The following is a 57671-nucleotide window of genomic DNA, read 5'->3' as shown; positions in this document are numbered from 1 at the left end:
AAGTTGATGAAAGATTTTTTGTTGAAAGCTATGAAGTGAGAGAGCTTTATGGCTTAATATGGTTATGGTATGGAGATAAAGATAAAATTAATGATAAAATAATGTTTCCAGATGATTTAAAAGATAAAAAGTTTTCTTATTCTACAATAAGAGATGAGTGGCATAATCATTATACAAGATGCATAGAAAATCAGCTCGATGTAGTTCATGTAGCCTTTGTTCATTATAATACAATAGGCAAAGGAAATAAAACAGTAGTTAATGGTCCATTAGTTGAACTAAATGAAGATACTAATACATTAAAGTTTTATGTAAATAATGTTATTGATAACGGACAAAAAGCATTAAGTGCTTCTGAAATGAAAAAAGAAGATTTTAAATATTTTTTATATTTTTATTTTCCTAATATTTGGCAAAATTACATATTTGAAAAGATGAGAGTATTTGCAGCATTTGCTCCTGTTGATGATGAAAACACTGTTGTTTATATTAGATTTTATCAAAAAGTTGTAAATATACCAATAATAAAAAATATAGTAAACTTTATAGGCAAAAAATTCTCAGCTTATGTATTAAAGCAAGATAAAGATGTAGTAAAAACTCAAAGCTCTAAGGAATCATATTTAGGAATGAAAGAAGAAAAACTAATAACAGGAGATATGCCTATAATAATTTATAGAAGCCATAGAGATAAACTAAAAAAATAAATATAACGCTATTTACATTCTATATAAAAAAAGGAGGGAATATATCCCCCCTCTTTTTTACTTTATATATAATATTTATTTATATTTAGGAAGCCAATTTCCATGCTCTTTTATAAGGTCATCACATAATGCCACTATATCATCTATAGACAATTCAGAAGCAGTATGAGGGTCAAGCATAGCAGCATGATATATATGCTCTAATTTTTTAGTTACATGAGCTTCTATTGTAATAAGCTGAACATTTACATTAGTCATATTCATAGCAGCTAATTGAACAGGCAATTTACCAACATAAGTAGGCTGTATACCGTTAGAGTCCACTAAACAAGGCACCTCTACACAAGCATCTCTGTCTAAATTTTCTATAACGCCATTATTGATTATGTTGCCTCCAATTTTATAAGGCTCATTAGTTAATATTGCATTCATTATAAAAGAACCATATTCTTTTGAACGTTTATGATTTAAAAATTCTCCGTCTAAAAGATTCTGACTGTCTCTTTTCCAGTCTTCTATTTGTTTAATACATCTTCTTGGATATTCGTCCAAAGGTATATTAAATTTATCAATCAATTCAGGATATTTGCTTTTTATAAAAAAAGGATTATATTCTGCATTATGCTCACTTGATTCTGTACAGTAGTATCCGAGTTTCTTGATATACTCAAATCTTACCATATCTTTATGCTTTTCAGTTTTTTCAGCTACCCTTTTTTTAATTTCAGGATATAAATCTTTTCCGTTTTTATCTCTTATATCAAGAAGCCAAGCCATATGGTTTATTCCAGCAATAAAATCTTTTCTGCCTTCTACTTTATCTTCCATACCCAAACTTTCTAATAAATCTTTTGAACATACCTGAACACTATGACATAAACCTACAGTCTTTACACCAGTATATCTTAGCATAAAACCAGTAATCATAGCCATAGGATTGACATAGTTCAAAAGCCAAGCATTAGGAGCATATTCTTCTATATCTCTTGCTATGTCTTCAAAAACAGGTAATGTTCTTAAAGTTCTAAATATCCCCCCTATTCCAAGCGTATCAGCAATAGTTTGTCTAAGACCATACTTTTTAGGTATTTCAAAATCGGTAATAGTGCAAGGGTCATATCCTCCAACTTGTATTGCAGTAACTATAAAATCAGCGTTCTTTATAGCATCTTTTCTTTTTTCAACCCCGCAATATGAAGTGATTTTAGCTCTTCCATTATTTATTTTTTTGTTCATAGCCTCAAGCATATCGCCAGATTCTTTTAATCTAACAGCATCTATGTCATATAAAGCTATCTCACTATCCCATAAACTTTCTGTAAGCATACAATCGCCCAAAACATTTTTTGCAAATATAGTACTTCCAGCTCCAATAAATGTTATCTTTGCCATTCTAATTTTTCCTTTAATAAAATATTAATCATATATTAAAAAAATATCCAACAATTTCTTAACCATTAATAATAATATTATTGCTGGATATTTTATATTTTTACTTTATATTAATTTTCTTGTTGTACAACAGCTTGAGATTCATAATCTTTTAACTGTTTATCTAAAGTATTAGCTGCTTCCTGAGGTGTAGCTCTTTCATATATAACACTTTGTATAGCATCTATTATATAATTTTGAGGTATATCCCAGTTTATAAACTCTAACACTTTTCCTGTATCTAAGTTGTCAGAGAAAGCCTGACCGAATTCAGTTTCACTTTTAATATCGCTTCTTATAGAAGGAGCAGAAGAATATTTAACTTCTAATTCTATAAAAGGCTTATCTACCAACATTTTTACAGCATTATAAACATTCTCTCTTTTTTCCTGAGCACTATATGGATTTATAACATACCCCTTAACTTCCATATAAGTACCGCTTGGCTGACCAGCAACTGGTACTGGTATAGGAGCTACACCTAAATTAGATATAATAGTTCCTCTTGCAGGATCTTCAGTCATGTGCTCCCAAATCCAAGGACCATCTGTAACCATAGCAACCTGTCCTCCAGTTATACCATAATCTACAGCTTTCCAATCCTGACCTTTAGAATTAGGGTCTATAGCAACTGTAAACAAATCTTTATATAATTGAAGAACTTTTTCAAAATTGGCTTTATCTGCAACATAGGTAGCTTTTCCATCTTTTACTTCATAAATATTATTAGCTAAAGTATAATAAAAACTCATAAACTCTTGGAAAGCTCTTACTTCTTTAGTTTGTGTAGTAAACATAAATCCGTTTATTCACTCTTTCTCTTTTATAGTTTTAGCAACATTAATTAAATCAGCCCAAGTAGCAGGAACATTAAGATTATATTTTTGAAGCAAATCTTTTCTGTAGATTAATAAACGAACATTAGCAACATTAGGGAAAGCATACATGTGTCCGTCAATAGTAAATGCATCTACAAGAGATTTAGCAAAAATATCTTTATCAGGATCATTATTAAACAAGTCTTCAATAGGTGCTGCCATTCCAGCTGCTATATAACTATAAACTTGTTCTAAAGTTCCTTCCAAAAGGTCAGGATAACCAGATTTTCCTTGAAGTAAATATCTTTGAGCTCTTTCTCTATACAAAGCAGGACCTGTATCTTGAGCGAAAGGCATAGGCATAGGATTGTTTTTAAGGTATTCATCATACACTGGTTTTTTTACTTTGTACAATGGTATAGTAGGGTCTAAAAACTGAGACCACTGAACTATTTCATTACTTGAAGCAGCCTCTTTTTTAGAGCAGGCAAATAATGCTAATACTGCTGTAAGTAAAACTAATAATTTGAATATTTTTTTCATTTTTTACTCCTTATTTTTTGCTATATTAGTAAATAAATATTTCTTATTCATAAATTAATATAATTATAAACATTATTTTCTGATTAATAAAACCATTATCCCTTAACGGCTCCGCTTGTAAGACCTGATACAACTTGTCTTTGAAGCATAGCAAATATTACAACAGTAGGTAGTATGCTCACTATAGTAGCAGCATTAATTAATCCCCACTTAATTTGCTGTGAAGAGAAGTATCTTGCCAAACCTAAAGGCAAAGTAGTAGAATGCAAACTTGTAGAAAGAACTAAAGAATACATATAGTCTCCCCAAGAAGCCATAAAAGCATAAAAGGCAGCAACCGCTATACCAGGAGCAGCCAAAGGCAATATTATTCTAAATAATATACCAGAAGCACTAAGACCATCTATTCTTCCAGATTCATCAAGCTCTACAGGAATAGCATCTATGTAACTTTTCATCATCATCAAAGCAAAAGGTATTCCACCTATAGCATGACCTAAGGCTATAGCAAATATAGAATCTGTTAAATTTAATTTATAAAAGAATGAAAATAATGATAATAATACCAATACCCCCGGAAACATCTGTGATGACATTAAAGTAAGCATTAAAGCATTTTTATATTTCATTCTATATCTTGAAAGTACATAAGCACCTGTAAGCCCTACAAAAACAACTACTAATACAGCTATAAATGCTATTTTAAAAGAGTTAAAGGTGTATATAGGGAAATTGGAGCCTGCATCTGCTCCCGGAAATAATACATCTTTATAATGCTTTAAAGTTAGACCGCCGTCATTTTGAAATATTTTACCTGAAAATAATGCAGTATCTAATCTAAAAGATGAATAGAATACCCATAGCACAGGTATAAAAAATATTAAATAATAAAGTATTAAGGCAGCATATTCTGATAATAAAATTACTTTTTTCTTGTTCATAAATAAGCACTCCGTTTTTAATTATTCTTTATTTGAAGAACGTAAAGATATTAAAGTTACAGGTATAAGTATTATAAACATAATTACAGCTGAAGCAGTACCTACACCAAATCTGTATTGATTCCAAATTAAATTATAAGTATTAACAGCCATTACATTTGTTATACCAACCGGTCCGCCGCCTGTAGCTAATAATATGATATCTGTGTTATTAAATGTGAATAATATATGTAAAAGTATAACAACTATAGATTGTTTCTTTATTAAAGGAAGAATTATTCTCTGAAAAAACTGCCATTTTGAAGCACCATCTAAATCTGCTGCTTCATACAAATCTTTAGGTATTCCTTTCAACCCCGCATACAAAACAAGTCCGTAAAAAGGTACGTTTCTCCATACGTGTATTATAATTACAGCAGGAAAAGCTAAATTAATATCTCCAAACCAATATTTAACTAATTCAGGCTTTCCTATAGCTCTCAAAAATATATTTAAAAGACCATAATCTGCTTGGAATATCCAGTTAAATGATAAAACTGCCGCTGTCATAGGCAATACCCAAGGAAGCATCGCAAAATTTCTAAGCCAAACTGTACCAGGAAGCTCTAATGAAAGTAAAAGAGCAAATGCTAATCCTAACACATACTGTATAGCTACCGTTATAGCTACAAACACAATAGTTCTTATCAAAATCACAAAAAAATCTGGACTTGATAATAACTCTTTAAAATTATCTAAGAATACAAAACGAGGATTGTTATTGTATATACTAAAATCTGTAAATGCATTAATCATACCATTAATAACTGGATAGAAAATAAACACTATATATATGATTAATACAGGACTTAAAAGTATATAAGCTAACATTTTCTCTTTATTCTTATAAGACATTTGATTTAAAGAAAGTTTAGTTTTTGCTGACATTTTAACATCCAATTAAAAGATATATATTAAAAGTATAGTAAATTTTTCATAATCCCTCAATATACTATTAAAATATTAAATTATATTGTTTTATTATTTCTGTTATAATTCAATTTTTTATAAAAATTATTATACATTTAAAACATTTTAACGTATTTTTATGAATTTTTTTATTGTTATCGATACCATTTTTTTATTTGTATTTTATTTTGGCATAGTTATTTTGTTAACTATTTATAAATTTATTATGCTAATTTTTCAATTTAATCCAACATTAAAAATTTAAAAATGCCGTATTTATTTAATTCAAAACTTAGAAATTTCATATATAAACTATCTTTTACCATATAACTTTTTATTTTATTAATTTTTCACATAAACTCACTCTCATAAAGATACTTCTTTCTATCGCAGCATAAACTTAGCCAAAACTTTTTAGCCTTTAGTGTATGCTTTTTCTTAAAAGTATAAGTGATTTTATATGCTTTTGATAAAAGTGATATTTTTCTTAAAACGCATACGAGAATATAGATTATTTTATACAGATAAAATAAATAGGGTCTTGTTTAAGCATGCATCTTAGCAGGCAGAAACAAAACCCTATATATAAAAATATAGTTATTTAGCTATATACTATTATTTTTCTAAATAAGAATAATGAAATCTATATTTGCCTAAAGGGTCTAATTTATAATCTTTAAGCTGTTTAGATACCATTAAAACATTAGACCTATAATGTATTGGTATTATAGGCATATCATACATAAGTATAGCTTCGGCATCATGAAGAGTTTTCATTCTCTCTTTAGGATCAACTATTAATTTAGAGCTTTCAATAAGTTTATCATATTGAGGATTATTGTAGCCAGGATTACTTGGAGCATAACTTAGGTACAATTCAAGCATAGTCATAGGATCATTATAATCTCCAGTCCAGCCGCTTAAAACCATCTGATAGCTTAAATCTCTAAAACTCTGAAGTATAACAGACCATTCCCTAGGTACTATAACAGTATCTACTCCTATATTTTTCCACATCTGCTGTATAGCTTCAACCATAACAACATTTCCATCATTAGCTACTAAAACTTCTATCACAGGATAATTTTCTCCATTAGGATAACCTGCTTCAGCCATTAGTCTTTTAGCTTCTTCTATATTTTTTTGATAATCATCACTTTTTACACTTATATAATCCCCGCCGTTTGCTCTAAACTCTCCCTCATAATCACTTATTAAAGGAGGAACAAAAGCTCCTGCAGGTAATTGCCCTGATTTGTTAATAGAATCAACTATATAATTTCTATCAATAGCCAATGCTAACGCTCTTCTTACTCTTGAATCAGTAAAAGCTTCATTTGTTAAATTAATTTCAAAGAATGTAGTTCCATAAGCCTGATTCATCACTATTAAATCTTCACTTTTTAGATTATCTATTTCCTGAGCAGGCACTAAAGTAGAGAAATGCACCTGACCGTTTTTTAAAGCAGCTAATGCAGTATTTTTATCAGCCATCATTGAAACAGTAATTTGTTTAGCAACTAATTTATCTTTATCATAATAGTTAGTATTAATTTCCATAACTATTTTATCATCTCTAATTCTTTCAGTCATTTTATAAGGACCATTTCCTATGTAACTTTCAGGACTTCCTACCCAAGTGTCTCCATATTGCTCTATAATATCTTTTCTCACAGGTAAAAACATATCAGCAAGTTCTAAAAAATATGCTGTAGGGTTTTCTAATGTTATTTCTATAGTGTAATCGTCTATTTTTTTAATTCCTAATTCATCTGCCGCTATTTCTCCTCTAAATATTTTCAATGCATTTTTTATTGGTGCCATAAGAGAGGCATAAGGTGCAGCCGTTTTAGGATCAACAAATCTTCTATAACTATAAACGAAGTCTTCTGCTGTAACAGGCTTCCCATCTGACCATTTTGCATTAGTTCTTAAATAAAATGTATAGGTAAGGCCGTCTTCGCTCATTTTATAGTTTTCAGCAATACCTCCTACTAAATTTCCGTCTTTATCTTTTTTCATAAGACCTTCAAAAAAATGCCTTATATATACAGTTCCAGCGCTCGCTGTATTAAGATGCGGATCTATTGTTGCAACTTCTCCTCCAAGCGATATAACTATACTGTCGCTTTCTCCAGATGATTTAGATGAACATGAGAATATAAATAATGACAGTATAATTATTAGAAATATGATTTTTTTCATCATAATTCATCTCCTTAATTTTTTATATGTTTTTATATTGTAGTATACATCAACAAAAACCACAAATTTATATTGAAGTTATAAAAATAATTATGATTTTTTATATATAGGCAAAAAAATAAACTATTTCAAACCTTTTAACAAAAATTAAAAATATCATATTCATAAAAAATAAACAAATATTATAATATCTAATTAATTGTATTATTCATAATTAATAAAAAATCTAAAATATTATCAAATAAACAAAATTAATTTTAATATTATATTGACAAATGATGAAGCTATAATATATAATTATTCAGATTAAAAATACGTATAGCTTCTTGGATATACAAAAATGAATGATAATTATTTGAATAAAAACAAATTATTTGGAAATTTTGATTTCTACAAATTATGCATTTCTATTGCTGTGCCTGTAATGCTTCAGCAGCTTATAATGGGAATGGTGTCATTAATAGATAATTTCATGGTGGCAGAATTAGGTGATATAAAAATGGCTGCCGTAAATGTATCAAATCAACTTAATTTTATATATTTAGTAATGCTAAATACTTGTTATGGTGCCGGCGGAATATATATGGCGCAAAATGCCGGTGCTGACAACAAAGAAGGTATGCAGCAGGCTTTTAGATTTAAAGTAATACTTCCTTTCACTATATCTGCTATATATATGGTATTAATGCTTATAAACCCTGAAATATTCATGCGTTTAATGACAAATGGAAATAACTCTCAAGAGGCAATATTAGCTTCAAGCACAAAATATATGAGCATAATAGCATTCACTTTTATACCAATATCTATTTCAGGGGCAATAGGTACTTCTTATAGAGAAATAGGTAAACCGCATATACCGCTTATAATATCAGTAATAGCTACATTCTGCAATACTATTGGAAACTATATTCTAATATACGGTAACTTTGGAGCTCCAAGACTTGAAGAAACTGGAGCTGCTATTGCTACTCTTATCGCAAGAATAATAGAAATGATTTTATTTATAGTATACATAAAATTGCATAAAGAAAAATTTTATGTAAGAACTAGAGAAATTTTAAAAGTCAAACTAATTGTATTTTACTCTATGCTTAGAAAATCAAGTTTAATTTTTTTAAGCGAAATAAGCTGGGGGCTAAGTGAAATGTTTATGACAGCACTTTATAACAGCAGAGGAGGAGCTGAAACCGTTGCTGGTATGGCTTCTGGTTTTACTATAGCTAATATATTTTATTTGGTATTTCAAGGAATATTTGTATCTACTATGGTCGTTGTTGGAGGAACACTTGGAAGAGGTGAACTTGAAGATGCAAAAAATAAAGCAAGGTGGATATTAAATGGTTCTGTTATAGCGGGAATTGTAGTTGGACTCGTACAAATGTCTTCAACATTATTAATACCTTTCATATTCTCAAAGCTTACTGCTGATGCACAAAGCATAACGAGAAGTTTGGTAATATTAATAGCATCATATATGCCTGTTTGGACTTACTTAAATGCTCAATTTGCTATTTCAAGAGCTGGAGGAGATACAGTATTTGGTTTTGCAGTAGATGTACCTGTATCTTTGCTTATGTTTGCACCTTTGGCTTTGATACTTGCAAAATTTACTTCTGTAGGACCTGTTGCCATGTTTGGAATAGCTAAGTTAACTGATTTTGTAAAAATAGTAATAGGTATTATAATGCTAAAAAAAGAAAGATGGGTAAGAAAATTAACAGAATAAAAAAATCTATACAAAATTATTCATATAATTATTAGTATTAAATATGTTATATATAAACATTAGAACCCTTGAGTTATATACAATATAATTATATTCCGTCATATTGAGTACAAAATATGATATAATAGAAATTATAAGAGATACTATAAAAAGCAGTACTATACCTCCAAGAAGCCTATCTACCCAAGATAAAAATATTATTTTCAAAACTTTTTTTATACTGTCTGCCGCTTTTGAAAGTATTATTCTTATAACAGAATAACTTATAAGAAATGATACTATTTTTAATATAATAGAATGGTCAAAATATTTAGAAGCATGATTATATATAATTGGTGCTATAATAAAAGTAGATATTATTGCTATTACTGGTATTGTAATTGATATAATACCTCTGTAAAAACCATAAATAAATATAAATGCTAAAAATATTATTATAACTATATCAATATTATTAAACATATACTATTTTTTTAACAAATTTATTATAGGTTTAAAAGCCATACTGCTCTTTCCCCTATGAGTACTTATTATATTTGAAAGATTTTCTATATAAGTATGCGAAAGAGATGAATAATTACCTATTTTCTTTATGACGTCATTAAGCTCATCTTTCACTTCTATAATTCTGCTAAAATTACCCAAAATTTTAATTATATCAGCCCCTTGTGAATCTATCTTCAAGTTCAAACTATTTTGAATATCAAGCATAGCTACAATATTTTCTCTTACAGAAGATACTATATCGCCTTGCTCTTCTACAATCTTATGCATAGCATCATTATACTTTTCTAATAATTTGAAATTTTCAAATTCTGTAGAAATTTTGCTCATACTCTCTTCTATATTTTTGCTATAAACATCAATCTTTTCAATAATTTTTTTAGTTTCATTTTCTATATTTTTACAATGTTCATCTATATAGAAAGAAGAGTTCTCTATTAAAACAACCCCGCTAAATATATCGGTTAACATACTCTCTATAGATGCAGTACCCTTTGAAATTTCAAAAGATAACACCCCTATCTCCTTAGATACAACAGAAAAACTCTTACCTAAAATACCCGCCTTAGACGCCTGTATACCAGCATTAATAGAAAGTAAATTAGTCTTATTAGTCATATTTTTTATATATTCTATAGTATCATATATATCTTCTGTTATTTTATTTACATCTTTAAAACTTTCAAAATGCTTTTTTATATTAACTATTGTATTATTAGTATTTTCTTCAATATTATTTCTAATCTCTTTTAAATCATTATTGAGAGAATAAATCTGCTCATAAGATAAATTAGAGACATTCATATTAGACATAGTCTGAGATAAAGCTCTAAAATGCTCTTGCATTTGATTTTTATATTTATCAAAAAAAGTAAATATAGTGTTAGTAAATTTTATACCATCTCTAATAAGATGCTTCTTGCTCTCTTTTGTATCTCCTAATGCATTTTTTGAATCTATAACCGTATTTATTTTAGTTTCTATTATATTTAAAGCATCTTTATTTTCTTTATCCACCTCTAAAACAAACATGGAAGAATCCATAAAATCTCTATCAACTGTATTTAATTTCTCTGATATATCATTTATATTGGTAATAATATTTAAATTCGATTTTAATCTATTATTTAATATGCTGTCTCTTCTTATAGATTCCAAAGCATTCCTCGTAAAAGAAGAAAATACAGCAACAGAACTAATTAAATAAGACAATATAACAGCCAAATCTAATTTATCAAAATAAATATCCTTTCTTATATTAAAAATCTCTATATTAGTAATTACAAGAACAAAAGACAAAAGATTAGAAATTATAATAATGCTATTTCCAACTATACTGTTTCCCAAAAATATATCAATTACCATAGGCACAAAAGCCATAGCATATATGATTAAACTTAAGTAAGTGAGGTAAACAAAAAAATTACCATTACCTAAAACAGTAAAAGCTTTATCTGGGTAAGTTCTTAATGTTGTGCTAAAGAATGTATTTTTATTTACTACACTAAAAATTATAAAAGAAACTACAATCAAAATAGTAACAAAGATAATTAAATTACTAATATTTCTAACAAACCGTTCATTCTTTAAGAAAAATCTATTATTAATTGGAAGTAAAACAATAATAAACAAAAATATAATATGATTAATTACATACAAGTTTGAAGCCAGTACAACATCATTACCAGACATGCCTAAAAATATTATAATAAAAGATATTATATTATATAAAAGCAGAAGCAAAAGTGCTGAAGCTACTATAATATAAGTGGTCTGTTTAGTTTTTATAACTAAAATAGTATAAAGCATAATAAATATAAAAACCATAGAAGTACCAATAATAGGTACTAATAATTCTATAATAGAAACACTATATCCTGGTATAAAATTAGTTAATATATTCATATATTCTATGCCCTTATATTACTTTAGAATATTCATTAATAACATTTTTAAGATTATCTGAATATTCTAATAATTTTTTAGTTTCATCATCAAGTTTATTTGTTATATCTTCAAAATCTTCGCTTGTAGCAAGCAATTTATTCATATCTCTCATAATATTTTTTATATCAATATTTTGCTCATTAGCCTTATGTGATATATCTGATATATAATCATTAAACTCTTCTATTTTCGTTTTTATATTCATAAAATCATTTTCTTCATTAACAATAATAGTACTCATATCAGATATAGAATTATACATTTTATCTGTACTTTTTATAATATTAATATTGTAATCATTTTGCCTTTCCATAGTATTATTAAATTTTACCAATTTATTATAATTAGAAGAAATTTCACGAAGCAATTCCATAGTACCAGCTTTTATGCTGTTACTTGCATAATTATACCTCTTAAAAATCTCTTCTATCTGAAATAAAAGCTCTTGCATATTTTTAGTAATATTTCCTGTTTCTACAACTAACTCAGAAACTTCTTTAGAAACAACATTAAAGTTATGATACCATTCACCAGATTTAGAAGCTTGTATGCTGGAATTAATAGAAAGAGTTTTTACCTTATCTTGCATATTTGTCATAAATGATAATATCTTATTTATTTGAAAAGATAATTGGTTAAATACCAAAGTCTTATCTAATATTTTTATTATATTATTTCTTTCTTTTTCTATATTAGATTGAAACTCTTCAAAGCTTATTAATATATTAACACTCTCTGATTGCAATACATAAACTTCTTTTACAGATTCTTGTAATACATTAATATACTCTTCAAGCATATTTTTTTGCATTTCTGAGCTAACTTGTAAATTAGGATAAGTTTCTATAAGCTGCTCTATTTTTTCTATATTTGTATTACCATCATTTACTTGGAAATTTTCTATAGTAATAAACTCATTAGTATTATCTATTATTTTACCTATTTCTGTTTTTAGATTATTAACAGATATATTTGTATTCTTTACTTTCTCTACCAATGTACCTATAAGGCTATAAAAATTTTCTTTTAATTCAAGCAATTTTGATGAAGTATTAATAGCAGTGTTAATAATAACAGTATCTTGTGCCTTAATTGATTCCAAATCATATTGTTTTGTATCCGATTTTTTATAAACCGTATTAATAAAGTTAACAATATAACCATAAACAGAAAAAATATTAAAAATCATATAAATTAAAGAAAATCGAGAAAAAGAAAATTCTGGAAACAACAAATAATTACTATAATAATTTGAGTAGCTGGAAATACCATTAAAATCATCAAAAAAAGCAAGTGTTATCAAAGAAAATAATACTAATGTTCCTATATTAACTTTATAGACTTTATTAACAAATATTTCATAAAGCAGCATACATATTATTGTTATGCTGTAAATTGAGAAAAGAAAATCCCTAAAAATATATATAGGTCCTGTAGCCCCTCTAATTTTAACACTATTAACTGCAGAATTATTTAATGTAGAAAGAACCTCTGTTGTAGATACAAATAATTGAGAATATATTAAAGCAATAACCAATATTAACATAAATATAAATATTGCTACACTTTCTGCTTTATCCAAGAAATAATGCAATCTATCATTCAATTTTAATGTTGTTTTTGCATATCTAATCCATGGCAAAATAGTTAATGATACAGCTATTTGTTCTATTTTATACATTGTAAGAGATAATTGCGTATTTTGCGTTGAAAGCGAAACTATAATATTTACTGTTTCAGAAGCTGTAAAAATAAAACAAAGTATAGAGAGAAACAATGCTGTAAGCTGAGTTTCCTGGTATAATTTGAAAAATATATAAAAATGCACTATTATAGCAACAAACGCTATAACAGCTGCTGTTGTAGATACACCTAATTCTATAATTACGCTATGAAAAATATAATTCATAATTTATTAAACCTTATTACTTTATTATATACTATAAACAAATATATTAAAACTATACAAAATTATATGATAAAGTATCCTTTACATTTTCGGCATTATAGCATAAAGTATTTATTAAAGTAAATTATTTTTTAATGATAATCAACTTAGATAAAGCATTACAATTTAAATAGTTGTGCTGTATAAAAACTCATAATTTAATATCTCATTTATATTAGATATATCTTATTCTTTCTTTTTAACCCACATAATAGTATATCTGTCAAATGATTTACTTTTATCGGCAAGCCATAATGTTTCTTTTTTTACTTTAGCTTCTATGGTTATCGTCTGACCATCATATTTAGCATATTCATTAAAAAATTTCTTATCAAAATAATAATCTCTCTGCTCTGTAGATATAACTATTTCTGGGAATATAGCAGTTCCTACAATTCTAATATTTCCTGTAATTTCCTCTTTCTTAGCAAAAAGCAAAAAGAAAAAAGCAAAAATAAAAACACAAGAATATTTCCTCATCTTTTGATAAACACTTTTCATCAAACTTCCTTATAAATTTCATTTAAAGATAGTTAATATTTTTTTATCTCACCATCTTTATTAAACAATACATGCCTATATTTAGGAATATAAGGTTCATCATCATTAACCATTTTGTAAGTTTTTGATGCTTGTATAGACGACGAAGCAGGAATTTTTATATTTATAGAAGTAGGATTATTACCAACGTATGTATCTTTATTCAAAGCTAAGTTTATTCCTCCGCTCAAATTTTTTGTTACTAAATTAGCATGAGTTGAAGTTAAAGTTCCGCTATAAGCAACTAAAGCACCAGGAAATAGTGATATTGAAGATCCTGCATTTTGTATTTTTAATTCTGCCCCTGCAACTTCCTTATTTTTTACGCCCTCAAGCCATTTAAATAATAAGTCATCCCAACTAGAGGCACCTGTAAAAGCTACATTATTAAAAACTCTTTGATAATCATTATCCGACAAATCTGCTGCTATACTTTGAAACACACTAGAGTTGTTATTATTTTTCTTATAAAGCCAATTCATGAATACTGATGCAGAAGGATAGTTTGCAAATACATTTAAAGGAAGGTCCCAAGTATAAAAACAATAGTATCCGCTTGTTGCAACATTAAACTCATTTATTCTGGAATTAACCGTATATGGGCTAAATAATACAGAAGTAGACTCTGATAATGCTTCATTAAGCCAAGTTGACATTTCTCTTTTATTTTCTATATAATTAACATTAAAGTTAATTAAATGCTGAAACTCATGCTGTATAGTTCCTGCCATATATTCAGGGTTCTCATTTACTATTTTTATATCCATATATAGTATTTCAGCATCATTATGATAGCCCAATATTAAATCAGCACCATAAAAATATCCTGTAGTTACAGCTCCTTCATAACTAGAATTAATTTCAAATAATAATATAATAATTTTTCCATTTTTATCTACATCAGTATGATGTCCGTAAATTCTTACCTCTTCATCATAATTATCATTAAAAACTTTAGCTATATAATCTATACTTTCTTTTTTATATCCTGAACCTTCTTTAACATATATAATTAATTTATCATATTCTTGAACTTTATTAAATTTATACTTTCCTGATAATTGAGTTCCATAACTGCTGAATGATATTGTTTTAAAAGTTTTACTTTCTGAACCTGAATCTGCATAAGTTAATCCATCATCATAATTTATGCCTAAAACATCTTCTAATTTATTACAAGACAATAAAGACATCAATAATATAATATTAATAAAAAAGATTCTTTTCATAATTCTAATTATACTCCTTTTATCCATATAATTAGCATATATAACACTTAATTATTAATCTAATACAATATATGCAAAAAGTCAATATAATTATATGAATCTTTAACAATTATGATAATTTGTTAACAGTTAAGCTGCTATAATTATCTTCTTTACTTATTAACCATTTTATATTAACTATTCGATTTAAAAAATTTTTATTATGACTTACTATAATCAAAGCACAATTAAAAGAAATTAAAGCCTCTTCCAAACGTTCTATAGAATCTATATCAAGATGATTAGTAGGCTCATCTAATATTATAATATACGGATTTTTAAGTACTGCCATACCAAGAATTATTTTACGCATCTCACCGGGACTATGATTAACAGAATTAATTACAGTCTTCGCATTGCTCCCAAGCCTATTAACAAAACTCATCAAGAAACCTAATGCCTCATTATTTAAAGACTTTATATTATTAAAAGTTTTATTCCAATATTCCCTCTCTATATCTTGAGGAATATACACAATCTTTTCTTTATTAATAGAATTATTATACATTGTAGCTATTATATAGTTTAATAAAGTAGTTTTACCTGCCCCATTCACCCCCTCAATTCCTATTTTGCTGTTAGAGTTTATTATAAGCTCGGAATGCTTAAGAACTATATTATTAATCTTAGTTTCTCCAGATTCCAAAAAAAATAAAAATTTCCCTTTATATCTTTCTCCCACAAACTCCATATCCATAACTTCTCTTTTTCTTATATATAGAGATTCAGTTTCTAATACACTTTTATTGTATAAACTTTTCGCCTGTTTAGCTTTTGTAGCAAGTCTTCTATCTTTTCCTGTAAGTCTTGCTGCATCAACTTTTCCTTTGGCATCATGATCTTTTTTATCTATATTTCTTTTGCTTCCATATTTGCTTTTTTTAGCATCCGATTCATTTTGAAGTTGCTTATATCTATTTTCTAATATTTTAGCTTTCTTTTTACTCTCTTCATATAAACTAAAATTATAATCTTCTTCATTTTTTTCGTATTCTCTGCATTGAGTATAATTGCCTGTTCTTATTTTGCATTTAGAGTTTCTTACAAATATGCATTTGTTTACTAACTCATCAAGAAAATCAACATCATGACTAATTATTATAACAATACATTCAAGTCTTTTTATAAGATTAATAAGTATGTCTTTGCATTCATTATCAATATGATTTGTAGGTTCATCTAATACCAATATATCAGGGTTAGTATAAAGTGATGATGCTATTTGAAGTCTTTTCCTCTCTCCAAAACTAAGAGTGTTAAATCTATACAAATAACTGTAATCTATTTTTAAAATTGATGTTAAATATCCAGAATATGAACTTTCATCATAAAATAAACTTTCAGCATTATCAGGCAAATCAGCACATTCTTGATTACAGTAAGCAGTTATAATATTTTTATTTGAATACTCTATACTTCCAGAATTAGGTTTTAATATACCCGTTATAAGCTTAGCAAGCGTAGTTTTTCCGCATCCATTTTCACCCACTATAGCTGTGCAGGTATTATCTATATGAAAAGAAACATCATTTAATATATTATCAGAGCTGTCATAAGAAAAAGAAACTTTATTGAACTTTACAAACATATATTAACCCCTTATAAAAAATAATTAATTTAAGCAAAAAAGCTTTTTTATTTTTGCTTAATATATTTTTATTACATGTAAATATTGTATAACTTATTATAAAAAATTCAATAAAAAAAGAGAGACTTAAAAGAAAGCCTCTCTTTAATAATTTAATAAATCATTACTCTTTTACAGCACCGCCTGTTAAACCAGATATAAAATATTTTTGTAATGCTAAGAATACTGCCATTATAGGAACAACAGCAAACATAGCACCAACCATTATTTGTCCATAATCTATTCTTGTATCAGCTTTCAACTGAGCTAATGCTACAGGCAAAGTAAACTTATCAGGAGAGTTTAATATTATCAAAGGCCAAGTAAAATTAGTCCATTGAGCAACAAACATATATATACCCAATGCTGTTAAAGCAGGAATCATTAAAGGCATAACTATTTTCAAAAATATAGTCCATTCATTAGCCCCGTCTATTCTTGCTGCCTCTATAAGAGTATCAGGAACAGAATGGAAATTTTGTCTCATCAAAAATATACCAAAAGCTCCAGCTATATCCGGAAGTATTATAGCTAAATGAGTATTTTGTATATTTAATGTTGTCATCATTCTATATAATGGAACTAATTTAGCATGCGCAGGAAGCATCATAGTAAGCATTATTATAACAAATACTATATTTCTTCCCTTGTAATTAAATTTAGAAATAGAATAAGCTGCCATAGAACAAACTAATAAATTTATAACTGTATAAAGAATAGCAATTTTAAATGAATTAAATAAAGCACTCCATATAGGTATTCTCTCTTGAAGATTTTTCAAATTTTCAAAGAAATTATCACCAAAAGTTATAGGAGGCGGAAACAAGAAAATATCTCCAGATACTCTTGTAGATGCTATTAACATAAAGAATAAAGGATAAACACAAGCTATCATACCTATTGTAAGAACTATATAAAGAATTATTCTAGTAATTTTTTGCTGTTTTGAGTTTCTCATTTCTTATCCCCTCCTACTTTTAATTGCAACCTAGAAAGAAGTCCAACTATTACAAGTATTGCTACAGAAATAGTTGCCGCATAAGTTAGGTTTATAGATTGGAAAGCCTGTCTATATATATATAATCCCAAACTTATAGTAGAATTATTAGGGCCTCCATTTGTTAAAAGATAAGGCTCTGTGAATAGGTTTAGAGTACCTATTGTAGAAAGTATTGTTGAAAATAATATAACAGGTTTAAGCATAGGTATTGTTATATGTATAAACTGCTGAAAAGCATTAGCCCCGTCAATTGTTGCAGCTTCATAATAATCTTCAGATATACCTTGAAGCCCTGCCAATATTATTATCATATTATAACCAGTCCATCTCCAAGTCATTATAAGCATTATTACTATCCTTGCAGGCCAAGTTTGTGTAAGCCACATAACAGGTCCCAAATTAAATAGAGATAGCAAGAAATTTACAACGCCTCTCTCTTGAAACAATAATACAAACATTAAACTATATGCAACAGATTCTACTATAAACGGTATAAAAAATACTGTTCTATATAAACCTTTTAATTTAGTAATTCCTCTATGCAATGCCAAAGATAATAATATAGCTAACATTGTCATTATTGGTACTTGTATAACCAAGTATATCAATGAATTTTTTAAAGATACATAGAAATACTGATCTGATAAAAGCCTCTTAAAATTATTAATTCCGTTAAAAACCAACTGCCCTCTATTTTGGGTCATAAAGCTTAAAATTATTGTTTCTATAAGCGGATATATACTAAAACAAACTATGAATATTAAAGCGGGAGCAATAAAGAGCCAAGGCGTGATATTTTTTTTTGTTCTCATAATGCTTATTTCCTTATTGTTTATCTTGGGTATTTTTATAATTTACATTTCTGTATATGATAAAACAAATATCATATACAGAAAGTATATCATTATTATTATTATTTTACAATTTGTCTTCCAGTTATACTATTTGCCTGTTCAGCAGCAGCATCTAAAGTTGCTTGTATATCGGAATTATTGTTTATTATTTCTTCATAAGCACTAACAGCTACATTTCTTAAATCGGAATAATCATCTGAATTATAAATAGCAGGAGGTATATTTTTAGTAACATTACCTAATAATTCATTATAATTTTGATTGCCGAAATAAGGATCAGGCTGTTTAAATCTTTCATCTTCATAAGCAGGAAGATAAGAAGGGAACAAACCGAATTTTTCATACATCAAAAGCTGACTGTCTACATTAAGTAAAGAATGCTCTACAAAAGCCCAAGCAGCAGCCTGTTTAATAGGATCAGTAGCTGTTACGGTTAAAGTAGAACCACCTAAAGAAGAAGACCTTACTCCGCCTTCTGTATAAGCAGGCATTTCCATAGCTCTCCATTTTCCTTTCATCTCTGGCATTTGGTCTTTCATAGTACCGCCCCACCAGCCGCCATTAAAGCTTATAGCTATTTCTCCATTTTTATGTGCTCTTATTCCTGTATCCCAATTTACTGTATTTAACACTAAACCTTCATCTATGAGTCTTTTTACCAACTGCATACTTTCTACAGCTTTAGGTGATGATAAAGTGATATTTCCATTTGTATCAAGATAATATATGTTGTTTTGAACCATTAAAGTTCTCCATATACCATCATCTTGAGTAAAACTAAATCCTGTTAACTTAACATTAGGCAATTTAGCTTGTAAATCTTTACCAGCCTGTATTAAATCATCATAAGTTTTAATAGCAGCAGGGTCTATTCCAGCCTGTCTAAAAAGGTCTTCTCTATAATAAACTATAACTGGACCAGAATCCCAAGGTATTGAAGTTAATCTACCCTCTGAATCATAACTTGTAGGTACTTTTGAAGGGTCAACTTTAGAATCCAAATCAGCTGGAGCTAAAGTTTTCATATCTAAAAATCTTTGAGGATAAGTTTCTACATAAGTTTGAATAAAATCGCTTTCAATTTGCATTACATCTGGTATTCCCTGTCCGGAAGATAACACAACACCAGCTTTTTCATATAATTGAGGCGGACCGCCAAATTCTTGTACATTAATTTTTATTTTAGGGTATTTTTCATTAAATGTTTTTGCTGTCTCCATTAAAGCTTTAGCAGCAACATTCCAACCCCAAACAGTTATTTCTGTTTCAGTGTTTGCATCTATTGTTGGAAGTTCAACTACAGTTTGCTCAGCAGGTTTGTTTCCTGAACAAGCCATCATCATAATTGTAACCGATACCAAACAGATGCCTACAAAAAGCTTCCTAATCATAATGATTCTCCTATTACTTAATATAAATATATTATAATAACATTTTACATAAAAATCAATTTTAAAAATGTAAAAAAAACTCCATATATTTTTTATTGTTTACTATTGCAAATTTATATAATTAAATTTCACAACAAACATATTAATTTTATATAGAAAACTATAAAAATAATAAATAAAATCATTTTTTATTATAGAAATTCACTTAATATCATATATACTATCTAAATGAAAATTATGTAAACTCATATTCAGGAGGAACTTATGAAAAAATATAAACCAAAAACAAAAGAAGAATTAGAAAAATTAGTATATACTGACGGAATAAAACTCTATGATGTAGATACTAGTCTTATAACAGATATGAGCGAGCTTTTTTATAAAAGCAGCAGAAAAGATTTTGAAGGCATAGAAGATTGGGACGTTTCTAATGTTGAAGATATGTCTTATATGTTTGCATATATGAGTTATGATAGTTTTGAAAGCCGTTCCAAAGCTAAGTTTAATCATAATCTTAACAAATGGAATGTATCTAAAGTTAAGCATATGAGTTTTATGTTTTATTATTGTAATGATTTTAATCAGCCTTTAGATAAATGGGACGTTTCAAATGTTGAGGATATGTTTAGAATGTTTGATAATTGTAAAAAATTCAATCAGCCTTTAAATAGTTGGAATGTATCCAATGTAACAAATATGAGCGGTATGTTTCAAGTTGCTGAAAGTTTTAATCAGCCTTTAGACAAATGGGACGTTTCTAATGTTACAACTATGAGGGCTATGTTTAATTATGCTAAAGCTTTTAATCAAGATATAAGTAATTGGAATATTAGTAAAGTTGAAGATATGGGTTATATGTTTAGTATATGCGTTAATTTTAATCAGCCTCTTAATGATTGGGACGTATCTAAAGTAAAAACTATGGAAGGTATGTTTAGAAGTGCTTTTGTATTCAATCAGCCTATCGATAAATGGGATACTTCAAAGGTTGAAAATATGAATGAGATGTTTAATGAGGCTTTAAAGTTTAATCAGCCTTTAAATAGCTGGAATGTTTCCAATGTAAAAACTATGGAATGTATGTTTCGCGGTACTGAATCTTTTAATCAGCCTTTGGATAAATGGGATACAAAAAAATTAAAAACTATGTTTGGAATGTTTGACTTTGCCAAAGGTTATAATAGTTTTGACTCATTATCAAATTGGGATTTAAGTAAAGTATCAGAAATGAGTAATTTATGCTTTGGCAGATATGAAGAGTTGCCTTTAAGAATCAAAGCATATCTTCAAGCATTTTATGGTTCTTATAAAGATTATTTAACTATCACAAAAGAGAATGTAAGAGAAGTATATAATGCTATATCAAAAGATACAAATAAAAAAGTTTTGTCATTAAAAAAAAGATTAGAAAGCGAGTTTAGTGAAGAGCTTTCATCGGTTACTAATAATTATAATTTTAAAACAATAGAAGAAGCAGAAAAGTATGTTGAAGATAATTATAATAAAAAAGATGATAAAAAGGTAAGCTTTATAAATGATTATAAGGTGTTGATAAAAGATAGATCAAGAGAAGTTGATAATAAAGTTTTAAAATATATATATTTGGAATATTTGCTTCTTAAAAGAGATGTTAAAAAATTAGTGCAAGTTGATAATATAGTTAATTTACTTGATAAAGAATCATTTATAAATTTTACTAAAAATATTTATGATGAAACTAATAAAGAAACATCTGCTTTTATTTATGGAATATACGGAGGCGATGAAGCTTTATATAATATATATAAAAAAGAACAAGATACAAAACTTTCTCTTTTAATAATTAAATTAAATATTGAAAGCAAATATGCACTTAGGTTATTATATAAAATATATACAAGCACAAAAAAATCTGAAGTTCGTTATGAAGCTGATAAATTGATTGACGAAGTGATGAAAAAAATGGATATTGACTATGATGAGTTTCAATTAAGATTTTCTTCAAATTTATTATTTAATTCTGAAGGAGAGATGCTTTTAAATAAGGATTATAAATTAATTTTAAACAGTGATTATTCTCTCACTTTATTTGATATAAAAAATAATAAAGAATTAAAAAAGATTCCTCAAAACTTTGATGAGAATTTAAAAGAAGAGATAAAAAATCTAAGAAAAGAAGTTGCTGACTTTATAAAAAATACTTCTCATCTTTTAAGTGTTTTATTAATAGAAGGCAGAACATACAGTTATGATTTTTATAAAGATGTTTTTGTTGATAATGCAATGATGAATAAGTTTGCTTCAACATTAATATGGAATCTGTATGATAAAGATTATAAGTTTTTAACAACCTTTAGATATTCAGGAGACGGCAGCTATTCAAACTGTAATGATGAAGAAGTAAAAATTGATGATAATAGTTTTGTAGGTTTAGCAAGTCCTGTTGAAATGGATGATGAAACTATATCTAAATGGAGAAAGCAACTTGGGGATTATGAATTATCACAGCCATTAGAACAATTATCACTTATAAAATTAGATAAAAATAATTTGCAAAAGGAAATAGAAAAGATTCAAAATGTGGAAATAAGTTATGTTACTTTTAAGAATTTTGGAAGCAGATATGATATGGATGCAGATTTTGTAGGATATAAAGTTATTAAATCATATTCCTTTGAGTCAGATGATGGGGATAGTTTTTTAATAACTGCAGATGTTAATGCTAATACAAGCTATAGCGATAAAGTAAAAATTAATATTTATTTTGAAAATGGAGAAGAGACAAGTAAAAGATTTATTTATAGTTTGTTAATATTAATGATTCATGATTTTAGATTGACAGATTTATTTTAATAATTATTTTAAAATTGTTTATAAAACATAATTTTTTTTATTGTTCTTTTTCTTGCAGCTATACTCTGCGGAGTTGGTAAAAGAACTAAAAAGTGCAAATGCTTTAGCTTTATATCTTTGGTATATATAAAATAATATATATATTTTATATATACATAAAAAGCTATACTTTATTAAATGCAGTCTTTTTGGTTCTTTGTGCCAACAAAAGAAGTGGGGGTGTGGGGGCAAAGCCACCACAAATAATAAAAACTTATTAATTTTATTGTTCTTTTTCCCGACTTACACAGTGCGGACTTTGTAAAAGAACCAAAAAGTTAAATAAGAAAACAATAAATATTGATTTTTGATAAAACGCAACTTTTTTAATATATGATAAAATTATATAAACAACATTAAGGAGAATTTATGAAAAAATATAAACCAACAACAAAAGAAGAATTAAAAAGATTAGTATTCACCAACAACGGTATAAAACTTAGTGATATTGATACAAGTCTTATTACAGATATGAGCGACCTTTTTAATAAAAGTGAAAGAAAAGATTTTGAAGGCATAGAAGAGTGGGATACTTCTAATGTTGAGAATATGGCTTATATGTTTGCATATATGGACTACAATGTTTTGGGACAATATTCAATGACAGAGTTTAATTCTAATTTAAATAATTGGAATGTATCAAAAGTGAAAAACATGATTTATATGTTTGCTTGTTGTACATATTTTAATCAGCCTTTAAATAAATGGGACGTTTCAAATGTGGAAAATATGTCTGGCATGTTTTTGGGTGCTAAAAAGTTTAATCAGCCTTTAAATAATTGGAATGTATCTAAAGTGAAAGATATGAGCGATATGTTTCATAACTGTGAAGCATTTAATAAACCTTTGGACAAATGGGATGTTTCTAATGTTAAAGATATGTCTAATATGTTTAATGTGGCTTTGAAATTTAATCAGAATATAAATAATTGGAATGTATCTAATGTTGAAGATTTATCAAAGACGTTTCGTTATTGTAAAGCTTTTGATCAGCCTCTTAATGATTGGGACGTATCTAATGTGAAAAATATGCAACATATATTTTCGGACTGTGAAAATTTTAATCAGCCTTTAGATAAATGGGATACTTCTAATGTTGAAAGTATGGAATTTGCATTTAGAGCATGCGGTAAATTTAATCAGCCTTTAAATAGCTGGAATATGTCTAAAGTAACAAATATAGAGCATATGTTTGCTTTTACAGAAGAATTTAATCAGCCTCTTGATAAATGGGATACAAGAAATGTCATTAGTGTAATGTTGTTGTTTGCCTATGCACGCAAGTTTGATCATTATGAATCTTTAGCAAATTGGAATTTAGACAGTTTACAAGCTATAAGTATAATTTGTGATGATAAGGATATAGATAAATTACCTACAAGAATTCAAGTATATAGGCAGGCATTTTTTCCTAAGGCCGACATTATAAGTATAACAAAATTTAATGTTAAAGAAATATATGAGCTTATTGCAGATGATAAAAATAAAAAAGTTGTAAGATTGAAAAAAAGACTTGAAACTGATTTCTCATCAGAGCTTTCGTATGTTACAAATGATTATAATTTCAAAACTATAGAAAAAGCAGAAAAATATGCTGAAAGAAATTACAATACTAAAAAATATGATAAGAAATTTGAGTTTATAAAGAATTGTCATGTATTAATAAAAGATAAATCAAGAGAAGTAAATATCAATCTCATAAAATATATATATTCAGAATATTTGTCTTTAAAGAAAACTATTAAAAGATTAGAAAAAATTGATAATATGGTTAATTTGCTTGATTTAAAATCATTTGTGAATTTTACTAAAGAGATTTATTTAAAAAATCAAGATGAAGATATTACTGCTTTTGTTTATGCTATGTATGGAGGAGATAAAGCTTTAGAGAAAATATCAGAATTAATTTATACTATTGAATCAAAAAATCTCCTTACAATGATAAGCTTCAATATAGAAAGCAGATACGCACAGAGTTTATTATATAGAATATATATAAATACAAATAAAAGTGCAATTCGTAAAGAAGCAGCAAAAATGATTAATGAATTACTTGAAAAAATGAATATTGGCTATACTGAATTTAGATTAAGATGTACTCCTAATTTTGGATTTAATTCTAAAGGTGAAAAAATATTAAATAAAAATTATAAATTAATTGTTAACAATGATTATTCTTTAAGTTTATTTGATATAAAAAATAATAAAGAATTAAAAAAAGTACCTCAAAATATTGATGAGAAATTAAAAGAAGAAATAAAAGAATTAGGAAAAGAAGCAGAGACGTTTATTAATTATAGTTCGCATATTTTAAATATTATGTTAATAGATGGTGATATATTAAGCTACGATTTATTTAAAGAAGTTTTTACTGACAATTATTTAATGAATAAATTTAGTTCTGGTTTAATATGGAACTTATATGACAAAGATAAGAACTTTATAACAACTTTTATATATACAAATGATGGAAACTATTCAAACTGTGAAAATAAAAAAGTAAAAATTAATACTGATAATTTTATAAGTTTGGCAACCCCTATAGAAATGGACGAGGATACTATAACTAAATGGAAAAAACTGCTCGAAGATAATGGATTATCACAGCCTATAAATCAATTTACATCTATAAAATTAAATAAAGATAATCTAAAAAAAGAAATAAAGAAAATAAAAAATATAGATACAAGCTACGGAGCTTTTAAGGCATTTGCTAAAAAATATGATATGCATACCAATGATGCAGATAATGATACTATAACATATACATTTACAGCAAATAATGGGGATATTTTTACTATGTCTGCAAAAATTGATGAAGACATTGAATATGATGATTTGGTAAATATTACTATTGATTTTAAAAAAGCTAAAAAGGAAATAAGCAATAGATTTGTTTATACTTTTTTAGTATTTATAATTTTGGATTTTAGATTAACAGATTTATTTTAATAATTATTTTAAAATTTTTTATGAAACACAAAAATTTTTATATATGATAAAATTATATAACTATCTTTAGGAGAAGTTATGAAAAAATATAAACCAACAACAAAAACAGAATTAAAAAAATTAGTATTTACTGATGGTATAAAACTTTATGATGTTGATACAAGTCTTATCACAGATATGAGTAAACTTTTTTATGAAAGTAAAAGAAAAGATTTTGAAGGCATAGAAGATTGGGATGTTTCTAATGTTACAAATATGGATATGATGTTTGCATATATGGGCTATAATATGCTTGTAAGATACTCACCTATAGATTTTGATCAGGATTTAAGTAATTGGAATGTATCTAAAGTAAGAAGTATGAATAATATGTTTGCTTATTGTTCTAATTTTGATCAGCCTTTGGATAATTGGGACGTTTCTAATGTTGAAGATATGGCTTTTATGTTTTGCGGTGCCAAAGAGTTTAATCAGCCTTTAAATAGCTGGAACACATCAAAAGTTAAAAATATGAGAGGAATGTTTCAGGAATGTGAATTTTTTAATCAGCCTTTGAATAAATGGGATACTTCTAATGTTGAAGATATGTCTAATATGTTTATTAGGGCAAAAAGATTTAATCAGCCTTTAAATACTTGGAATATAAATAAAGTTAAAGATTTATCAAGTATGTTTGCATATTGTGATGCTTTTAATCAGAATATTAATGATTGGGACGTTTCTAATGTTACAAATATGGATTCTTTGTTTAGGCAATGCGAAAAATTAAATCAGCCTTTTGATAAATGGGACACTTCTAATGTTGTAAACATGGAAAAGACATTTTTCTCATGCATGAAATTTAATCAGCCTTTAAATAGTTGGAATGTATCTAATGTAGAAAATATGGATATGATGTTTTATATGGCACAAAGTTTTAATCAGCCTCTTGATAAATGGAATACGCAAAAATTAATAACTGCAGCGGGACTATTTAGATTTGCTTATAAGTATGATTGTTATGAATCTTTAGAAAATTGGAATTTAGATAATTTGCAGGAAGTTGGTACTTTTTGCGATGATGAGGAAAAATTACATACAAGACTTAAAGTATATATGCAAGTTTTTTATCCTAAAGAAAATTATATAACTATAACAAATAATAATGCAAAAGAAATATATAATTTAATACTTAAAGATAAAAATAAAAAAATTGTAAAATTAAGAAAAAAAATTGAAAGTGATTTTAGAGAAGAGCTTTCAATTTCTGAAGATAATTTTGCAACTATAGAAGATGCAGAAAATTATATAAAAAATAATTATAAAGAAGATAAGAGACTTAAGTTTATAAATAAAAGTAATGTTTTAATAAAAGATAAATCAAGAGAAGTAAATATTAAAGTTATAAAGTATATATATTCAGAGTATTTATCTTTGAGTAATATTATAAGGCTGAAAAGAATTGATGATATAGTAAACTTGCTTGATATAGAAACATTCGTAAAACAAATTAAAGAGTTTTATTTAGAAAATAAAGGAGATGCTGCTTGTTTAATTTATGGGATATATGGTGGAGATGAAGCTTTAAAAGATATATATGAATTAAAATTCGATTCTAATTTTTTTCTTTCACTAATAAAACTTAATATCAAACATAAATATGCTCTAAAATTGTTATATGAAATATATACTACTACAAAGAAAAAAGATATAAAAAAAGAAGCTTCTAAAATTATTGATGAAGTGCTTGAAAAAATGAATATTAGCTATAGTGAGTTTAAATTAAAGTGTATGCCAAATTTGGGATTTAATTCTAAAGGTGAAAGAGAGTTTAATAAAGATTATAAATTAATTTTAAATAGTGATTATTCTTTAAGTTTTTTTGATATAAAAAATAATAAAATATTAAAAAGCACACCTAAAAAAATTAATGAAGATTTAAAAGAAGAAATAAAAAATTTAGAAAAAGAAATACATAAGTTTATGAGGGCAAATTCTTATCTTTTAAGCATCATATTAATAGACGGGGAAATATATAGTTATGATTTATTTAGAGAATATTTTATTGATAATTTTTCAATGAACAAATTTGCATCGACTTTAATATGGAACTTATATGATAAAGACAAAAAAATTATAACAACATTTAGATATTTAGGCGAAGATAAATATGTAGATTCTGAAAATAAAGAAATAAAAATTGATGCTGATAATTTTGTTGGTTTAGCAAGCCCTGTAGAAATGGACGATAAAACTGTAAATGAATGGATAAAGCATCTTAAAGATTATCAGTTATCGCAGCCTTTAGAGCAATTAGCATTAGTTAAATTAGATAAGAAGAACTTGCAAAAAGAAATAAAGAAATTATCAATCATAGAGGGGACTTACGGAACTTTTAAGGATTTTGCAAAAAGATATGAGATGTATATTCATGATAAGTTTGGAGATACTATAACATATACATTTCAATCAAATGATGATGATATATTTTCAATGTCAGCAGATATTGATGAAGATATTGAACATGATGATATGATAGAAATTAAACTTAGTTTTGAAAACCAAAATTACAATAAAATTAGCAGCAGATTTATTTATACATTTTTAGTATTTATAATTTTCAGTTTTAAGCTTACAGATTTATTTTAAAAATATTTTATATAATAAAGCCTTAAAAATATAATAGTGTATATTTTTAAGGCCATTTTTTATTAACAATATTTAATAATAAAAATTATTTAGCTATAGTTCTTCCTGTAGCAGAACTTATTTGATTTGCTGCATCTTGTAATGAAGAAGCTATATCTTTATTATTATTTATAACATCTTCATAAACACTTACAACAGTATTTCTAACTTCAGCAAAGTCATCAGAATTATATATAACATTAGGTATTTGCTTAGTTACATCAGCCAATGTTTTATTGAAATTATCTCCGAAATAATCATCAGCTTTTAAGAATCTTTCATCATCATAAGCAGGAAGATAAGAAGGGAATAAGCTAAATTTTTCATACATCATAATTTGATTATCCACATTCATTAAACTCTCTTTTATAAACTCTAAAGCAGCAGCCTGTTTAATAGGATCGGTAGCAGTTATAGAAAGTCCAGCACCTCCAGATGAAGAAGCTCTAACAGCATCTTGGCTAACTGTTGGTATAGGCATAATTCCCCATTTGCCTTTCATTTCAGGCATTTGGTCTTTTATAGTACCGCCCCACCATCCACCAATTATGTATGAAGCAACTTCACCGTTTTTATTAGCTACTATAGAACCGTCCCAGTTAACAACATTTTTAGCAACACCCTCATCTATAAGTCTTTTTATCATTTGAAGAGTTTCTATTGCTTTTTGAGATGCTACAGTTATTTCACCTTTATCATTTAAATAATATGATTTATTAGCTATTAATAATGCTCTGTATAAATTTTCATCCTGAGTGAAAGGAAGACCTGTCATATATACATTAGGAAATTTTGCCTGAAGTTTTTTTCCAGCAGCAATATAATCATCGAAAGTTACTATAGTATTAGGATCAATTCCTGCTTCTTTAAATAAATCAACTCTGTAGAACATAACAACAGGACCAGAATCCCAAGGTATAGATACTAATTTACCTGTGCTGTCATAACTTGAAGCAATTTTAGATGGGTCCACTACCCCGTCAATAGTTATATAGTCTTTCATATCAAAAAAATATTGCGGATAAGTTTCAGCAAAAGTTTGTATATAATCACTTTCTATCTGAATTACGTCAGGAACCCCATTTCCTGAAGACAATATTACGCCATACCTTTCGTACACATTTTGAGCCAATCCAAATTCTTGTACATTTACTTTTATTTTTGGATACTTCTCATTGAACACCTTTGCTGTTTCCATTAAAGCTTTAGCAGCAACATTCCATCCCCACACTGTTATCTCTGTTTCTGTATTAGCATCTATTGTTGGAAGTTTAGACGCCGTTTGCCCAGCCTCTTTATTGCCAGAACAAGCCCACATAAAAACTACAACCAATACTAACAAAAAACTATAAAATTTTTTTTTAGCCATAACAACACTCCTTCTGTTTATTTAGCTACTTTTATTATAATCACCTTTTATATAAAAAGCAATTATTAAATTTAATAATTATTTTTTACTCATACTATTTTTATGCAATATAAATTACAAAATACATAAACTGAAAAATACTATCATAAAAAATTATCATTATTTTGCTATTTTTCTTCCTGTAGAACTGCTTATTTGATTTGCAGCATTTTCTAAGGCTTGTTTTATATCAGCATTATTATTCAACACCTCTTCATAAGTACTCATAGAAACACTTCTAATTTCAGCATAATCTTTTGTAGTATATATTACCTGAGGTATTTCTTTTGTAACATTTGCTAAAATATTATTATATTCATCTCCGAAATAATCATCAGACTTCAAAAATCTTGGGTCATCATAAGCAGGCAAATATGACGGGAATAGCCCATATTTCTCATACATTATAATCTGATTATCAACATTCATCAATGTTTGTTTAAGGAATTCTATTGCCGCAGCTTGTTTAATAGGGTCAGTAGCTGTAATAGTTAAATCAGAACCACCCAAAGAAGAAGCTCTAACTCCTCCTTCAGTATATGCTGGCATAGGCATAATTTTCCATTTACCTTTCATCTCAGGCATTTGGTCTTTTATAGTGCCGCCCCACCAGCCGCCCATTATATATGAAGCTATATCTCCGTTTTTATTTGCCATTATAGAACTATCCCAATTTACTGTATTCATAGCTATGCCTTCATCTATAAATCTTTTTAACATAGATATGCTTTCTACAGCTTTATCAGATGAAATAGTAATTTCTCCTTGAGCGTTTAAAAAATATACTTCATTTTGTACTAATAAACATCTCCACAAATTATCATCTCTGCTGTATGGGAAACCTGTCATTTTTACATTAGGAAATTTTTCCTGAAGCTGTTTTCCTGCTTTAATAAAATCATCATAAGTTACTATAGAGTTAGGGTCAATTCCAGCATCTTTAAACATATCTTCTCTATAAAACATTACCACCGGACCAGAATCCCAAGGTATAGAAACCAATCTTCCTTCACTGTCATAACTAGTAGAAAGTTTTGAAGGGTCTACTTTGCCTTCTATATCTATATAATTTTTTAAATCCATAAATCTTTGAGGATATGTTTCAGTATAAGTCTGAACATAATCACTCTCTATTTGCATTATATCTGGTATTTCTTTTCCTGATGCTAATACAACTCCATATTTTTCATAAGCCTGTACGCCTCCAAATTCTTGAACGGTTACTTTTATCTTTGGATATTTTTGCATAAATATATCCGCCATTTCTGTTAATGCACGAGCAGCAACATTCCAGCCCCACACTTCTAATTCTGTTTCAGTATTTTCATCTATTACAGGAAGCTCTGCTGATGAAGCTGTATCAGTTTTATTATTACATGATATTGCCATAATGGCTGTAATAACAGAAAGTATAAATATTTTTTTAAGCATAATGCTATCCTCTTTTTTATAATTATTTATTATATATTAGTATAGTAAGTTTTTTATGATAATTCAAATAATTATAAAATATCATTTAATTTTATATGCTATAAATATATTTTTTATTATTTCAATAAAATGCAATAACACATAAATAAAAATTAATAATTGAAAAATATTGCATATAGTATAAAATATCATATCAATTTTGAATATTATTATATTGATTCATTGGAGGAAAAAAGAATATGAAACATACTTTAGAAGGGGCATACACTCCTAAGAACATTGAAGACAAATTATATAATTTCTGGAAAAGTAGCGGATTTTTTCATGCAGTTATGGATAAAAATAAAGAACCATATTCTATAGTCATACCTCCTCCAAATGTTACAGGCGTACTTCACATGGGACATGGACTCAATAATACGCTTCAGGATATACTTATAAGATTCCATAGAATGCTTGGAAAATGCACTTTATGGATGCCGGGTACTGACCATGCAGGAATTGCTACTCAGAATGTCGTTGAAAGAAGATTAAAAGCTGAAGGCAAAAATAAATATGATTTAGGAAGAGAGGCGTTTGTTAAAAAAACTTGGGAAGTAGCTAATGAGCATCACTCTATAATAGTAAAGCAATTAGAGAAAATAGGCTGTTCTTGCGATTGGGATAGAGAGAGATTTACTCTTGATGAAGGTTTAAGCAATGCTGTTAGAGAAGTATTTGTTGAGCTTTATAATCAAGGTTTAATATATAGAGGAAAATATCTTATTAACTACTGTCCAAGCTGCGGTACTGCTTTAGCTAATGATGAAGTAGAGCACGAAGAAGTTGCTGGTGCTTTATATCATATTAAATATCAAATAGAAGGAAAAGATGAATATATTGAAATAGCGACTACAAGACCTGAAACTATTTTGGCAGACGTTGCTATTGCTGTTCACCCAGATGATGAAAGATATGCACATCTTACAGAACAAGACATTTTAATACTTCCTATTGTTGGCAGAAAATTAAGACTTGTAAAAGACACTTATGTTGATAAAGAGTTTGGTACAGGAGCTTTAAAAATCACACCAGCTCATGACCCTAATGACTTTGCTATAGCCCAAAGACATAATTTAGAAATAATAAATATACTTAATGCAGACGGCACATTTAATGAAAACACTCCATCTAATTATCAAGGTAAAACTGTTAAAGAGGCAAGAGATTTAATTATAAAAGAACTTGATGCTATTGGAGCATTTGTTGGAAAGGATAATATTAAACACCAAGTAGGACACTGTTACAGATGTCATAATGTTGTAGAGCCATATTACAGTGATCAGTGGTTTGTAAAAATGAAGCCTTTAGCAGAAAAAGCATACAAGGCTGTTAATGACGGAAATACAAAAATATATCCAGAAAGATGGATTAATACTTATAATCACTGGATGACAGATATTAGAGATTGGTGTATAAGCAGACAATTATGGTGGGGACATAGGATACCTGTTTGGTACTGCGATGACTGCGGCGAGATGATGGTATCAAAAACTGATATTACAGAATGTACTAAGTGTAAATCTAAAAATATTCATCAAGATGAAGATGTACTTGATACTTGGTTTTCTTCTTGGTTATGGCCTTTTTCTACTTTCGGATGGCCAGAGAAAAATGAGGAATTAGAATATTTCTACCCTACTACTGCACTTGTTACAGGTTATGATATATTATTCTTCTGGGTTGCAAGAATGATTATGGCAGGAACTCATTTTATGAATGATGTGCCTTTCAAAGATGTTTATCTTAATGGGCTTATAAGAGATAAAATCGGAAGGAAGATGTCTAAGAGTTTAGGAAACGGTATTGACCCTATAGAAATTATTGATGAGCATGGAGCCGATGCATTTAGATTTACTTTATCATTCATAACTTCATTAGGCGGTCAGGATATTTGGCTTGACAGAGAACTTTTCAAAATGGGCGGAAAGTTTGCTAATAAAATTTACAATAGTGCTAAATATATTTTTGGTAACATTGAAGATAATGCTGATATAAAAGATTTAGACAGCTACACTCTTGAAAATAAAGATAAATGGATATTATCAAGACTTCAAAAGGCTATTGAATCAACTACTCAAAAATTAAAAGAGTATAGATTTGATGAAGCTTCTCAGACAATTTATAAATTCTATTGGAATGAGTTTTGCGATTGGTATATAGAGATAAGTAAATTTGATTTGAAAGACGAAAGCAAAAAAGAAAAAACTATTGCTGTTCTTTTATATGTACTTGAAGAATCAATGGCTATGATTCACCCATTTATGCCATTTATAACAGAAGAAATTTATTCTAATTTACCAAAACATAATATTGATTCAAAGGCATTGATGATTAGAGAGTATCCAAAATCTAATGCTAAATATATATTTGAAGACATAGAAAAAGATTTCAATTTAATTCAAGACATTGTTTCAGGAATAAGAAATTCTCGCTCATCATTTAATTTGCCTCCGAACAAAAAACTTGATGTAATAATTCGCTATACTTCAGATTATTTCAAAAATACTGCTGAAAGCTATAAGGATATTATATCAGCACTTTCACTTACAGAATCATTGAATATAGTCTCTTCAAAAGATAGTGAGAGAAATAAGGGTTCATTTGTTAAAGTGTTTGAAGGCGGTGAAATCAATGTTAATCTTGTTGGCATAATAGATTTAGAAGCAGAGAAGAAAAGATTAGAAAAAGAAGCAGCAGGCTACAAAAAAGATTTGGAAGCTGTAAACAAAAAACTTTCTAATGAAAACTTTATGAGTAAAGCTAAACAAGAAGCAATAGACACAGAAAACAGAAAGAAAAAAGAGTTTGAAGATAAATTAAAAGGTATAGAGGAAGTTTTGGCTTCTCTATAATTTTTAATAATATTTCATAATTAAAAACTTGGCTTATGTTTATTGATGTAAGTCAAGTTTTTTTATTTTATTACTAAGATAAAAAACTATATTTTGTAAATTTTTATATTGTTCTTTTTCCCGCCGCAAAAAGAACCAAAAAGTGCAAATGTTTTTACTTTATATCTATAAGATTGTATAAATTTAAAATAATAACTATATTTTTTGAATAGGAATGCAGTCCTTTTGCTTTTTGGGTCATACCTAAATATACTTCATTCGGTAGCAAAAAGAAATATGGATGTGTGTGCAAAACCACCACAAATAGTAATTAAAAACTTGGCTTATGTTTGTTAATGTAGGTCAGTTTTTTTATTTATATATTACAATTTTAATTTATCATATTTAATATTATCATTATTTTTTTAGTATCATCAAGTAAAAAATATATAGTATGCCTACAAATTTATCACAAAAATACAGTTGATTATATTTTTATAATTTTAAGCTATTAATATAAAAATATAGTAAAAAATAATAACATGTATTCACAAAAAAATTATTTTCTGCTTTCAGAGTATTTCTCTAAACAAAAAATATGATATTTTTTTAGATTTTTTCTGCTTTTTAATTGACAATGAGTAATACATGTATATAATACATGTATATAATACATGTATTATTTTTTATTTAATTAAACATTTTGCTATCTTATCAAATGGAGAAACAAACATGAAAAAAATACTTAATAGTAAGGAAAATATTTTACTTGAAATGTTGGAAGGATATCAGAAATCTAATAGCGACAGGGTAATTTTATTGGATGGTAATATATTGTACCGTAAAAATAAAAAAGACAGTAATAAAGTAGCTGTTATTATTGGTAATGGCTCTGGTCATGAACCTGCTATGATAGATTTAGTTGGTGAGGGACTATTCGATGCTAATGTATGCGGAAAAATATTTACGGCTCCTTCTCCTTTAGAGATGATAAAAGCTATAAAGAGACTGCATAGCGACGGACATGAAAATATTTTGATACTTGTATCTTCTCATGCTGGTGATATTTTAAATAGTAAAATGGCTATTATGTTAGCAGAAGCTGAAGGAATAAAAGTAAAAATGGTTGTTTTATGGGACGATATTTCAAGTGCCCCTAAAGGTATGGAGAGTGAAAGAAGAGGTACAGCAGGTTTATTTTTTCCTTTCAAATTAACTTGTGCTGCTGCTGAAGATGGAATGGAAATATCAAAACTTATAGAGTTTGCACAAAGAGTAAGAGACAACACAAGAACTTTAAGTGTTGCTATTAACAGCGGTACGCATCCTGAGACAGGCTTAAAAACATTTGAATTAGAAGATGATGAAATAGAAGTTGGTATGGGGGTTCATGGTGAGGCAGGAACAGGAAAAATGAAATTGCCTACGGCTTGTGAATTGGTAAAGTATATGTTAGATAGAATTATTGATGATAAGCCTTTTAATAAAAATGATGAAGTTTTAGTTCTTCTTAATAATGCTGGTTCTATGACTTATATGGAACTATTTATTATATATAATGAAATAGAAAAATATTTACATAACATAAACATAAAAATCGTTAGGAATTGGGTTGGAACTTATGTAACAACTCAAGAGATGTCTGGTTTTTCAATAGCAATTTGTAAAGCAGATGAAGAAATTTTAAAATATTATGATTATAAGGCTGACAGCCCATTATTTAGGAGATAATATATGAAGTTAGGAATGTTGACAACAAATAGTGATAATTATTATGGTATTTATCATGAGATTGATAAAAAAGCTATGAAAGAAATAGTTAAATTTAGTCAAGATAATAATATTGATTTAATAACTTATGGGCCAATAAAAACAGGAGAAGAAGCTTATCAGGCTAGAAAATATTTTGAACAGCAGAAAATAGATTATCTTTTAATAATGCTTGCAGATTTTTCTTCTGGAGATATCATGATGGCTTTTGAAAATACCAATTATTCTATAGGAGTTTGGTTTAAAGAAGAGCCATTTGAAGATGGAGATATTCAATTAAATGCTGCTGTTTCTGCTAATATTTTTGCTAGTATTGCTATGAGAAAGTTTAAAAATAAGGTAAAAGTAGATTGGTATTATGGTAATTTATTTGATAATTCGTTAAATATTAAACTTTTAGATAATATCATTGTATCTAAAGCTATAAATAAATTTTCTAATTCTACAATTGGTATAATAGGAGATGTTGCCCCTACTTTTTATAATTTAGAAAACAATCATCTTAAAGAATATTTTCCAAATATGAGATTTAACAAAATAGATATTAATTATATCATGAAAAAAATAGAGTTATTAAAAGAAGATGATATAGAACGAGCAAAAAACTTAATTTTAAACTCTTGTAATAAATTTGAGGCATTAGAAAAATCTCTAATAAATAGTGCAAAAGCTTATATAGTTATTGAACAATATGTAAAAGAAAATGCCATAGATTGTATAGCAGGTACTTGCTGGCCTGATTTTCAAGATACATTACAAATAGTTCCTTGTGTATTATATAGTTTAATTGGTAATGAATTAGGTGTTCCTGTAGCTTGTGAGGGTGATATAGGAGGTGCTGTTTCTCTTTTAATTGCTAAGGAATTATCTAATTCTAATCCTACATTGATGGATTTAACAAGTTTAAATAGCAAGACAAATCAATTATTATTATGGCATTGCGGTATAGGAAGCAAGGATTTTCAGCCTAATGAAGATGTAAGAATAATATCACATCCTATGCTTGACAGAAAAAATCCAAATAGAGAATTAATGGGTCTTTCTTATGATTATTCTTTTAAACCTCAGGAAGCCTCTATAATAAGATATAGCAATGACGGGAGAATTCTTGCTGTAGATGCAAATATAGTAAAATCTAATAAAGGATATAGCGGTACTAGAGGATTTTTTACAGATTTTTCTCAGGAAGGAGAAAAGTACAGTGTAAATCAAGTAGTAGATACTATTTTTGAAAACGGAATAGAACATCATTTGATTATATGCCCTAAACATATAGAGAAAAGAATAAGAACTTTTGCTAAAAGAATGAACATAAAAACAATAAAGTTAGAGAAAGGAGTTTAAATGGAAAAAAATTATAAGCTAAAAAAACTTTTAAAAAACGGCATATTTCATATTTTTGCTATAGACCACCATGATGTATTTACATGCAAAATGAAGGGAGCGGATATTAGTAATAAAGATATTGTTCTTAAAGAAAAACTTAGGCTGATAAATGAAATAAAAGATTTAACTTCTGCCGTTTTGATAGATACTTATTATTTTTTTAATGGAACAAAAATAATAGATGAGATTAATATAGGAGAAGTGTTGGTAGGGATAGAAAATAATAATTATAATATTGAAACCATCAATGATGATTATCTTACTAAAAAAGTATCAATAGAAAAATTATCAGAAGATGGATGCAATATGATTAAATTATTTGTTTACTATCACCCTGATATGAAATTTTCTGATGATATAGATAGAATTGTAGAATATGTTAGTAATGAATGCGAAAAACATAATATTCCTTTTATGCTTGAACCTATTTTATACAAGGAAAGCCCTGATAATTATGATTTAACTATTAGAATGTTGAAAAGGCTTTCAAAATATAAGGTAGATGTTTATAAGCTTGTTTTTCCTGGCAATATAAATAATCTTTCTTATGAAGAGAATTTTGATAGATGTAAAAGTATTAATGATTTAATTAATACTGTATGGATTATATTAAGTTCAGGAATAACAAATAGCGAATTCAAAAAGCAGCTTGAAATTTCTGGTAAAGCAGGAGCTTCAGGTTATGCGGTTGGAAGAAGTGTATGGAATGACTATGTATGTTCTGATAATCTTAGAGATATGAGAACATTATATAGTGATATAGTAGATATAGCAAATAAATATTGTAAAAAGGTGGACTAAGATTATTAAAGATTCAGATTCATTTAAATATAAAGTTATTGCTGAGGATATTAAAAAGAAAATAGAAAACGGAACTTTGAAAAGAGGTTCTTTAATGAACAGCGAATTAAAAACTCAGCAGGAATATAGCGTTAGCAGAGTAACAGTTAGAAAAGCTTTTAAACTTTTACATGAAGAAGGTATTATAAGAACTGTTCATGGCGTAGGTACATTTATTAATGATTTGTATACTCAAGATTGGACTTGGATGCGAAGTTTCAGCAAAGAGGTTCAAAAAGCGGGACATAAGCCTACTACAAAAATTAATAAATTTAAGATTGTTAAAAGTGATAGTAAGGTTGCTAAACATTTATCTATAAAAGAAAAAGATGAATGTTATTTTTTTGAGAGGATTAGGTATATAGATAATCAGCCTATTTGGATAACAAGATCTTATATTCCTTGTATTTATGCTGCAGATTTAACACCTGAGTATTTTTCTGTAGCGGGGGTTACACAATCTATATTTAGGGTTCTTGAATTAAATTTTGGGTTAAAGTTTTCTAAAGGAATTGATATTGAAGAATCAATTAATATAAACGAATCAGAAGCCAACATATTGAATATAGACAGTGATAAGCCTGTAATAATGAAAGCTTTTATAGGATATGATGATATGAATAGACCTATTGTATATGAAAACACAATAATGGCTCAATCCATATCTAAAGTTTTAGATTCCAAAAAATAATTTATAAAAATTAAATATTAGGAGGACTTTAAATGAAAATAGCAGTACATATGTCTATGTTTTGCAAAGAATGGACAGATGACATTATACCAGCTTTAGGTAAGGTGAAAGATATAGGATTTAATGGAGTTGAAATTTCTCTTTATGGAGCTAGCGAAGAAAAATTATTCAATTCTTTTGATGCTGCAAGAAATTTAGGTCTAGAAATAATTTGCGGAACAGGAGTATCTCCAGAAACAGATCCAAGCAGCGTTAATAAAGATATAAGACTCAATGCATTAAATTATCTTAAGAATGCTGTAGATAAGGCACATAGGGCTAAGGCTTTATTTATTAATGGAGTATTATATGCACCATGGCAGGGTTTTTCTAAAGAAAGCAGAAAAATAAGATGGAAAAATTCTAGTGAAGTTTTAAAAGAAGTTGGTGAATATGCTAAAAGTAAAGGCGTAGGATTGAATGTTGAAGTTATAAACAGGTTTGAAACAGATTTTTTTAATAAAGTTGAAGAAGCCGCTGAGTTTGTAGACATGATAGGACTTGATAATGTTAAGCTTTTAGTTGATACATTTCACATGAATATAGAAGAAAATAATATATATGAAAGCGTAGATAAATATATTAATTACATAGGCTGTGTTCATGTAACAGAAAATCATAGAGGCGTTCCAGGTACAGGACATATTGATTGGCATAAATTAATAGAGGTTTTGAATAAAAATAAATATAACGGATACTTAGATATGGAAACTTTTGTAGAGAGTGGTACTCAGGTTGGAGATGCTTTATTTATTTGGAATGCTGATAAAGATCCATTTGCTGAGGCAAAAAAAGGATACAACTATTTAAAAAAATTATTAGGAGAATAATATAATGAACAAGTTCATAGAATTATCTAAAAATTTAGATACAGTATTCAGTGAAAATGCTGAATATTTATGTAAATTAGACTGCGAAGCTGGAGACGGAGACCATGGTTTAACAATTTCAAGAGGTTTCAGAACCGCCTACGAAGAAATAAAAAAATTAGATTCTAATGTAGCAGACAAAGAAGTTGTAAAAAGTATTGGTTATGCCATGTTAGGAAGTATGGGAGGTGCAAGCGGTCCTATATTTAGCACATTATTTATACAAATGGCTATAACATTAAACAATGAACAATTAAATGTCAAAACTTTTAAAGATAGCGTACTAAATACAATTCATGCTATTAATGAAATGGCAAATACTAATAGAGGTGAAAAAACTATGGTAGATGCTTTATATGGAGCAGTTGATGAATTGGAAAAATATAATGGCAATGACCTTGTAGAAGCAATGAATATTGCACAGCAAGGAGCATTAAATGGAGCTAATGCTACTATAAATATGAAAGCCACTAAGGGAAGAGCAAAATTTTTACAAGAACGCAGTATAGGTTTTATGGATGCTGGAAGTTATTCTATATATTTAATTTTTAAAACTATTTATGAAACTTGGAAAAATAATTAAAAAATAATTATATATATATATTTTTTGGAGGTCAAAATGACAAAAGTAATTTTAGATTGTGATAATACAATGGGAGTAAAAAGAAGTGATATTGATGATGGTTTAACATTTGCTTATTTGTATGCTCACAAAGACATTGATTTATTGGGAATAACTTGTACATTCGCCAATAATGCTGAACATGTTGTGTATTATAACACAAAACAAATGTTCGAAGATTTGGATATAACTGATGTGCCTTTTTATAAGGGCGGAAGAACTCCTGAAGATTATAATAGTGAAGCTGTAGATTTTTTAGTAAATACAGTTAATAAGAATAAGGGTGAAATTGTTGTATTGGCTATAGGTTCATTATGTAATATAGCTGGGGCATATACTAAAGACCCTGATTTCTTTAAAAAAATTAAACGCTTGATAATAATGGGAGGAATTTTAGAGCCTTTATATTTGAATGGTGTTCTATTAAATGAATTAAATTTCTCTATAGATTATAAATCAGCAGCTAAAGTAATTTATAATTGCCCTAACCTTTCAATATTAACTTCTCAATGTACTCAAGATGCTATTTATAAATTAGAAGACCTTGAAGGTATGTTGGATATGGATACTAAATTTATGAAATGGAGCAAACCTATATTAGCTGCTTGGATTGATGATATAAATGCTCAGTATGGAAACAGAAAAGTATTCATTAACTGGGATTTATGTACGGCTATATATTTAACAAATCCTGAATTATTTACAACTGAAAATAAACGTATAGTAAAAATAGAAGATAACATGAAAACAGGCTGGCTACAAGTTGATGATGGAAGCAGATCAGATGATGAAGTTAATATTGTAGATATACCAACAAAAATAATTAATTTAGAAAAATTTAATGAATTATTTTATGAAATGATATCCAAGATGAATTAATGGAGAGTTATTTATGTTAGTAAATTTTGAATATTTATTACCTACTAAAATTATTTTTGGTGAAAATAAATATAAAGAAATCAATAAGTATATTAAAGAATTATCACAAAATAATGTTTTATTGGTAACAGATAAGTTTTTACTTAATCAAGCATATACAAATGATATAATAAAATCTAATTCCATAAAGTATATATATTCTGAAGTTACTCCTAACCCAACCAATTTACAAGTTATGGATTTAGCGAAATATATAGAATCTAATAATATAGATACTATTTTAGTTATTGGCGGAGGAAGTTCTATAGATATAGCTAAAGCTGCCTCTGTTGTTGCTAATACTAATACAAATATTACAGAGTATCTTGATTCTAATCCTAATAAATTGGAAATAAAAAAAACAATACCAATAATAGCATTACCTACAACATCAGGAACAGGTTCAGAAGTTTCAAAATATGCTGTTATATCAGATTCAAAAACTCATTTAAAAGATTCTATAACATCTGATTTAATTTGTCCAAAAATAGCTATAGTTGATCCTGTTTTAACTATTGGTATGCCAAGTGCCGTAACTATTTCTACAGGTTTAGATGCTCTTAGTCATGCTTTAGAATCATTAGTTTCTACTATAGAAAATCCGTTTACAAACATTTTAGCTATTAATGCAATAGAATTAATATTTAATAATTTAAATAAGGTTAGATTAAACGGCAATGATTTAGAGGCAAGAAGTAATATGTCTTTTGCTTCTACATTAGCAGGTATTGCCATGAGTCATTGCTGCGGAACTATGGGGCATGCTATGGGCTGTCAATTAACTAGTCAATATAATGTGCCTCATGGATTAGCTTGCGGAGTATTGCAGAAATATGCTTTAGATTATGCGGGAGATAAAAAACATAATTTAAAAATGTTAGTTGATTATTTGGATAAATCAAATTGCAATATTGAAGAGGCAGTTTCTATTTTGCAAAATAAATTAGATGAGTTATTTAATCAATTAGGTATAGAAATGAATCTAAAAGAATATTCTATGACAGATGATGGAATCGAAATTATGACAAAAGATTCTATGAATCATGGATGTATGGGATTAAATCCTGTAAAAATGGATAATAAAGATATAAATAAGGTTTTTCAAAAATTAATGTAATAATTTCATTATTATCATTATGAAAAACAGGGAGAATTTTATGGATAAATTGACTATTAGAGAAAAATTTTTCTTTGGAGTAGGTTCTTTAGGAAAAGATTTATATATGGGCTTTATTTCATATTACTTGATGATATATTTTACTGATGTATTTGGAATAAGTGCTCTTGCTGTTGGAACATTATTTTTTGTTGCTAGATTATGGGATGCTATTAATGACCCTATGATGGGAGTTATAGCAGATAAAACAAATACGCGCTGGGGTAAATATAGACCATATTTATTATTTGTCCCTATATTTGCAGCTATCACATTTACTATGATGCTTATACCTGTAAATATATCTAATGCAGGAAAAATTGTATGGGCTTATATAACATATATAGGTATAGGTATGGCTTATACAGCTTTGGATATACCTATGATGTCAATGGTGCCTACTTTTACAACTGATGATAAAGATAAAACTTCTATATTGGCTTTTCAGAGATGGTTTGCCTTTTTAGCTTTTGTTTTAGCAGCTTCATTAACTATACCTATGGTAGAATCATTAGGAGGAGGAAATGTTGGTAAAGGTTATATGTATTATGGTATAATAGTATCTGTTATATCGTTAATAAGTTCTTGGTTATGTTTTGCTAATGTTAAAGAAAAAAGAGATCTTGGCAAATTACCTGTGAATAAACTTAAAGATTATATTAATATACTTAAAGTTAATAAACCTTTTATGAAAGTTGTTTGGATTAGAATAGCTTATGATTTTGGTATGCAAATGACTTCAGGTGTAACTACATATTGGATTATATATTTCCTAAAAAAACCAGAACTAATACCTTATTTAATGCCTATTACTATGGGATCAGGATTACTTGGTTTTATGTTCCTTCCAAAAATAATTGAAAAATTAGGTAAAAAGACTGTCAGCAATTTAGGTTTTATTGGATTAATTATTAGCTGTTTTATGAAATATTTCTTAGGAAAAAACATTATATTATTGGTTGCTGCTTTAATATTAGCAGGTATAGCTATTTCAGCTCTTAATTTGGCTAATATTTCTATGTTGGCAGATACTGCTGAATATAGTCACTGGAAATTGGGTAAAAGATCAGATTCTCTATTATTTGCTTTGAATACTTTTGCTTATAAAATTGCATTGGCTGTTTCTGGAGGCGTAATAGGATTTGTTTTGGCTATATCTAATTATGTACCTAATGTAGAGCAAACTCCATATACTTTAAAGATGCTCAATTTGATGTTTGGTATTGGACCTGTTATATTCTTAATATTTGGAATGATTTTGGTAAAAAAATATGAAATAACAGAAGAAAAATATGCTCAAATAATTAAAGATATTGAAGCAGGAAAAATAGGCGAATCTAACAATTAAATAAGTTAGTAAAATTATACAATTAGCGGGCAATATATTTTTATATGCCTGCTAATTATATATTATTTATACAGGTCTTTATGCTTAGAAATTCCCTACTCTTTTTTACCGACTAATGAGATTTTGATATTAATATAAAAGAACATTATATACTTCAGATACGCTTTACGAAGAACTACGTTTTTAATAAAACAAATATATTACACTATTTTTAAGTATATTTTTTTACACAATTTCATTTATATAAAATTAAAAACTTGGCTTATGTTTATTAATACTTCGGTCTGGCATTATCATAGCTATCACCAAATTCTATTATAGGTAAATGTATACCAATTTGAACACCTATATCAACCGAAGCTAATTGAGTAGAATATCTATATCCTTCACCTAATGAAGATACATTATCTTTTATCTGATAATATGGTATATCAAAATTAACATAAAATAATAAACTTACTAAAAATAAATTTATACCAGTATAAAGTTTTATATAAGGTATAACTACATTATTAAATCTTGATGATAAAGCCTTATAATCTAATAATATACAATTGTCTCCTGTCCAATATTTACCGGATAAAGGAAATTTAACTCCGCCGCCTATACCTATTTGAAATATTGAAGGTTTCCATTCGAGACTAAGTCCTGTAATAATGCTATCAAATTCATGTGTAAAGTCTTGAGAATTGTTATAAAATTTAAATGTATCTCTATACCAGCCAAAATCTATTCCTAATACTATATAATGTAATTTCTCAATCTTAAAATAAATTGATGGCTGAAATATGACTCCTACTTCAAATGCAGATTCCGCCTGCTCTGTTAAATAGTCTGATAAAAGACCATTTTGATAAAAACTTGGACGGCTTCCTGCCAATGGAATATACAAACTCATTACAAAATTATGTGAATATGCTAATACTGATGTCATTAGAAATATAGTGATTAGTATAATACTTTTTTTCATATTTTCCCTTAAAACTAATAAAATTGTTATGCTATAACAAGATATAATATTTCTTTTTGGTAAAATAAATAGTGAATGAATAAATATTATATATTTTTTAAAATTTAAATATTGCATAAATTAATTGCTTACAATTTTAATAAAGATATTATTAATACTTTTATATTAAAGTCAATATAAAAAACAAGTATTTTTATGTTAGACTATAGTATTTAAATGTACTAATTACATACTATTTATCTATAGTGTTTCTGAAGTTTTATGTCAAGTATAAAATAAAATTATTTTAAATAAGTAACTTTTACAAAAATCAACAGAATATAAAATTGTTAATAAAATTGATTTAATATTTTTTTATGTTAAAATATATTGCTATGAATAGAAACTTTAATATAGAAATTTTTGATAATATAAATATTTTAAAAGAACTTGCTAAAACTTGGAATGTATTTTTACATTTTAGAATATGCTGTGTATCTTTAAAAAACTCTGAATATTTACTTAGTATACTATCTTCTATAGTAGATAAAAATTATAGCTATAAAAATGTGGAAGCCTTATCAAATAACATGATAAAAGAATACAACTCCAAACATGCAGACTTTTATCTTATAAACAAATATATAAATAGAGATTATGATAATAAAGTTCTATCAGAAATAGTAAGCTCTATTGAAGGAAAAGAAGTATATATAACAGAAGATTATAACAAAGACATTGAATATTTATATAATTTAGATTTAGACCCTATATTAAAACTTCTTGTATTTCAAAGAATATCGTATGAGTATTTAAAAGATTATGAAAATTGTATAAACATATTTAAAATAATATTTAATTTATACTCTAAAAGAATAAAATTATTAGATAATCCAATATTATATCCAGATGCTTTTTTTCAAATCAATATGGTAGAACATTTCAATCATGAATCGGTGATAATATATTTAAAATTTTTGAGAGATATTTGTTTGTATGGTATGGAAACTATTAACTTTGTATATGATAATTTAAACATATTAAAAAGCAAATTAGACAAAGATAAAAAATTTAAAAGTATTTTAAAGACAAAATCATTTTTTATAATTTTCATGACGCCGTATATGAAAATAATAGATTTAATGGCACTATTTAAATGGAAAAGAGATAAAGCGGCAAGATTATTATCGAAACTCAAACATGAAGGATTATTTTTTGAATTAAAAGTAAAAAAAGAAAAACTCTATATAAATAAATACCTTATAGACTTATTTGCCAAAGGAAAACATAATAAGCCAGATGATTTCTTATCTAAAAAAATAGCAATTACAAAAATTAAGGAGAGCTAAAAAATGAAATATTTTCAGTTTGACAGCAATTTTTTGCATAGCATTTTGGAGGAGGCTTTAAAAAATGGAGGCGAGTATGCTGATTTATTTTTTGAAGATACTAAGATTAATAATATAAGTTATTTAGATAAAAAAGTTGATGATATGAGTCTTGGCAATAATTATGGTGTTGGGCTTAGGGTAATAGTTGATAAAAAGACAATATATTTATATTCTAATGACACCACTAATGACAGTTTAATAAATTTAGCAAGAAGTGTTTCTTCTATTGTAAAGAATAAAAAACATATAGTAAAAGATTTTATAAAGTCGGAAGAAAAAGATAATCACCCTGTTCATATTAATCCTTTTGATGTTAATTTTGATGAGAAAATAGAAACTCTTTCATATTTGGATAAAACAGCAAGAAATGTATCAGACAAGATAAAGCAGGTAAGTGCAAGATATATGGAAAAAGAGAGAAATATTTTAGTATGTACAAGCAATGGGATATTAAAAGAAGACTCTCAAACATATATAAGACTTGTAATGATGTCTATGGCTTCAGACGGCACTAACACTCAAACTTCAAGTAGAACAAAAGGAGCATTAGATGGTTTTCAGGTAATAAGAGATATTAATTTAGAGAATATGGCTATAGAAACTGCTAACTCTGCAATAAAAATGCTTGATTCAGAATATCCAAAATCTGGAAAGTATCCTGTTGTAATAGACAATGCTTTTGGTGGAGTAATATTTCATGAAGCTTGCGGGCATGCTTTAGAGGCCACTTCTGTTGCTGATAATGCAAGCGTTTTCTGTAATAAATTAGGTGAAAAAATAGCTTCCGATGTTGTTACTGCTATAGATGACGGCACTATAAAAAATGCTTGGGGAAGTTATAATATTGATGATGAAGGCAATGATGCACAGAGAACTGTTTTAATAGAAAATGGAATACTTAAAAGCTATTTGGTTGATGAGCTTGGTTCTATAAAGATGAATCAAAAAGTTACAGGAAGTGCAAGAAGAGAAAGCTACAAATATGCCCCTACTTCAAGAATGAGAAACACTTTTATTGATAAAGGAAACTCTAGTTTTGAAGAGCTTATATCTGGTATAGAGTACGGACTTTATGCTAAAAAGATGGGAGGAGGCTCTGTGGACCCTGCTACTACAGATTATAACTTTGCGGTATCTGAAGGCTATTTAATAGAAAACGGTAAAATCACTAAACCTGTAAGAGGTGCTACACTTATAGGACGCGGTGATGAAACTCTTATGAATATAGAAGCCGTATCATCAAATTTAGAGTTAGCCGACGGAATATGCGGAAGTATTTCTGGAAGTGTGCCTACTACAGTTGGGCAGCCTGCTATTAGAGTAAAAGAGCTTACAGTTGGAGGAAGATAAAAATGGAGAGAAGTGATAAAATAAAAGAGATATTTAATATAATCAAAAATAAATTAGATAATGATTATAAAATAGAAATTTATATGTCTAATAGCGGAGAAGAAGAGTTTACCGTTAGAGAAAGAGATTTAGATAAATATACATTTGCTGAGTCAGGAGGCATTGGTTTAAGGTTAATGAAAAATGGACAAGTGGGAGTAAGCTTTACTGAAAAAATTGACTTTAATGATGAGAACATAAATAATTTAATTAGCAATGCCAAAAACTCTCTTAAATATGCCGCATCAGAACCAGAGTTTAATACTCTTATAGAAGAAAGCGAAGAAAAGTCATATAATTTAATTAATAAAGACATAACTAATTTAACAAACGATGAATTAAAAAAAATATCTCTTTCAATAGAAGATAAAATATATTCATTAGATAAAAGAATTGTAAATGTGCCTTCATGCGGATTGGCGAGATATGATTTTTCTAAACACATTATAAACAGCAATGGAATATGCAAGGAAGAGAAAAAAAATAGTATATCATATTATGCTGAAGTGATAGCAAAAGATTCTAATGCTGTAAAAACTTTTTTTGATGTTTATTCTTCAAAAGATACTAAGTTTGATGTTGATAGTTTTTGCAAAAATATAGTTGATAATGTTGTAAGCAAATTGGAAGCTAAAGAAATTAAAAGTGGAAAATATAAAACTGTTTTTACAAGCAAAGCTATGAGAACAATGATTGGAGCTTATTTATCATTATTTTCTTCTGAGGCAGTGCAAAAACAATTATCTCTGCTTAAAGGCAAATTAAACCAAAAAATAGCAAGCGAAATTATAAACATAAAAGATATTCCAATGTTTGATAAAGGTTTAGCAAATACTAATTTTGACGGAGAAGGCTCTGCTACAAAAGATTTAAACATCATCACAAATGGCATATTAAATAGCTATCTATACAATAATTATACAGCAAGAAAAGAAAACAGAAAAACAACCTCTCATGCATCAAGAGGATTTAAAACTTCTATAGGAATATCATGCCATAACTTAATTTTAGAAAATGGAGAGAATACTCAAGAAGAACTAATATCACAAATAAAAGACGGCATATTAGTAAACTCACTCACAGGTACTCATGCAGGCGTAAACTCTATAAGCGGAGATTTCTCTCTTCAAGCAGAAGGGATAAAAATAGAAAACGGCAAATTATCACACACAGCAAATCCGTTTATAGTATCAGGAAACATATTAGATTTTCTAAACAATATAGAAATGCTTGCAAATGATACCGACTATCATCATTCATCTATATACACACCAAGTGCATTGATAAAAGAGCTATCATTTTCGAGCTAATACTGGAAATTTTTAAATTTTTTATTTTATTCAACTTTTTCTTGTAGCAAAAAGTGCAAATACTACAACTTTATATTTTACAATATATCTTCGATGTAATATAATATCTAAAATTTAACGTACACCTAAAGGTAGATTTTATAAAATGCAGTTCTTTTGGTTCTTTTATACCAATAAAAGAACTGGGGGTGTGGGGGCAAAGCCACCACAAATCACAAACTTAAAAAAATTGTCATATAAGTTTTTTATTTTATTCAACTTTTTCCCGTAGCAAAAAGTTGCAAAAAGTACAAATTATTTCTCTTATTCGTATACATTTCGCGAAAGTGCAAGCTAAAAAAGTAATACTAACTATATTTTACATACTAAATATTAAACTAAAAAACAATACAAATATTTATTTCTTATCAGCTTTTCCTTTAAGAAGCGGCATATAATCAAAAAATGAATATATTGTAATAATTGTTACAACGAGTAAACTATAGTATATTATTTTGTCATAAGGCAAAGCTATAGAAGTATATTTTAGTATCTTTATTAAGAATATTATCACAACAGCAATAGCCCTTGAAGCAGTTTTTAATTTTCCGCTAAACTTGGCAGCAACAGCAAATCCCCTAAGCCCTCCAAGTATCCTTACAAACATAGAAAACATATCCCTATAAAGCGAAATAATATACATCCACATAGGCATAGAGCCCTCATACAAAAATATTGTAAACATAGTAATATGAAAAACAGTATCAGCAAAAGGGTCTAATACTTTGCCCAAATCACTTACTATATTTAATTTTCTCGCTAACATACCGTCTAAAGCATCAGTTATCTCTAATATAATCAAAAATATTAAAGCAAGTATTGCCGTAATGATAGAATTATAAAAATATAAAAATATCACTAACGGAGACAAAATAATTCTGCTAAAGCTAAGTAAATTAGGAATATGTTTTTTCATAATTTTATCCTTAAATTATTTTTATAAAATTATTTTTCTAAACCTTCATATAATTTAAGACTCTCTTCAGAGTTTAATGCTTCTTCATTGTCCTCTACACTATCACTTTTTTCATAATAGTCTTTACTTCTCATAGCCGCATCATATATAGAATAATCAACCTCATAAACTATACCGCTTTTAGGCATTACATATATTCTATCATCTACAGTATAAATTAATTCATAAACTTCTTTAGTGTTATCTTGCATATATATTGTAATAACAGCATCTGGAATTTTAAATAATTGCTTCATCAAATCTTGATCATATACAAAAGCAGATGCCTTCACCAAAGATAAAGCAGTAAAATCTCTATATGCCTTATCTAAATCTGTTTGTTCACCCAAATCATCTACAACCCAATTAGTTCTATTTAGTTTTTTTATTGTATTAGTATAATCTTTAGTAGCGATTTCTACAGTTGTTACAGAATCCAAAACTATAGGGCTTTCAAATATCTCTTTATCTCTTAGCATATCTATTGTTTTTTTAAGAGCCTCTATATAAACATACTCCACGCTAAAATACTCATCATTATACTTCACATAATATCTCTCACCGTCAGGAGTTTTATTTCCAACATATATTTTATGTTCTTTTTTTCCATCCCAAACTGTAAACTCATTAGTTGGGTTATCTAATCCAAAAGAATCAACCTCACTTAAATTTGTTATTATCAAATCTATATTAAGAGTGTTAAAATTCTTAACATTGGCAAAAGCTTCCATTTGATCAACTTTATAATTGTTTTCAGGAGAAGTGATAGTCCAAATATTATTTTTCTTTTCAACTGTGATATCCTGATCATCATATACAAGATGATATTTATTTACATTGGTTTCATTAAGCTCAAAAATCTGAGTTCTTGGTTTGTTTGCTATTAATTGCTGTTTTTTATATTTAGTAGTAAAAAAAGCAGCAAAGCTAATAACAATTAATACCACTAAAAGAATAATTATTTTTTTTAAGTTTTTATTCATAGAGTTTATCCTAATTTTATTTTTTGTTACTTTCTATTTTGAAGAATTATATTTGCTAAATACAAAAATATAGTTGTTACAGAAAGAAAATAAATAATATCTCTTAAATCTATTACCCCTCTTGCAATATTAGCAAAGTGATAATCGCCGCTAATAAATAATATAAAATTAGAAGTATTTGGAAAAAGAAGTCCTAAGAATTTTAATAATATATTAAGAGATATCATTATAGCCAAAGCAACAATCAAAGCTATTATTTGATTTTTTGTAACAGATGAAGCAAATATACCTATAGCACATAAAGCTGATATTAAAAATACACTTCCAACATATCCGCCTATCACAGGACCAATATCTAATCTACCCAAAAAAAGCAAAGTGATAGGGTAAAGTATTGTAGGCACTAAAGCAAAAAGCATAAATACTACAGCAGATAAAAATTTGCCCATTATAATGTCTAATGTAGTTACAGATTGAGTGCTTATTAATTCATAAGAACCGCTTGAAAACTCGCTCGATAATAAGCCCATTGTAATAGGCGGTATTATTAAAGAAAGTATAAAAGGCAAAATTGAAAAATAATCCTGCATATCATTTTGAGATAAAATAAAAAATCTTGAGAAAAAATATATTCCTGAAGCTATTAAAAATATTGCAGAAAATATATATGCTATTGGCGATAAAAAAATATGTCTTAATTCTTTTTTTAATATTATCTTTGTTTTATTAAAAGAAAAAATATTAGTCATCAATTTTCTCCTTTAGTTAAAGTATGGAATACTGTCTCTAAGTTCTCTTTTTCTTTAACAAACTCATATATTATCCAATCTGTACTTTTAATAAATTTATACACTTTTTCAATAGGCTCTTTGTCGGTTGTTTTTATAATAATTGTTTTTATATTATTATCCATTTCTTCAATTAAAGTTATATCTTCAATATTGTCTAAACTATTTAATTTTATTTTTATAGTTTCAAAGCTGTCATTAGTTTTTAGAGAAAGTTTAATAGATGATATTTTATTATCAACACTTAAATGTTTAGGGTCATTATCAGCAATAATACTGCCTTTGTTTATAATAATAGCCCTCGAACAAGTAGCCTCAACCTCGCTTAATATATGAGTAGATATTAAAACAGTTTTTTCTTTTCCAAGTTCTTTAATAAGCTCTCTAATCTCAACAATCTGATTAGGGTCAAGTCCGTTTGTAGGTTCATCTAATATAAGTATTTTAGGGTCATGTATAATAGCACCAGCAAGCCCTACCCTCTGTTTATAACCCTTAGAAAGCTCTCCTATAGGTTTGGATATTACATCTTTAAGAGAACAAGCTTCCACCACATAATTAAGTCTCTCTGATAGTTTATCTCTTTTTAGCTCCTGTATATCTGCCATATAAACTAAATAATCAAAAACACACATATCATTATATAAAGGGGCTGATTCTGGAAGGTATCCTATTATTTTTTTTATCTCTATATCTTTATCTAAAATACTCCTTCCATCTATGATAGCATCTCCGCTTGTAGGAGAAAGGTAAGATGTTAATATTCTTAAAGTTGTGGATTTACCTGCACCATTAGGTCCTAATATACCGACAATCTCTCCAGTTTTTATTTCAAAGCTAATTCCTTTTAAAGCCTGAAAATCATCATAATACTTGGTTAAATTCTTAACAGAAATCATTTATTTATATCCTTAAAAACTTTTATTGAAACAAAAAATTATATCTAAATCATTAAAACCGTATAATCTACAACTAATGAAAAAATATTATAATATAATTAATAGAAAATCTCAACTATAACAAAAAATCTTAAAAAATTAATAAACAGTATCTATTATTATTTATAAGTTTTTTCAATGATTAATAATATCACCTAATCATTACTTTTAAAAACAAATAATATATGAATTGGCTAATAAGAAAAAATATTGATATATGTTTAGTATAATATCAATAAATTATAATTCATTTACAAAAACTAAAAATAGGTATTTTTTTTTATTTTACAACTTATATATTGTTTTTTTAATATTAAAAATTCATATAATATAAAATATTCTATTATAAAAAGGACTTTATATATGGAAAATGAAATCTTATTATATAATTTAGGCTACAATATAAGATTACTTAGAAAAAGCAAAAAGATGACCATAGATACCTTAGCCGAACAAGCAGGTGTTTCTAGTAAATATTTACAAGGAATAGAAGTTGGTAATAGAAACATATCAATAAAAAGATTGAATAAAATAGCAAAAGCTTTGGAAACAACACCAGAAAGTTTATTAACTATAAAAAGCAATAATTTAGAAAATAGAGATGATAAATTATTAAATACATTTGAAAAACTTAAGCATGTAGAATCGAGTAAATTAGATATTATTTCTAATCTAATTGATGATATAAATAAATTAGTAATTTTAGACAATGATAAAAAAAGACCTTAAACAAAAAACTAATTTTGTTATAGGTCTTTTTATTTATCAAAAATTCATTTAACAATTAATATCAATTAATAGCTAATAAAGTTTCTTGTAATGCCGCCATATAATCTTTAGCTCTTGAAACATTCGGATTGTCTGGATAAGTATTAACAAATGTATCTAAAGCTTTATAAGAATCTGAGTATCTTCCAACTTTGAAATACGATAAACCAATATAAAGCAAAGCCTCAGCATCAAGCGTATAAACATTATTCAATCTCACTTTATTAAAATATTCTACAGCCTTATTATAATTCTTTTCATTATAGTAAGACTCTCCAATTTTAAATAAAGCCTCTTCCTGATGTTTAGTTCTAGGGAAAAGAGCAGCTATTTTATTATAATACATTCTTGCCTTAGTATAATTCTTTTCAACATACATTCTATGAGCTATAGCCGGAACCTGAATAAGATAAGTCCTTACAACCTCATTATAATATATACTTGTATGATAATACTTTAAGAAATCTTCATATATTTCAAAAGCTCTATCATATTCATTCATAGCAAAATAAACTCTCGCCCTTCCCAAAACAGCCAACTCACCATCAGATCTTAAAAAATAACTCAAAGCTTCGCCATACTTTTTTTCAAAGAACAACTGATAACCATATTCCATATTAATAGTAGATGCCAAAGATTTATCAGAAGGTTTTAAGTTATTTTGTAATTTAGTAATAATATATTGGTCAGCACTATTTTCTAATCTCGCTATATCAGCATAAGCTATTATAGCATCAAGCTGATAGGCTTCAAAACCTGCACCGTCTATTATTTCAGACAAACGATCTTTAGCTAAATTATAATTCTTCATTTTTTTTAATGAATCAGCTACAAGAAAATAAGATTCAGCCACATTGCTTACAGGTTTTGATCTGCTGTCTATAGATAAGTATTCATTTAGATTATTAATAGCTTCATTATAATTTTCTAATTCATAATATCTTTTTCCTTTCTGGAAATATCTTTCAGGAGAAGACAATACAGAAACTTTAGTGATAAAAACACCTATCAATATAGCTACTACCGTAATAACAGACGCTAAAACTGCTGCGTAAGTTTTCATAATCTCTCCTTTTTTTTATTATAAATCGCTTAAAACCTGATTAATCCAGAAATTAACTTCATTAGGATTAATAGATTTTATTCTTTTCAATGTATCTAAAGCATTCTTTTTTCTTCCAGCATTCTTATAAGACTTACCAAGCAACAAATTAATATCATAATACAAAGCACTATCAACTTTTTTTCTTGATATAGGCTCTAAAATTGAAATGGCTCCGCTATAATTATTAGCGCTAAATTGAGCTAAAGCCCTCTGATACTCAGAACTATATCTCTGATACTCTGTTGGGGTTGTTTTTTTAGTATTATCTTTTTTTATCTCTACATTAACTATATTCTCATTTTTATCATTTGTAAAACTAGTAACCTTTAATTCATTAGTAACGTTTTCAATCATACGGCTTTGATTTGTAAAATCATTAGTATTCAAATCATTAGTATTAATTTCATTAGTCAATGAATCATTAGTAGGATTAATTATATATATTTTAGTAGTATTATAGTAATTAGTATAATTATTAGTAAGATTATAATAATTAGTATAGTTATAATAATTAGTAGTAAAAACTATTCCTCTATTTGAATCTATTTTATTTGTAGTATAGTATAGGTCAACATAGTTAGTAGGAGGCAATATGCTATAATTGCTGTCAAATAAATTAGTATTAGGATAATAACTTAAAAAATCATTACTGTTTACTATATTTGTAATCATATCATTTGTAAAGTAAGTGTTATTAGTATCAAAATCATTAGTAATAATATCGTTGGTAATAATTTCATTAGTTATATCCATTTCAAAATTAGTCATATCATTTTTAAAAGGATCATAATATTCAAACGGCATTAAATCCATATTTTCTGTAGCAGTATAAAAATTAATATTATCTATATACGATATTACAGCATAATAATATTTATCATATTTAGGCAAATTATCATAAATAGTATATGTAGTAGAAGCATTAGTTGCTTTTGTTGAAGCTACTACTTTTGCATTAGTAAGAACTACTTTGCTTAATATAGGGTCTTCGCTTCTATAAACATAATACATCAAATTAGGATGATATATACCAACCCAGCTTACTTCCACTTTATTTTCTTCTATATGTTTAATATTAAGTTTAGTTACAAGTCTTCGAGAGTTAGGCAAATCATTATAATTTTCCATACTAATTCTATCAGAAGATGTCTGAGCAATCAAGCTAGTGTATAAGTATATAAAAGCTACTAATACTAAAGTTAATAATAGATATAATTTATTGTTATTTAATCTTCTCATCATTATTATCCTCTTTGTACTACTACAATACTCGGATGCATATATAATAAATTTTAACTATAGCCTATAAAAAATAAATAAAAAACATTATATTTTTTCCATAATCATAGCAATTAAAAAACCAAAGCACATAGATAAAACTGTTGCTGTAAGCATTCCCAAACTCAATGTTGTGATATTAGGCCATAAACTTAAAAAAGATACTACTATGATACCAAGCACAAAACCAAATAATATAGATTTATGTTTTTGTATAACAATAGTAACGAGTTTAGATATAGTAAAAATTCCTATAGCAACTCCAAGACCTAAAAATATCAATGGATATACATTAGCAAAATTTTTCGTAAGAGTAGATACAAGATTAGATACATTCTCATACTCACCCAATATCAATAAAAGTAAAGAACCTGATATTCCCGGTATCACCATAGCAACAGCAGCAGCTATACCGCATAAAAATAACTTAATTCCATAAAATATAGAAAAATCTCCAGTATATGTAGTCTCTCCGGCAGGCTTATTAATATCAAAATAAACAAATATTGCCATTATAAAAGCACCTATAAAAAAAGATATAAATACTTTAAAATCAAATTTATCTATAGTCTTAGTAACAAATGGGAAAGAACCAAGTATAAGCCCCACAAAAAATATCTTAGTAGGTATAGGATAGTATTGAAATAAATAATTAATAATATTTAGAAAAAGAACTATAGAAATACCAGCCCCCAAAAAAACAGGCACTAATATTTTTAAGCTCTCTCCCACTTCTTTCCATTTTAATTTAATAATTGCAGTAGGCAAAGCAGATATAGCATAAGTAAGGTTTTCATATATTCCAAGCACAAATGCTATAGTTCCACCAGAAACACCAGGTATAGCATTAGCAACACCTATAGCCATACCTTTAATAAGATAAGATATATAATTTCTTATGTTCATTTTTTTCTCTTTATTTAGATTTTTAATTTATTTTTTAATTAAAGGGCTTAAATAAATAAGCCATGCATAAAAACACATGGCTTTAAAATTCAAATTATTCTATAACAGCTATAATTTCAACTTCTACCAAAGCGTCTTTAGGTAAAGCCTTAACAGCTACAGTGCTTCTTGCAGGAGGGTTTTCTGTAAAATATTTAGCATATACTTCATTGAAAGCAGCAAAATTAGCCATATCGCTTAAGAAACAAGTAGTTTTAATAACATTAGCAAAAGTTAAATTTTCAGATTCCAATAAACCTTTAATATTTTCCATTACTCTTTCTGTTTGTGCTTGAATATTATTTTCTGCCATAGCACCGCTAACAGGGTCTAAAGGTATTTGACCTGAAGCAAATATAAAATTTCCGCTTTTAACAGCTTGAGAATAAGGTCCTATAGCTTGCGGTGCTTTATGAGTTTTTATTATTTTTTTCTCCATAAAAAATTCTCCTTTTTATATTATTATTTTAATTATATCAGCATTTTATTTCATGAATTATAATAATTTTTTACAAAATATCAAGCAAATAATGTAAAACTTTATATATTTTATACAAAATAAAGTAAAATAAAATAAAAAATATATTTAAT

At 27.3% G+C, this 57671-nt stretch carries 45 protein-coding genes (1 of these 45 only partly in view); 19 read left to right on the top strand and 26 right to left on the bottom strand.

Annotation, left to right across the window (positions count from 1 at the left end):
• Window positions 1-707, top strand: the 3' portion of a protein-coding gene (locus R4I97_RS09735; protein ID WP_335784846.1) for an aromatic ring-hydroxylating dioxygenase subunit alpha. It extends 268 nt beyond the left edge of the window; 707 of the gene's 975 nt are visible here — the last part of the coding sequence; the start codon falls outside the window, past its left edge; the stop codon is at window positions 705-707.
• A gap of 75 nt (window positions 708-782) precedes the next feature.
• On the opposite strand, the gene R4I97_RS09730 is transcribed toward R4I97_RS09735, so the two are convergent.
• The 6 genes from R4I97_RS09730 to R4I97_RS09705 form a co-directional block, all read right to left on the bottom strand.
• A complete protein-coding gene (locus R4I97_RS09730) occupies window positions 783-2099 on the bottom strand; it encodes an alpha-glucosidase/alpha-galactosidase (protein WP_335784845.1) in 1317 nt (438 codons plus the stop codon).
• A gap of 110 nt (window positions 2100-2209) precedes the next feature.
• A complete protein-coding gene (locus R4I97_RS09725; protein WP_335784844.1) occupies window positions 2210-2935 on the bottom strand; it encodes a hypothetical protein in 726 nt (241 codons plus the stop codon).
• A 12-nt stretch (window positions 2936-2947) separates the two neighbouring features.
• Window positions 2948-3499, bottom strand: a complete 552-nt coding sequence (locus R4I97_RS09720; protein WP_335784843.1) for an ABC transporter substrate-binding protein — start codon at window positions 3497-3499, stop codon at window positions 2948-2950.
• A gap of 95 nt (window positions 3500-3594) precedes the next feature.
• Window positions 3595-4440 (bottom strand): carbohydrate ABC transporter permease, encoded by an 846-nt coding sequence (locus R4I97_RS09715; protein WP_335784842.1) that lies wholly within the window; start codon window positions 4438-4440, stop codon window positions 3595-3597.
• 21 nt (window positions 4441-4461) lie between these two features.
• Window positions 4462-5367: a sugar ABC transporter permease gene (locus R4I97_RS09710; protein WP_335784841.1), complete on the bottom strand. Its 906-nt coding sequence runs from the start codon at window positions 5365-5367 to the stop codon at window positions 4462-4464.
• 636 nt (window positions 5368-6003) lie between these two features.
• Window positions 6004-7593 (bottom strand): peptide ABC transporter substrate-binding protein, encoded by a 1590-nt coding sequence (locus R4I97_RS09705; RefSeq protein WP_335784937.1) that lies wholly within the window; start codon window positions 7591-7593, stop codon window positions 6004-6006.
• Window positions 7594-7933: 340 nt separating this feature from the next.
• Here R4I97_RS09705 and R4I97_RS09700 point away from each other — a divergent pair, with 340 nt between their 5' ends.
• Window positions 7934-9322 (top strand): MATE family efflux transporter, encoded by a 1389-nt coding sequence (locus R4I97_RS09700; protein ID WP_335784840.1) that lies wholly within the window; start codon window positions 7934-7936, stop codon window positions 9320-9322.
• 6 nt (window positions 9323-9328) lie between these two features.
• Here the strand turns inward: R4I97_RS09700 and R4I97_RS09695 are convergent, their stop codons facing one another.
• The 9 genes from R4I97_RS09695 to R4I97_RS09655 form a co-directional block, all read right to left on the bottom strand.
• Window positions 9329-9784: a CvpA family protein gene (locus tag R4I97_RS09695; protein ID WP_335784839.1), complete on the bottom strand. Its 456-nt coding sequence runs from the start codon at window positions 9782-9784 to the stop codon at window positions 9329-9331.
• A gap of 3 nt (window positions 9785-9787) precedes the next feature.
• Window positions 9788-11731, bottom strand: coding sequence for a methyl-accepting chemotaxis protein (locus tag R4I97_RS09690; RefSeq protein WP_335784838.1), 1944 nt, complete (start codon window positions 11729-11731; stop codon window positions 9788-9790).
• 13 nt (window positions 11732-11744) lie between these two features.
• Window positions 11745-13682, bottom strand: a complete 1938-nt coding sequence (locus R4I97_RS09685; RefSeq protein ID WP_335784837.1) for a methyl-accepting chemotaxis protein — start codon at window positions 13680-13682, stop codon at window positions 11745-11747.
• A gap of 225 nt (window positions 13683-13907) precedes the next feature.
• Complete coding sequence (locus R4I97_RS09680) at window positions 13908-14222, bottom strand: hypothetical protein (RefSeq protein WP_335784836.1); 315 nt, start codon at window positions 14220-14222, stop codon at window positions 13908-13910.
• A gap of 32 nt (window positions 14223-14254) precedes the next feature.
• The gene (locus R4I97_RS09675) at window positions 14255-15490 is read right to left on the bottom strand and encodes a peptidase M30 (protein ID WP_335784835.1); all 1236 of its coding nucleotides are present in this window, start codon (window positions 15488-15490) and stop codon (window positions 14255-14257) included.
• A gap of 109 nt (window positions 15491-15599) precedes the next feature.
• Window positions 15600-17117 carry a ribosomal protection-like ABC-F family protein gene (gene abc-f / locus R4I97_RS09670; protein WP_335784834.1) on the bottom strand — a complete coding sequence of 506 codons (1518 nt, stop codon included), beginning with the start codon at window positions 17115-17117 and terminating at the stop codon, window positions 15600-15602.
• 163 nt (window positions 17118-17280) lie between these two features.
• Entirely contained in the window at window positions 17281-18114 is an 834-nt protein-coding gene (locus tag R4I97_RS09665; RefSeq protein ID WP_335784833.1) for a carbohydrate ABC transporter permease, read from the bottom strand.
• Window positions 18111-18968, bottom strand: coding sequence for a sugar ABC transporter permease (locus R4I97_RS09660; RefSeq protein ID WP_335784832.1), 858 nt, complete (start codon window positions 18966-18968; stop codon window positions 18111-18113). The genes R4I97_RS09665 and R4I97_RS09660 overlap by 4 nt, the downstream gene beginning before the upstream one ends.
• Window positions 18969-19069: 101 nt before the next feature.
• The gene (locus R4I97_RS09655) at window positions 19070-20401 is read right to left on the bottom strand and encodes an extracellular solute-binding protein (protein WP_335784831.1); all 1332 of its coding nucleotides are present in this window, start codon (window positions 20399-20401) and stop codon (window positions 19070-19072) included.
• 264 nt (window positions 20402-20665) lie between these two features.
• On the opposite strand from R4I97_RS09655, the gene R4I97_RS09650 reads away from it, so the two are divergent.
• The 3 genes from R4I97_RS09650 (at window position 20666) to R4I97_RS09640 (ending at window position 28852) form a co-directional block, all read left to right on the top strand.
• Window positions 20666-23233, top strand: a complete 2568-nt coding sequence (locus tag R4I97_RS09650) for a BspA family leucine-rich repeat surface protein (RefSeq protein WP_335784830.1) — start codon at window positions 20666-20668, stop codon at window positions 23231-23233.
• A 408-nt stretch (window positions 23234-23641) separates the two neighbouring features.
• On the top strand, window positions 23642-26224 hold the full coding sequence (locus tag R4I97_RS09645; protein ID WP_335784829.1) for a BspA family leucine-rich repeat surface protein: 2583 nt from the start codon (window positions 23642-23644) through the stop codon (window positions 26222-26224).
• Between the two features lie 78 nt (window positions 26225-26302).
• Window positions 26303-28852 (top strand): BspA family leucine-rich repeat surface protein, encoded by a 2550-nt coding sequence (locus tag R4I97_RS09640; protein ID WP_335784828.1) that lies wholly within the window; start codon window positions 26303-26305, stop codon window positions 28850-28852.
• Window positions 28853-28937: 85 nt separating this feature from the next.
• On the opposite strand, the gene R4I97_RS09635 is transcribed toward R4I97_RS09640, so the two are convergent.
• Window positions 28938-30260 (bottom strand): sugar ABC transporter substrate-binding protein, encoded by a 1323-nt coding sequence (locus R4I97_RS09635; protein ID WP_335784827.1) that lies wholly within the window; start codon window positions 30258-30260, stop codon window positions 28938-28940.
• A gap of 159 nt (window positions 30261-30419) precedes the next feature.
• Window positions 30420-31730 (bottom strand): ABC transporter substrate-binding protein, encoded by a 1311-nt coding sequence (locus R4I97_RS09630; protein WP_335784826.1) that lies wholly within the window; start codon window positions 31728-31730, stop codon window positions 30420-30422.
• A gap of 239 nt (window positions 31731-31969) precedes the next feature.
• Between R4I97_RS09630 and R4I97_RS09625 the strand changes: the two genes are divergently transcribed.
• From R4I97_RS09625 to R4I97_RS09580, 10 genes are all read left to right on the top strand, one after another.
• Complete coding sequence (locus R4I97_RS09625; protein WP_335784825.1) at window positions 31970-34624, top strand: valine--tRNA ligase; 2655 nt, start codon at window positions 31970-31972, stop codon at window positions 34622-34624.
• Window positions 34625-35335: 711 nt separating this feature from the next.
• A complete protein-coding gene (locus tag R4I97_RS09620) occupies window positions 35336-36334 on the top strand; it encodes a dihydroxyacetone kinase subunit DhaK (RefSeq protein ID WP_335784824.1) in 999 nt (332 codons plus the stop codon).
• A gap of 3 nt (window positions 36335-36337) precedes the next feature.
• Window positions 36338-37717: a hypothetical protein gene (locus tag R4I97_RS09615; protein ID WP_335784823.1), complete on the top strand. Its 1380-nt coding sequence runs from the start codon at window positions 36338-36340 to the stop codon at window positions 37715-37717.
• The gene (locus R4I97_RS09610; RefSeq protein WP_335784822.1) at window positions 37718-38560 is read left to right on the top strand and encodes a hypothetical protein; all 843 of its coding nucleotides are present in this window, start codon (window positions 37718-37720) and stop codon (window positions 38558-38560) included.
• Entirely contained in the window at window positions 38535-39290 is a 756-nt protein-coding gene (locus R4I97_RS09605; protein WP_335784936.1) for a GntR family transcriptional regulator, read from the top strand. Before R4I97_RS09610 ends, R4I97_RS09605 begins: the two co-directional genes overlap by 26 nt.
• Window positions 39291-39322: 32 nt before the next feature.
• Entirely contained in the window at window positions 39323-40159 is an 837-nt protein-coding gene (locus R4I97_RS09600) for a sugar phosphate isomerase/epimerase (RefSeq protein WP_335784821.1), read from the top strand.
• A gap of 4 nt (window positions 40160-40163) precedes the next feature.
• Entirely contained in the window at window positions 40164-40781 is a 618-nt protein-coding gene (gene dhaL / locus R4I97_RS09595) for a dihydroxyacetone kinase subunit DhaL (protein WP_335784820.1), read from the top strand.
• A gap of 36 nt (window positions 40782-40817) precedes the next feature.
• Entirely contained in the window at window positions 40818-41699 is an 882-nt protein-coding gene (locus R4I97_RS09590; protein WP_335784819.1) for a nucleoside hydrolase, read from the top strand.
• Between the two features lie 13 nt (window positions 41700-41712).
• Complete coding sequence (locus R4I97_RS09585; protein WP_335784818.1) at window positions 41713-42855, top strand: iron-containing alcohol dehydrogenase; 1143 nt, start codon at window positions 41713-41715, stop codon at window positions 42853-42855.
• 40 nt (window positions 42856-42895) lie between these two features.
• Window positions 42896-44242, top strand: coding sequence for an MFS transporter (locus R4I97_RS09580; protein WP_335784817.1), 1347 nt, complete (start codon window positions 42896-42898; stop codon window positions 44240-44242).
• A gap of 271 nt (window positions 44243-44513) precedes the next feature.
• Here R4I97_RS09580 and R4I97_RS09575 read toward each other — a convergent pair whose 3' ends face one another.
• Entirely contained in the window at window positions 44514-45212 is a 699-nt protein-coding gene (locus R4I97_RS09575) for a hypothetical protein (protein ID WP_335784816.1), read from the bottom strand.
• Window positions 45213-45568: 356 nt separating this feature from the next.
• On the opposite strand from R4I97_RS09575, the gene R4I97_RS09570 reads away from it, so the two are divergent.
• From R4I97_RS09570 to R4I97_RS09560, 3 genes are read left to right on the top strand one after another with little or no spacing between them, the layout of a single operon-like run.
• On the top strand, window positions 45569-46540 hold the full coding sequence (locus tag R4I97_RS09570) for a hypothetical protein (RefSeq protein ID WP_335784815.1): 972 nt from the start codon (window positions 45569-45571) through the stop codon (window positions 46538-46540).
• A 3-nt stretch (window positions 46541-46543) separates the two neighbouring features.
• Window positions 46544-47932 carry a TldD/PmbA family protein gene (locus R4I97_RS09565; RefSeq protein ID WP_335784814.1) on the top strand — a complete coding sequence of 463 codons (1389 nt, stop codon included), beginning with the start codon at window positions 46544-46546 and terminating at the stop codon, window positions 47930-47932.
• Window positions 47933-47934: 2 nt separating this feature from the next.
• Window positions 47935-49281: a TldD/PmbA family protein gene (locus tag R4I97_RS09560; RefSeq protein WP_335784813.1), complete on the top strand. Its 1347-nt coding sequence runs from the start codon at window positions 47935-47937 to the stop codon at window positions 49279-49281.
• Window positions 49282-49678: 397 nt separating this feature from the next.
• Here R4I97_RS09560 and pgsA read toward each other — a convergent pair whose 3' ends face one another.
• From pgsA to R4I97_RS09540, 4 genes are read right to left on the bottom strand one after another with little or no spacing between them, the layout of a single operon-like run.
• Complete coding sequence (gene pgsA / locus R4I97_RS09555; RefSeq protein WP_335784812.1) at window positions 49679-50236, bottom strand: CDP-diacylglycerol--glycerol-3-phosphate 3-phosphatidyltransferase; 558 nt, start codon at window positions 50234-50236, stop codon at window positions 49679-49681.
• A gap of 29 nt (window positions 50237-50265) precedes the next feature.
• Window positions 50266-51258, bottom strand: a complete 993-nt coding sequence (locus tag R4I97_RS09550) for a DUF4340 domain-containing protein (protein ID WP_335784811.1) — start codon at window positions 51256-51258, stop codon at window positions 50266-50268.
• A gap of 26 nt (window positions 51259-51284) precedes the next feature.
• Entirely contained in the window at window positions 51285-52007 is a 723-nt protein-coding gene (locus R4I97_RS09545) for an ABC transporter permease subunit (RefSeq protein WP_335784810.1), read from the bottom strand.
• Window positions 52007-52945 (bottom strand): ABC transporter ATP-binding protein, encoded by a 939-nt coding sequence (locus R4I97_RS09540; RefSeq protein WP_335784809.1) that lies wholly within the window; start codon window positions 52943-52945, stop codon window positions 52007-52009. Before R4I97_RS09540 ends, R4I97_RS09545 begins: the two co-directional genes overlap by 1 nt.
• Window positions 52946-53347: 402 nt before the next feature.
• Between R4I97_RS09540 and R4I97_RS09535 the strand changes: the two genes are divergently transcribed.
• The gene (locus tag R4I97_RS09535) at window positions 53348-53713 is read left to right on the top strand and encodes a helix-turn-helix transcriptional regulator (protein WP_335784808.1); all 366 of its coding nucleotides are present in this window, start codon (window positions 53348-53350) and stop codon (window positions 53711-53713) included.
• A 61-nt stretch (window positions 53714-53774) separates the two neighbouring features.
• On the opposite strand, the gene R4I97_RS09530 is transcribed toward R4I97_RS09535, so the two are convergent.
• The 4 genes from R4I97_RS09530 to R4I97_RS09515 form a co-directional block, all read right to left on the bottom strand.
• Window positions 53775-54815: a tetratricopeptide repeat protein gene (locus R4I97_RS09530; protein ID WP_335784807.1), complete on the bottom strand. Its 1041-nt coding sequence runs from the start codon at window positions 54813-54815 to the stop codon at window positions 53775-53777.
• An 18-nt stretch (window positions 54816-54833) separates the two neighbouring features.
• Window positions 54834-56099, bottom strand: a complete 1266-nt coding sequence (locus R4I97_RS09525; protein WP_335784806.1) for a tetratricopeptide repeat protein — start codon at window positions 56097-56099, stop codon at window positions 54834-54836.
• Window positions 56100-56183: 84 nt separating this feature from the next.
• Window positions 56184-57041, bottom strand: a complete 858-nt coding sequence (locus tag R4I97_RS09520; protein WP_335784805.1) for a DUF368 domain-containing protein — start codon at window positions 57039-57041, stop codon at window positions 56184-56186.
• 94 nt (window positions 57042-57135) lie between these two features.
• A complete protein-coding gene (locus R4I97_RS09515) occupies window positions 57136-57519 on the bottom strand; it encodes a RidA family protein (protein WP_335784804.1) in 384 nt (127 codons plus the stop codon).
• Window positions 57520-57671 lie beyond the last annotated feature (152 nt).

The sequence above is a fragment of the Brachyspira pilosicoli genome (assembly GCF_036997485.1).
Lineage (GTDB): Bacteria > Spirochaetota > Brachyspiria > Brachyspirales > Brachyspiraceae > Brachyspira > Brachyspira pilosicoli_C.
This window is presented reverse-complemented; position numbering and strand designations above follow the sequence as displayed.

What these genes read in the sequence shown, in the direction of transcription:
- R4I97_RS09515 (WP_335784804.1), bottom strand. Translation starts at nt 57,519, where the DNA reads ATGGAGAAAAAAATAATAAAAACTCATAAAGCACCGCAAGCTATAGGA.
- R4I97_RS09600 (WP_335784821.1), top strand. Translation starts at nt 39,323, where the DNA reads ATGAAAATAGCAGTACATATGTCTATGTTTTGCAAAGAATGGACAGAT.
- R4I97_RS09645 (WP_335784829.1), top strand. Translation starts at nt 23,642, where the DNA reads ATGAAAAAATATAAACCAACAACAAAAGAAGAATTAAAAAGATTAGTA.
- pgsA (WP_335784812.1), bottom strand. Translation starts at nt 50,236, where the DNA reads ATGAAAAAACATATTCCTAATTTACTTAGCTTTAGCAGAATTATTTTG.
- R4I97_RS09615 (WP_335784823.1), top strand. Translation starts at nt 36,338, where the DNA reads ATGAAGTTAGGAATGTTGACAACAAATAGTGATAATTATTATGGTATT.
- R4I97_RS09630 (WP_335784826.1), bottom strand. Translation starts at nt 31,730, where the DNA reads ATGCTTAAAAAAATATTTATACTTTCTGTTATTACAGCCATTATGGCA.
- R4I97_RS09655 (WP_335784831.1), bottom strand. Translation starts at nt 20,401, where the DNA reads ATGATTAGGAAGCTTTTTGTAGGCATCTGTTTGGTATCGGTTACAATT.
- R4I97_RS09705 (WP_335784937.1), bottom strand. Translation starts at nt 7,593, where the DNA reads ATGAAAAAAATCATATTTCTAATAATTATACTGTCATTATTTATATTC.
- R4I97_RS09610 (WP_335784822.1), top strand. Translation starts at nt 37,718, where the DNA reads ATGGAAAAAAATTATAAGCTAAAAAAACTTTTAAAAAACGGCATATTT.
- abc-f (WP_335784834.1), bottom strand. Translation starts at nt 17,117, where the DNA reads ATGTTTGTAAAGTTCAATAAAGTTTCTTTTTCTTATGACAGCTCTGAT.
- R4I97_RS09665 (WP_335784833.1), bottom strand. Translation starts at nt 18,114, where the DNA reads ATGAGAAACTCAAAACAGCAAAAAATTACTAGAATAATTCTTTATATA.
- dhaL (WP_335784820.1), top strand. Translation starts at nt 40,164, where the DNA reads ATGAACAAGTTCATAGAATTATCTAAAAATTTAGATACAGTATTCAGT.
- R4I97_RS09725 (WP_335784844.1), bottom strand. Translation starts at nt 2,935, where the DNA reads ATGTTTACTACACAAACTAAAGAAGTAAGAGCTTTCCAAGAGTTTATG.
- R4I97_RS09685 (WP_335784837.1), bottom strand. Translation starts at nt 13,682, where the DNA reads ATGAATTATATTTTTCATAGCGTAATTATAGAATTAGGTGTATCTACA.
- R4I97_RS09695 (WP_335784839.1), bottom strand. Translation starts at nt 9,784, where the DNA reads ATGTTTAATAATATTGATATAGTTATAATAATATTTTTAGCATTTATA.
- R4I97_RS09580 (WP_335784817.1), top strand. Translation starts at nt 42,896, where the DNA reads ATGGATAAATTGACTATTAGAGAAAAATTTTTCTTTGGAGTAGGTTCT.
- R4I97_RS09700 (WP_335784840.1), top strand. Translation starts at nt 7,934, where the DNA reads ATGAATGATAATTATTTGAATAAAAACAAATTATTTGGAAATTTTGAT.
- R4I97_RS09570 (WP_335784815.1), top strand. Translation starts at nt 45,569, where the DNA reads ATGTTAAAATATATTGCTATGAATAGAAACTTTAATATAGAAATTTTT.
- R4I97_RS09590 (WP_335784819.1), top strand. Translation starts at nt 40,818, where the DNA reads ATGACAAAAGTAATTTTAGATTGTGATAATACAATGGGAGTAAAAAGA.
- R4I97_RS09720 (WP_335784843.1), bottom strand. Translation starts at nt 3,499, where the DNA reads ATGAAAAAAATATTCAAATTATTAGTTTTACTTACAGCAGTATTAGCA.
- R4I97_RS09730 (WP_335784845.1), bottom strand. Translation starts at nt 2,099, where the DNA reads ATGGCAAAGATAACATTTATTGGAGCTGGAAGTACTATATTTGCAAAA.
- R4I97_RS09625 (WP_335784825.1), top strand. Translation starts at nt 31,970, where the DNA reads ATGAAACATACTTTAGAAGGGGCATACACTCCTAAGAACATTGAAGAC.
- R4I97_RS09575 (WP_335784816.1), bottom strand. Translation starts at nt 45,212, where the DNA reads ATGAAAAAAAGTATTATACTAATCACTATATTTCTAATGACATCAGTA.
- R4I97_RS09680 (WP_335784836.1), bottom strand. Translation starts at nt 14,222, where the DNA reads ATGAAAAGTGTTTATCAAAAGATGAGGAAATATTCTTGTGTTTTTATT.
- R4I97_RS09635 (WP_335784827.1), bottom strand. Translation starts at nt 30,260, where the DNA reads ATGGCTAAAAAAAAATTTTATAGTTTTTTGTTAGTATTGGTTGTAGTT.
- R4I97_RS09520 (WP_335784805.1), bottom strand. Translation starts at nt 57,041, where the DNA reads ATGAACATAAGAAATTATATATCTTATCTTATTAAAGGTATGGCTATA.
- R4I97_RS09565 (WP_335784814.1), top strand. Translation starts at nt 46,544, where the DNA reads ATGAAATATTTTCAGTTTGACAGCAATTTTTTGCATAGCATTTTGGAG.
- R4I97_RS09545 (WP_335784810.1), bottom strand. Translation starts at nt 52,007, where the DNA reads ATGACTAATATTTTTTCTTTTAATAAAACAAAGATAATATTAAAAAAA.
- R4I97_RS09535 (WP_335784808.1), top strand. Translation starts at nt 53,348, where the DNA reads ATGGAAAATGAAATCTTATTATATAATTTAGGCTACAATATAAGATTA.
- R4I97_RS09710 (WP_335784841.1), bottom strand. Translation starts at nt 5,367, where the DNA reads ATGTCAGCAAAAACTAAACTTTCTTTAAATCAAATGTCTTATAAGAAT.
- R4I97_RS09715 (WP_335784842.1), bottom strand. Translation starts at nt 4,440, where the DNA reads ATGAACAAGAAAAAAGTAATTTTATTATCAGAATATGCTGCCTTAATA.
- R4I97_RS09585 (WP_335784818.1), top strand. Translation starts at nt 41,713, where the DNA reads ATGTTAGTAAATTTTGAATATTTATTACCTACTAAAATTATTTTTGGT.
- R4I97_RS09550 (WP_335784811.1), bottom strand. Translation starts at nt 51,258, where the DNA reads ATGAATAAAAACTTAAAAAAAATAATTATTCTTTTAGTGGTATTAATT.
- R4I97_RS09525 (WP_335784806.1), bottom strand. Translation starts at nt 56,099, where the DNA reads ATGATGAGAAGATTAAATAACAATAAATTATATCTATTATTAACTTTA.
- R4I97_RS09690 (WP_335784838.1), bottom strand. Translation starts at nt 11,731, where the DNA reads ATGAATATATTAACTAATTTTATACCAGGATATAGTGTTTCTATTATA.
- R4I97_RS09660 (WP_335784832.1), bottom strand. Translation starts at nt 18,968, where the DNA reads ATGAGAACAAAAAAAAATATCACGCCTTGGCTCTTTATTGCTCCCGCT.
- R4I97_RS09620 (WP_335784824.1), top strand. Translation starts at nt 35,336, where the DNA reads ATGAAAAAAATACTTAATAGTAAGGAAAATATTTTACTTGAAATGTTG.
- R4I97_RS09650 (WP_335784830.1), top strand. Translation starts at nt 20,666, where the DNA reads ATGAAAAAATATAAACCAAAAACAAAAGAAGAATTAGAAAAATTAGTA.
- R4I97_RS09640 (WP_335784828.1), top strand. Translation starts at nt 26,303, where the DNA reads ATGAAAAAATATAAACCAACAACAAAAACAGAATTAAAAAAATTAGTA.
- R4I97_RS09530 (WP_335784807.1), bottom strand. Translation starts at nt 54,815, where the DNA reads ATGAAAACTTACGCAGCAGTTTTAGCGTCTGTTATTACGGTAGTAGCT.
- R4I97_RS09675 (WP_335784835.1), bottom strand. Translation starts at nt 15,490, where the DNA reads ATGAAAAGAATCTTTTTTATTAATATTATATTATTGATGTCTTTATTG.
- R4I97_RS09540 (WP_335784809.1), bottom strand. Translation starts at nt 52,945, where the DNA reads ATGATTTCTGTTAAGAATTTAACCAAGTATTATGATGATTTTCAGGCT.
- R4I97_RS09560 (WP_335784813.1), top strand. Translation starts at nt 47,935, where the DNA reads ATGGAGAGAAGTGATAAAATAAAAGAGATATTTAATATAATCAAAAAT.